Genomic DNA, 52,735 nt, shown 5'->3' with positions numbered 1-52,735 from the left:
TCAAACTAAATGATGAGCAAGAACGATTGAAAGCCGAACTAAAAGCCAAAACCGATGAGCTTAACAAAACACTTGAAACGCTTACCACTCAGCTAAGAGAAAGTAAAAAAGTAGTGAAGCTCTCTATCCCACAGGCTGGCTGGCTTGAGTTTGGCATTGCAGACAAAAGGTAATTTAATAACTGTAAAAAGCGGAAACATTGGTTTCCGTTTTTTTATTTGTAGGAAGAGCAGCTCCTACATCTTGGGGAAGAGCTCCTACACTTGTAGGGAAAGCTCCTACACTTGGGGGAAGAGCTCCTACACTTGAGGGAAGAGCTCCTACACTTGTAGGGAAAGCTCCTACACTTGTAGGAAGAGCTCCTACACTTGGGGGGAAAAGCTCCTACACTTGTAGGGAAAGCTCCTACACTTGGGGGAAAAGCTCCTACATCTTTCAAAAAAGAAAATCAACCTAAAAAAAAGAAAAGCGTATCGCATACGCCTTTTCTAAAAACAAAGCGAAAGCCGATGAGGTTTTCGCTTTGTTAATCTTGTAGAAATTCCTAAAAGTGGATTTTTAAGTCCAAAACAAGTATATTTGAAAACGATTAATAACAACGGAAAGTTACTTTTATAAGTTGAATCTAAGTATATCTATTCTAATTGAAAATATAAAATAAACGATTTTTTTTACCTCCCAATATTTCTAACATAAAATGAATCAAGTATTGAAAATCAACTATTTAAAATTAATGATTGCCCAATTTGATAGAGGGTAATTTAAAAATCAAAACTTGAATAAATCATAATTAAAAATAAAAAGGAACCAAACTAGTAGTCCCTAATTTAGTTCCTTTGTTGTTCAATTGATTGATAATCAATATAAGTCGCAGAAAGGAAGGGATTCGAACCCTCGATACGGTTACCCGTATACTACCTTTCCAGGGTAGCCTCTTCAACCACTCGAGCACCTTTCTTTTTGAGACTGCAAATGTAGAAAATTTTTCGGAAAATAAAAAAATTAATCTTCAGAAATTTCTCCACTTAGATTTTGAACAAAGTTTTCTGCGAAAGTACCTATATAATTAGGATTGTCCAAAAGGTGCATTGCCTTAGTGATGGCACTTTCCGCCGTCATATCTCTTCCGCTGATGGCTCCTATCTTATTGAAAATATTGCTGTTCTCATATTTTCCGAAAGAAATCCCTCCAGAAACGCATTGGCTCACCACCACGATTTCTGTTCCGTTTTCTCGTATTTTTCGGAGGATTCTCTCTGTAGAAGCATCGCTGTAAATGGTACCAGAACCGAAAACTTGCAAAATAAGCACTTTTATTTTCGGTAAATCTGGGATTAATTCCATAGACATTCCTGGGAAGATTCTCCAAAACAAAACATTTTGAGAAAGATGCAAATCTACAGAAAACGGAGTGCCATCTGGGCGATACAAAGCATCCCTATCATAGTTGAGATGGACGCCACTTTGCCCCAAAATGGGATAATTGGGACTTTGATAGGCATCAAAATACTCTGCAGAATATTTCAGTGTGCGGTTGCCCCTCAGGAGTTTATATTCAAAATAGACGGCTACTTCCTGCACCACAGCTTCCTCATTTTCGTAGAGACAAGCGTAGTTAAGACTCGTCAGAAGGTTTTCTTTAGCATCGGTTCTTAAATCTCCAATGGGCAGCTGAGACCCCGTTAAAATCACAGGTTTGCGAAGTCCTTTGAGCATAAAACTCAATGCTGATGCAGTGTAAGACATTGTATCGGTACCGTGCAAGATGAGGAACCCATCATAGCGATGGTATTCTTTTTCTATGATTTGAGCAATATTTTTCCATTCATTAGGCCCTACATCCGAAGAGTCTACGGGTTTTTCAAAAGAGTGAACCGCCACCTCGCAGTCTAAAAGGTTCATTTCTGGAATTTTACTGAAAATATTTTCAAAATTGAACGGAACCAAGCTCCCCGTGCTGTAATCTTTCTCCATTCCAATAGTACCGCCTGTATAGATGAGCAAAACTTTTCTTTTCATTTCTATTGATTTGATTATTTAAGACTTAATATTCTATTTTTATGATGGTAAGATGCTTATTTTAGTGGTTACCTTCTTTATTTTGGTGGTTACCTTGCTTATTTTAGTGGTTACCTTCCTTATTTTAGTGGTTACCTTGCTTATTTTAGTCGTTTCCTTCCTTGTTTTAGTGGTTACCATCCTTATTTTAGTGGTTACCTTCTTTATTTTAGTGGTTACCTTGCTTATTTTAGTGGTTACCTTCTTTATTTTAGTGGTTACCTTCCTTATTTAAGGGGTGACCTTACTCATTTGAGTGGTGACCTCGCTTATTTGAGTGGTGACCTCGCTTATTTTAATCTTTATTTTGCATACTTAGTCGGTGAGCGGCTACAAAAATCCCTGCCGTCTCGGTTCTCAATCGTTGAGATCCAAAACTAACGGCTTTAATTCCTTTCTCGGAAAGCATCTGGATTTCTTTCGGACTAAAATCGCCCTCTGGCCCTATGAGCACCACCATATCCTGAGCTATTGGCAAGGCATTTAGGGCAATTCTATCGAAATTTACATCGCAATGAGCTACAAAAGTTTGTGCTGGATTAATGGTTTTGATGAACTCCGAAAGCTTGGTAGCTTCATTGATTATAGGAAAATACACCCTAAGCGATTGCTTAGAGGCAGCAATGGCTTGTTTTCGGATTTTATCGATGTTAAGGTGTTTTCTTTCAGACTTATCAGTGATGAGGAAAGTGATTTCATCAATGCCCAATTCCGTAGCTTTTTCCACGAAAAACTCTGTTCGGTCTATATTCTTGGTGGGAGCAATGGCAATGTGCAGTTTTGAGAGATTTCCTTTCAACTTCTCTTGGATTTCCACATTTTTCAGCACTGCTTTTTTACCTTCTAGTTCCAATTCTCCTTTTGCCAGATGCCCTTCGCCATCGGTAAGGAAAATGGTTTCCCCAGACTTCATTCTAAGCACTTTTACAATGTGCTGTTGCTCTTCTTCGTGGATTTTGATTTCGGGATATATCGTTCCAAAAAATAGTTTCATTGTATGATAAATAAAAATGTTTTAAGAAAAATCTTGCTCCATATCATACCTTGCAGAGGCTGAGATGGAAAGGTCTGTAAACAAGCCTCGCTCATATTTTAACTGGGCTACCATTGCAATCATTGCGGCGTTGTCTGTGGTGTATTCAAATTTTGGGATATAAATATTCCAGCCCAGTTGTTCTGCTTTGGTGTGCATTGCTTGCCTTAGTGCGGAGTTGGCAGACACCCCCCCTGCGATGGCAATTTCTTTGATGCCGAGGTCTTTGGCGGCTTTTTCCAATTTAATCATCAATGTATCTACAATGGTTTTCTGTACCGATGCACAGAGGTCATTCAGATGGTCTTGGATAAAATGAGGATTCTTTTTCACTTCTTTCTGAATGAAATACAGCACGGAGGTTTTAATTCCACTAAATGAGTAATCGTACCCCTCTAATTTTGGTTTGCTAAACTGAAACGCATTTTCATTGCCCTTCTTGGCAAGTTGGTCTATGATAGGGCCAGCGGGATAATCTAAGCCTAAAATTTTTCCAATTTTATCAAACGCTTCGCCTGCGGCATCATCTATGGTTTTGCCCAAGATTTCCATTTTGAAATAATCTTTCACCAGAACTATCATTGTATGTCCCCCCGAAACGGTGAGGCATAGAAATGGAAATTTTGGTGGCTCTGGATTGGCATCTTCTATGAAGTGAGCCAAGATGTGAGCTTGCAGGTGATTAACTTCTATCAGGGGGACATTAAGACTCATTGCCAGAGATTTAGCAAAGGAAGTTCCCACCAAAAGAGAACCCAAAAGACCAGGCCCTCGGGTAAAAGCTATGGCGGAGATATCTTTTTGTTGTATCTTTGCTTGGTTCAGAGATTTTTGAACCACAGGGATAATGTTTTGCTGGTGTGCTCTGGAGGCCAACTCTGGAACCACGCCGCCGTATTCATTGTGAATTTCTTGGTTGGCAGCGATATTGGAAAGGATTTTGCTTCCCTGTATCACGGCAGCCGATGTATCATCGCAAGAAGATTCGATACCTAAAATTATTGTAGAGTCGTTCATAACAATGGCAAATTTAGAGAATAATTACGATAAAGAAAAAGATAAAAAAGCAAGCTCTGAAAATAAAATCAGCATAGAGGGGGCTAAAGAACTGGTGAAAGATGCCGTACAACATCCCGTAGAGACCGCCAAAGAGTTTACAGAACAGGCGGCTAAAGATGTGGTAAGCATCAGCTGGTGGGCAAGATTGTTGCAGATTTTATTTTGGATAGGACTCTTTCTGGTAGTCACCATTGCGGTGGTTATCAATCTTGGCATAACCAAACAATGGGCTGCCAACCAAGCATTAGCCTTATTAAACCAAGACTTTAAAGCTCAGATGACCACCGAGAGTGTGGATGTAGATTATTTTGGCGATATTACCATTAAAGGGCTTAAAATAAAAGATGAAAAAGGGCTTGACTTTATCAAAATAAGAGAATTTAGAGCCAATTCTAATTGGATAGAACTGGTGAATGGCTTGGTAAGAAAGAAAAACAACCATCTCAGCTTTGATGCACTACAGCTTAGAGATGCTGATATCAAAGTGATTACTTACAAGGGCGATAGCATTTCCAATTTCATTAAGTATATTGGCAATTTTGATTCTGGAAAACCCCGAGACCCTAAAAAACCACCGTTCCAGCTAGATTCTCGTTTAGAGATTGTTAATTCTAAAGTTTCCATCATTAATATGAACAGTGAGGGAGATAAAGGAAAATGGCTCTATGCTCACGATTTCAATCTTTTAGCTCCTTCGGTAAAGGTGAATGGTGCTGATGTTTTTGCAAGAATTAATAATCTTACTTTCAAAACCAAACGCTGGGGAAAGGTTCATTTTGTAGATACTTTTAGCACAGATTTGGCGCTTACCAAACGCTTTCTTTCTCTGAAAGATTTAACTCTAAATACCGACCATACCTTATTGCAAGGGGATTTAAAATTCAATTTGAACAATGGCTCTTGGGCAGATTTCACCGATAGAGTGCGTTGGGAAATGAATTTGCAGCAAGGTAGCCAAATCAGTGGGTATGATATCAGTTATTTTGTAACCCATTGGGACAATTATAAGCCTATAAATACCTCTGGGCAAATGCGTGGCACGCTCAATAATTTTAACCTCAAAAACTTTGTATTGGGAAATAAAGAAAACACCATCGCTACGCCCTACATTAGGTTTACCAATTTGCTTCACGGGAAATTCGTTATTGAAACCGATAAACTGTCCACCGATTTTACCTATGTTTCCTTAAAGGAAATGTTGCCGTCTTTCATTGCTACAAAGATGAAAAACTTTGCCGATGATTTTGGGAGATTAAAATATAATGGTGCGGTGCGGGTAATGCCAGAGCAAATTTTTGTATCCGAAGGCAATTTGGTAGCGGGCATAGGGCAGGCTAGTATTTCTGATTTTTATTTGGAAGATTACAGCACACAGATGCCTAAATATAGAGGTCGTTTCAATGTTAAAGATTTGAATACAGCGGTCATTACCAAATCACCACAGGTAGGATTAATTTCGGGGGATTTTAATCTTCAAGGGCAAAGTTTTGATGTGAATGAGATGGTGATAAAGACCAATGCTAATATTGCATCTATTGAGATTATGGATAAAACCATCCATCGGCTTCATTTAGATGGTTTACTGGATAAGAGAACTTATAAAGGATTGATTCAGATTGATGATGCTCAGGCGGTTGCCAATGTAGATGGCTTTGTCGATTTCAGAACCTCCAGATTGGCAGCAGATATCAATGCGGATATCAAAAAATTAAACCTCGGCTATTTTACAGGACAGTCTAATGCACAGAGTGTGAGTGGAGTTATTCAAGGAAAAATAGCAATGTCTAATATTAATGACTTAGATTTAGACGCTCATCTCAAAGGGATTCGGTTTAGCTCTAATCATAAAACTTACACCATACCCAATGCGGATGTTAAAGCCTATATGGGAAATGGCAATCGTATCATAGAGCTGAATGCCCCAGGTGCTGCCAATGGAAGAATTGCAGGAAAATACCAGCTAGGAGACCTTAGCGGAATGGTACAAAACGGGTTGGATAAAATTTTGGTAGGCTTACCACCAAGAAAACTTTATAAAGGGCAGAGTTTTAATGTAGAATTGGACATTCAGCAGGGGTTGGTCAATTATTTTGTACCAAATCTCAATATTCCGCAAGGTGTAAGGGTGTCAGGCTCTTATGATGGAGATGGTAATCACTTGGTTTTGAATGCAGATGCTCCTTATTTAGTCTATCGTCTATCCGAGAAAGATGCTCAATCGGTTAATAAAACCTTAGCAGAGTTACAAGGAACAACTACTGAGGAAGATAAGCAGGTGGCAGAAACGCTAGATGCTGAAGATTTGGTATTAAAAATCAATACCGCGAATCAAGAAGAGCAAATCTTTGTGAAACTTGAAAGAGCAAAATATGGCGAGCACATCTTCCGAGGCGTAGCCCTTACAGGTCGAAATAATGATAACAAAACCCTACACCTTTCGGCTAAATTTTTCCACGGAACTCCAGAGGAAGAACTCAATGGTAATATGAAAGACTATGCCATTCATCTTAACCAAAGCATCAATGCGACAGGGGATTATGTTGTGCAATTTGAGCCTACGGAGATGACCTTCAATAATATCACTTGGAAGATAGATACCAGTGAAGAGCTGAATCATTCTATTGTTTACAAGAAGAAAACGGGGAATATTTTAGTTCATAATTTTAGAGTGTATTCTGATGATAGCTCTATTCTTATTAAAGAAGGTGTTTTCCAATCGGGGACAGATTTTAAGGTTGAAGGGGAAATCCATAATCTTCAGTTGTCTAAGCTAATGGAAATGCAAAGCGATGGCAATACAATGAACATCAAAGGTATCGCCAATGGAACTTTTGATATTGCTATGAACAAAAGTAATCTGGAACCTTTAATTACCCTCAATGTTAATGAAATTTCTATGGATGGTAGGGATATGGGAAATATCGATATTAATGTTAAAAATAGTGATAAGCCTAATATTTTTGATGTAGAAGCAAGCGTGGCTTCGGCAGGGATTATAGGGGATAATAAACTCTCTGTGACAGGAATTATTGATAATAATCCTAAAACACCTACGCTTGACATCCAAGCGGATATGAAGGATTTTGATCTTGCATTTTCTCAGCAGTTTGTAAAAGGCGTGTTTGGAAATATGCGAGGAAAAGCCAATGGCATCTTGTCCATATCAGGGCCTATCAATGATGTGGACTATAGTGGAGATATTGCATTGAGCGGTTTTGGATTGAAGCTCAATTTCACAGGAGTAGATTATTCCTTTGATGATACTGTAATTCCTTTATCCAAGGGATTAGCAGTGCTGAATGACATTAGAATAAAAGATGGAAGAGCCAATTCTAGCGGCACCATTTCTGGAGCCATTCAGTTTGAAACTTTGGCATCTATGGCAGTCAACCTCATTATGCGTGCGGATAACCTTACGGTACTTAATACCCAGCAGAAAGATTTTGATTTGTTTTGGGGAAGAGTATATGGGCAGGGCAACTTGTATGTTTCAGGACCTGTATCTGCACTCAATATTTCCACCGATATTAATGATCCTTTCAAGGCACTTAATAATAGTATGTTTACCTTCAATGCGGGCTCTACCTCGGGAGTAGATGAGTTTAAAATGCTTCGTTTCCTTGAAAAAGATGAAACAGGAGCTATTGTATCTGGTGAAAATAAAAAAAGTGGTGCCAATATGAATTTGGACTTCAATGTAGCGGTGGACAAAGGTACTACAGTGAATGTAATGCTGCCTGCCGATGTGGGGAATATTAGCGTAAGAGGGGTGGCCAATCCACTCAGATTCCGAATGGAACGCAACGGCAATATCTCTATGAATGGAGGCTATCAAGTAGATAATGGCACTTTTGTATCCAAAGCTATTTTGGATAGAACATTCCAAATTGATAGAGGAAGCAAAATAAGATGGGATGGCGATGCAATGACACCTGCCTTAGATATCAAGGCAGATTATATGCGAACAGTTTCTAATGCGGGCAGCTATTTAGGAACCACCTTGCCACCTGTAAGCGTTCTTCTCACGGTAGATATAGATGGAAGGCTCAATAGCCCTGAAATTAAACTTGGGGTAAGTGCCCCAGATCTTACCAGCCAGTTGCGTGAAACCTTAGCTAATAAGATGATGAACGAAGATGAGAAAGTCATCCAATTTGGCTCTATTCTTGTGATGAATGCCTTTAATACTCAGAACACAGGTCTTGATGTGGACTTAGGAGGAACCTTAGAAAGCTCAGGCTACAATATGCTTTTCAAGCAATTGGGTTCTGTATTCAATACCATCAGCAACGAGGTTCAGGTGGATTTGAATTATTTGAAAGGCGACCAATCTTCTAACATTAGCGATAGAGCCAATGCCAGCCTAAGTTTCAATCTTTCCCCAAGAGTCAATATAAAAACAGGAATGGGAGTACCACTCTCCCGAGGTAGCGAACTTACAGAGACCAATTACCTATCAGGCGAGGGGATTGTAGAATACGATTGGAGCAAAAACAATGATAAAACCAGATTGCTGAGGATTTACTCCAAGCCTTCTAATATCGGATTAGTGGGGGGAGCTTCCAACTCAGCCAATCAGAACTATGGCGTGGGGGTAGTGTACAGCAAGAGTTTCAATACCATTTTTAGACGAAAGAAAAAGAAAGATAGCACTAATATTAAACAAGATTCCATAAGACCTTAGTGTCTGTTTGAGTTTTACTGAATCAAAATCTATCTTAAAACAATGAAATCTATAAATTAAAACAAGCTCTTTGCAACACTTCATAATATAGAACATTATCCAAATATTTTCCTTCAAAACATTTTCTTATCTTTGTAGGACAAAAATTAAAAGTAAACAATGAAATTTTTTATTGACACAGCCAACTTAGAGCAAATCAAAGAAGCTCAAAATCTCGGAATTTTAGATGGAGTAACTACCAATCCTTCGCTAATGGCAAAAGAAGGCATCAGCGGTAATGAAGCCATTAAAAATCATTATAAAACCATCTGTGAAATCGTAGATGGCGATATCTCCGCAGAGGTTCTTTCTACCACTTATGAAGAAATGATAAAAGAGGGTGAAGAGCTTGCAGCCATCCATCCTAATATCGTGGTAAAAATCCCAATGATAAAAGATGGTGTAAAGGCATTGAAGTACTTTTCTGATAAGGGAATCAAAACCAACTGCACCCTTATTTTCTCGGCAGGACAAGCACTTTTAGCGGCAAAAGCTGGAGCTACTTATGTATCGCCATTTTTGGGTAGATTAGATGACATCTCCGTAGATGGTCTCAATCTGATAGACGAAATCCGTACCATTTATGATAATTATGGTTTTAGCACTCAGATTTTAGCAGCATCTATCCGCCATTCTATGCACATTATAGATTGTGCTAAGATAGGTGCAGATGTGATTACTTCACCACTGGCACCAATTCTTTCTTTGCTTAATCATCCATTGACAGATAAAGGATTAGCTCAGTTCATCGAAGATTCTAAGAAATTATCTTAGCTTAACATAAAAGAAGAGAGAGGCTGTCCGAAAAGTTTTGGACAGCCTTTTTTTGATAATATTACTCGTACCCTCCTTCACAAAGAGTATTCAAATATTCAATTCTCACGCGGTTGGTCAAACTTTTCGGACAGCTTCTATATATCCTTTTCTTAGATTCAAATCTAATAATTATATTTGCAAAGTATGATTTTACGAGGCGAAAATTTAATCAAAGAATACGGCTCCAAAAAAGTAGTGAAAGGAGTTTCCGTAGAGGTAAAGCAAGGCGAGATTGTAGGATTACTCGGGCCTAATGGTGCGGGGAAAACCACATCTTTCTATATGATTGTAGGTTTGGTAAAGCCTACTTCGGGAAATATCTTCCTCAATGACCAAAATATCACCAGCGATGCTATGTACCGCCGTGCTCAGAAGGGGATTGGCTATTTGGCTCAGGAAGCATCGGTTTTCAGAAAACTTTCGGTGGAAGAGAATATTATGGGCGTGTTGCAGCTTACAAAACTTTCCAAGAAAGAGCAACAGATGAAATGTGATGAGCTGATAGAAGAGTTCTCCTTGGAGCACGTCCGCCGAAACCGAGGCGACCTGCTCTCTGGAGGTGAAAGAAGAAGAACCGAAATAGCCAGATGTCTCGCTACCGACCCTAATTTTATCCTCTTAGACGAGCCTTTTGCTGGGGTAGATCCCATTGCGGTAGAAGATATTCAGAAGATTGTGAGAAGCCTTACGCATAAGAATATCGGTATCCTTATTACCGACCATAATGTGCAGCAGACCCTTGCCATTACGCATAAAACTTACATTATGTTTGAAGGGCGTATTTTAAAGGAAGGACTTCCCGAAGACTTGGCCAATGACCCGCAGGTACGAGAGGCATATTTGGGTGAAAATTTCGTCTATCAGAGCATAGAAGACAAGGCGAAAAAGAAATCTTATGCTTATAAAATATGGGGTGGTAACTTTGATAGTAGATCTCAGTTTCAGAGGTTTGTAGATGAGCATTTTACAGGGCAAGAGCAGTTGAGGTTATTCCACGGTTTTGAAGATATAAGCTTTGCATCGCTTGCCAATTCTACCATAGAAGAGGTTTTCAAGACGGTGGTAGATAAGAATGCCCATACCTCGTTCCTGCTTCAGAAAGTACCACTGAATGTGACTTATAAAAAAGAAAATGCAGAAGAGGAAGCTCAGAATCAAGCCCAATCCGAGCTGAAATATTTAGGCGTTTACACCTTTGAGGCGTAATGTGAAGGGGGGGAGAGATTAGAAATTAGAGGTTAGAGATTAGAAAGCTGTAGGGATAATTGTTAATTGTCAATGGTTAATTAGTGAAAATTCAATTTTTTTTTAAAAATAATATAAACACTTCTTCCCCCTTCGGGGGTTAGGGGGATAACTCAAAACTCAGCACTCAACACTTAAAACTCTTAAGAAAGTCTTTTCTCTTTCTTCTTTCTTCTTTTTTCAAAACTTAAAACTCAACACTCAAAACTAAAAATAAGGATTATGAAAATTTACACCAAAACAGGCGATAAAGGCGAAACGGGATTATACGGCGGTACACGCGTTTCCAAAGCCAGTGCCAGAGTGGAAAGCTATGGCACTATAGATGAGCTGAATGCCTTTATCGGCGTTGCTAAGAGTGAAATAAAAGATGAAAAAATCATCTCTCAGCTCAAAAAAATTCAGTTTGATTTATTTACCGTGGGGGCAGAGTCCGCAACGCCAGCGGATAAACTGATGCTTGCCAATGGTACTTCTCGTTTACCATTAATAATCTCCGAAACCGAAATAGAAGAGCTAGAACAATGGATGGATGAGATGGAAGAAACTCTAGAGCCCTTGCAATTTTTTATTCTTCCAGGCGGGGGTAGGGTGGCAACAGCCTTGCACGTGGCAAGAACCGTCTGCCGAAGAGCAGAGCGGGCAATGGTTTTCCTTAATGAGACCGAAGCCGTTCGTCCAGAGTTGATAAAATACCTCAATCGATTGTCTGATTATCTGTTTGTTTTGGCAAGATACGCTTCCAAAATCAATGGTGAAGAAGAAGAGTTTTGGGATCCTCGAAGCAGACAAAAATAAAAAATAAAACAAGTTTGAAAGCACTTTTGTTCATCAATGGTGAGCCTCCAAAGCAGCTTCCCATCGCTAGTGGATTTGATATTGTAGCTTGTACCGATGGAGCTTTCTTGTATCTGAGAGCCAAGGGATTTCCTTTGGAACAATTGGATTTTATTTCTGGTGATTTTGATTCTTTTTCAGATTTAGAAGCAATTCCAAAGGAAAAAATTATTTTGACGCCCAACCAAGATGAAACTGATTTTCATAAAGCCTTAACTATTTTGAAAGAAAAAGGCATCCGAAAAGTGGAAGTCTATGGCGGAAGTGGGGGAGAGATGGATCATTTCCTAGGCAATCTCTCTGTGGCGTATCGTTTTTGGGAAGTGATGGAAATTACATTTCACGATGAATATGCTCAATATTTTTTTATTCCAAAAGGGTTTAAAATCAAAGGGGTAAAAGGTAAAATACTTTCACTGTATCCGTTTCCAATGGCTACGAATATTGAGACGAAAGGATTAAATTGGTGTTTGAATCGAGAAACGCTCAGTGTAACGGATAGAATTGGCACCCGCAATTTTGCCACTGAGGATGAAGTGGAAATTTCATACGAAAACGGGGCAATGCTTTTGTTTTTAGGAGGACAATATAAGTAATCAAGAATAAATATTTAGAAGTTTCAGAGAATGAATTACATCACGGCAGAAAACCTTAGCAAATCCTACGGCATCAAAACCTTGTTTGAAAATATCTCTTTCCATATCAACGAAGGGGATAAAATCGCCATTGTTGCCAAGAATGGAAGTGGTAAATCTACATTACTTAAAATTCTTTTAGGAAAAGAAATTGCAGACCAAGGCAATGTGAGCATCAATAAAGAAGTGCAGGTAGTGCTGTTTGACCAAGAGATTGCTTTTGACCCAGATTTGTCTGTAGAAGCCTTTATGATGACTTTGGACTCAGCCCCTATTCAGGCTCTGAAAAACTATCATCAGGCTTTGGTCTCTAATGATGCCGAGGCAATGGAAAAAGCCATCATAGAAATGGAAAATCAGAAAGCGTGGGATTTAGAAAACGAAATGAAACAGATTCTTTCTCAGCTGAAAATTACCCATCTTAATGCCAAGATGGGAACGCTTTCTGGGGGACAAATCAAGAGGGTGGCTTTGGCTAAACTGCTTACAGAGACCCGTGCTGAGCACCGCCACGTCTTACTCATTATGGATGAACCTACCAACCACCTCGATGTGGAAATGGTAGAATGGCTAGAAAACTACTTGTCTAAAGCTAAGATTACTTTATTATTGGTGACACACGATAGGTATTTTCTGGATACCGTATGTGATACCATTTGGGAAATGGAAGACCAAACGCTCTATGTTCACAATGGGAGTTATGCTACCTATCTGGAAAACAAAGCGATACGAGAAGATAATCTGAATGCAACCATAGACAAAGCCAACAATCTATACCGTAAGGAGCTGGAATGGATGAGGCGGCAGCCCAAGGCAAGAACCACCAAGTCTAAATCAAGAATTGATGCCTTCTACGAAACGGAAAAAGTAGCCAAAACCAATACCAAAAAGCAAGGTTTGGAATTGGATTTTGAAATGAAACGCCTCGGAAAGAAAATCCTTGAACTTAAGAATATCAACAAAAGTTATGGTGATTTAACCTTATTAAAGGATTTTAATTACCAATTCCAAAGAGGTGAAAAGGTAGGTATTGTAGGGAAAAACGGGGCTGGAAAATCCACTTTGCTCAATATCATTCAAGGCTTGGAGCCAATGGATTCTGGCGAGATAGAAACAGGCGAAACCATACAGTTTGGCTATTTTTCTCAGAAGGGATTGGCTTATAATGAAGAGGTTAGAGTGATAGATTTCATCAAAGAAATATCTGAAAACTTTCCTTTGGCCAATGGGAAGACTATCTCTGCATCTCAGTTTCTGAGGCTGTTTTTGTTTGACGACCAAGCCCAATACTCACCGATTTCTAAATTGTCTGGTGGAGAAAAACGCCGTCTGCATCTGATGTATGTGCTTTATCAAAATCCTAATTTTCTGATTTTTGATGAGCCTACCAATGATTTGGACTTGCCCACCCTTACCGTCTTAGAAAACTTTCTGCAAAACTTTCAGGGTTGCCTTATCATCGTATCGCACGATAGGTATTTTATGGACCGTATTGTAGATCATATCTTAGCTTTTGAGGGCGAAGGAAAAATCAAAGATTTTGTAGGCAATTTTTCAGAATATAGGGAACACAAAAGTCAGGAACAGAAAATTAAACATCAGGAGAGCGTTGCAGCCAAGCCAGAACCACCACAAGTACAAGAATCTACTAAGCCTAAAAAGAAACTCTCTTTCAAAGAGCAGCGAGAATTGGAAACCATAGAAAAAGAAATGCCTCAGTTAGAAACTCAACGCCAGCAGATTTTGGAAGCTCTTAACAACGAGACAGATTATGAAAAAATCTCCAAAATATCAGCACAGCTTCAGGAGGTTTCAGACCAGTTGGAAACAATGGAGCTCCGTTGGTTAGAACTTCAAGAGATGGTAGGGTAGTCTGTATGAGGTTTTTAATGTGATGAAGTGTAGCTTATGGCTTAAAGCATAATTTAGATTTAATTTAGAATTATTCCAAATAAAATTTTGCAGTTCAAAAGTTCTTTATTACTTTTGCGGGGTAATTTTAATTCAGTCTAAATAAAATTGATTAGAAAAAATATTCAATTAAATTAAAAATCGTCATCTTACAATGAAAAAAATTGTACTTACCATAGGAATCCTATTTTCAGGATGGTTCTCTGCACAGAGTAAATTTCTTACGCCAGAATATTGGAAAGCTCAGCCTAATGTAGAAACCGTGAAAGCAGATATTGCTGCAGGAAATGACCCTTCTGAAAGCAATGCAGGACAGTTTGATGTGGTGACCATCGCCATTAATAACGATGCTCCTTTAGAAACTATTATTTATCTGATGTCTCAGCCTGGTAATGCTACCAATAAGATTACCCACGATGGTAGAATCTACCTCCATTGGGCAGCAATGAGAAACAATGCTCCATTGGTAGAATACCTTTTGAAAGGTGGTTCGGATATGTTTGCAGAGGATACAGGGGGAAGAACGCCATTTGTCTTTGGACTGATTGGAGGAATGCAGAAAGAAACCATTGAGAAGTTTATCAATGCCGGCTATCCTCTCCATCAGAAAGATGAAAATGGTGCCAATCTCGCTTTGCAGGCTTCTTTAAGAGACTCTGAAGATTTGGCGATTACCAATTACTTTATTTCCAAAGGAATCAATGTTAAGGAAACAGATAAGTACGGCAGAACTATTGTAGATTATGCAGCGAAAGCGGGTAACGAAGCATTATTGTCTAAGTTGATTTCGGCAGGATACGCCTATACAGACCAAGCCCTGATGTTTGCTGCGGAAGGAACCAGAAAGACCAATGAATTGCCCATCTTCGTTTTCCTAGTAGAGAAACTGAATATTAAGGCAAACACCGTATCGCCACAAGGGAAAAATGCCCTGCATTATTTGGCTGGGAAAGATGGTTCAGAAGCTTCGGTAAAGTATCTTGTAGAAAAAGGAGCCGATGTGGCAAAGGTGGACAAAGAAGGAGCAACGCCGCTATTCTACGCCGCAAGAAATAAAAAAGCGGATAATTTAAAACTGATTTTAGGACAGGCTAAAAATGCTCAAACCCTTGTGAATACAGGGAATGGACAAGGGCAAACGCCATTGATGGCGGCGGTTCAGTCGGGGGCTTCAGAGAGTATGGGCTTATTGCTAGACAAAGGTGCAAAGCTAGATGCCCGAAATATCAAAGGAGCTAATCTATTGTACTACATTTTTGAGGGATACAATCCACGAAACCCTAATGCCATCAAGGATATTACAGCCAAACTAGCCTTGCTGAAAGAAAAAGGATTTGATTTTGCCCAAAAAGATGGGAATGGCAATACAATTTTGCATCTGGCAGCAGCTAAAGATATTCCAGCTTTGGTAGAATTGGCATACGGCTATAACGCTGATATCAATGCGAAAAATAGCGAAGGCGAAACTGCACTTATCATCAATGCAATGGTGGCTAAAAATGATAAAGTCCTCAGCCAACTGGTGCAGTGGGGAGCCGATAAAACCATTAAAAATAGCTTTGATGAAACTGCTTTCCAAATAGCAACAGATAATGAATTGTTGATTAAAAATAAAACCGACCTTAATTTTTTAAAGTAAATAAAATGCAAAAATATTTCTTCAAAATATCCGCTGTAGTTCTGCTGTTTTTAGGAGCGTTGGCAATGGCTCAGAGTACCAAATACAAGTGTATGCTTCAGATGAAGAACTATACAGGTGAAGGTGCTTATATCACAGCCTACATCATTAATCCTCAAGGAAAATATGTGAAATCCCTTAGCGTGATGGGCGATGATGAGCGTTGGTACAAAAATCTGAAACAATGGTATGCTGGGCAAAGCAAATCCAAAGAAAAACTAGATGCCATTACAGGAGCATCGGTTTCAGGGGGGAAGCGTAATGTGTTTACTGTAAGTATTGATAATGCAATGATGAATAAGGGCTACAAAATCCGTTTTGAAAGTTCCGTAGAGCACGGCGATTATGTCCCTGTAGAGCTGGATATCTCGTTGGAAACTGCTACTATTCTTAATAAGGTAGATGGCAAAGGCTATATTAGATTTGCAAAACTAAACAGCTTATAATGATAAAAAAAATCTGGCAATATTCACACTTAAGTATTGCTCTTATAGTTTCTATTTATATAATGATAGCGTCTGTTACGGGCGCTATTTTGGGTATTAATGAAGTATTGAATTCCTCGGCAGAATCTGGACAAAGTGTGGCTGCCGTAGTGCAAAAGATGCAACAACATTATGCCGAAGTGGTTGCGTTGAAAAAAGATGATCACGGCAATCTGGAGGCTCAGGCTTTTGATGAAGATTATAACGAAATCAAAGGGATGGTCAATCTGGAAACGGGAGCCATTGGTTCCCAAAAAATAGAAAAACCTCAATGGGTAGAGTTTACCACGGTACTTCACCGCTCCTTGTTTTTGGATAGCACGGGAAGGTATTTGGTGGGCATTCTGAGCGTTTTATTTTTCATCACCTTGGTTACGGGGCTACTATTAATGGTGAAGACCATTCCTGTAAAACACCATCTTTGGATCAAGTGGCGGTACCAAAACTGGGCAACAACCTACCACCATTCTGTAGGGAGATTGGCAGTACTTCCTTTGATGATTTTAGCCATTACAGCATCGGTATTATTTCTTCATCGGTTTGAATATCTTAGCGTTACACCCTCATCGGTTCAGACATTTGAACCTTCTAAAGATGCTAAAACCATTACGGTATCTGAATTTCCATTTTTGAAACAACTTTCTATAAAGGATTTAAAATCAATGGATTTTCCCTTTGATGAATCTGAAAATTATAAGATAGAAACCACCGAAGGCATCTATGAATTAAACTTTAATACAGGAGCAATAGCATCGCAGCAGTTGGTAGGCAACACCGAGCAAATCAAACTATGGGCGTACCGCCTGCACACCGGGCAGGGGAGTATCTCTTGGGCAATGCTAATCACTTTGGCATCGCTGAGCATCCCTGGGTTTGTACTATCGGGGTTGGTGATTCTCAAAAAACGCCAAAAACCTACCGTGGCTCACAAGTTCAGTTCTTTTGAAGCAGCGGAAACCATTATACTTTATGCTTCTGAAGGTGGAAGTACAGCCCAGCAAGCTTTGGGCTATGCCATTGGGCTACAGCAGATGGGTGAGAAGGTGTATTTTGCCACGATGAATGAATGGCAACAATTCCCTAAAATGAAACGATTGCTATTATTGGCAGCCACTTATGGCAATGGCGAAGCCCCAGATAATGGCTCTCAATTTCTGAAAAAGTTTTCCGAAACCGAAATAGGAGATGATGTGAAAATCGCTATTTTAGGTTTGGGTTCAAAGGCGTATCCTCGTTTTAATGCCTTTGCGCAAGAGGTATTTCAAACGGTTGAAGATAAGGGGTTTGGTGCTAATGTTGTAGTATTTTCCAAAATCAATGATAGGGAAGAAGAGGGCATTAGGCATTGGGAACATCAGGTGAATGATGCTTTTGCGTGGAATTTACATTACCAAGAAAGAATAGAAAAACTAGTATCTAAGGAGATTGAAATTTTAGAAAAGAGTGATATTTCTAATGAAAATCAATATTTTACATTAAAATTATCCTTGCCAGATGTCCAAGTGAATAGCGGCGATTTGCTCAGAATTTATATTCCCAATACAGATGAATACCGCTATTATTCCATCAGTGTTTTAGAAAATAGTATCCATTTGCTGGTGAAATATTATCCAGGAGGACGCTGTTCAGAATTTTTGAAAACATTAAAAAAAGGTGATAAAATTGTAGCTGCAGTAGAGCCGCATACAGATTTCCATTGGAACAAAAAACCTGTGATTTTTATCTCAAACGGAACGGGAATAGCACCATTTTTAGGAATGATGGCTCAAAATGTGGAAGGCATACCAATGTGGCTCTATGCGGGGTTTAGATACCAAGAGCAGGAGATAGACACCCTGCACCATTGGGTGAAAGCATTGGAAGCTAACAATCAGGTGAGCATCAAGGCTTGGAATTATACCAAAGTAGAACACGGATGCCGCGTAACGAAGTCTATTGCTATAGATGCAGGGCATTTGCTTCAGCATTTGCAGAAGGGAAATTCTATTTACCTTTGTGGGGCGTTGAGCTTAAAGGAAGATGTTAATGCCATTTTGGAGGCTGAGTTGCTCCGTATCAATGCCAAAGAAACGCTGGCGTTGTATTATGAAAATTATCAAATCAAAACAGATTGTTACTAAATGAGAGTTTTTGCATTGCTATTGTTATTATTACCCTGCTTTGCTTTTTCTCAAAAGCAATGGAAGCAAGATACGCTACTGATGGGCTCGCCTTTTACTTTCGTGGTGTATAATGATGATGAAGCTCTCAGTAAAAAAGCCATTGCGGAAGGCATTGCAGAGGTGGTACGGATAGAGAATGAAATATCAGATTGGCTACCTCATACGCCCGTTTCCAAAATCAATGCTATGGCAGGGCATCAAGCGGTGAAGGTCAGTCAGGAGGTTTTTGAGCTCTTTAAAAGAGCTATCCGGTATTCTCAAATTTCAGATGGAATTTTTGATATTACCTATGCGGGAATGGAGCGGATTTGGAAATTTGATGGTTCTATGAACGAATTGCCCACTCAGGAACAACTGAACAAGGCATTGAAAACCGTAGGGTATCAGCATATTCAATTAGATGAAACTCAAAAATCGGTATTTTTGCAATTGAGCAAATCCAAGGTGAGTTTTGGTTCTATAGGCAAGGCTTATGCCGCACAGCGAGCCGCTGAAAAGATGAAAAGTAAGGGCGTAGAGCATATTTTGGTCAATGCGGCAGGAGATTTGTATGTGTTTGGAAATCCACCAGGAAAAGACTGCTGGCGGATTGGGCTACAGAATCCTTTTAGACGAAGCAAAACGCTGCAAAGTGTTTGTGTGAAAGATGAAGCCATCCTCACCAGTGGGGATTATGAGAAGTTTGTCTTCATTGATGGAAAACGCTATGGGCATATCATCAATCCTAAAACGGGAATGCCATCTACACAAAATGTGAGTGTTACCGTGAAAGGGAAAAATGCAGAATTGGCAAATTTTCTAAGTACCACGCTGATGCTTCTGGATAAAAAACAAGCCAAGGCTCTTGCTAAGCAGTACCCAGAGTATAAAATATGGCTGGTACAGTCTGATGGAAAAACGCGGCGGTATAACTGATTAAAAAAATATTAAAGTTATTGATTTATGGAAGAAAGTAAAAAATATGTAGATTTAGTTTGGAAAGTGCTTAACAATTGGTGGGTGAAGTTTGCAGAGCTTACCCCAAGTTTGGTGGTTGGTTTATCAGTATTTTTATTTTTCATCTTTTTCAGTAAGTTTCTGAGTAAGATGAGCGTTAGGCTATTTCAAAAACTATTTCCCAAAGCCAGAAATCACGAAACGGTAATCAATCTCATAGGATTTTTTAGATTTCTTATTCTCCTTGTAGGGACATTTATCTCTCTTGAAATAATGGGAATGAGTGGTTTTTTTGTGAAGCTATTAGGAAGTTTGGGGGTAGCGGGTATCATTGCAGGGGTTGCATTGAAGGATATTGTTTCCTCTATGTTCTCTGGAATGCTGGTGAATATCGATAATGCTTTCAAGGTGGGAGATACGGTACAGATAGGGAACATTACAGGGAAGGTGGTAGAGATAGGATTTCTTACTACGAAGCTCTTTACCGATGATGGTAGAAAGTATTATATTCCCAATCAACAGATATTCAATTCCCCGTTTATTAATTTTAGTGAATCTCAAGATAGAAAAGTGATTATAGATTTTGAGGTGCCTAATACCGTAAACCTCAATCAACTTCAAGATATTATTTTAGATGAGCTGAAAACAGCGGCGTATGTTTCTAGACCAGAAGTGGCTAAAGTGGTTTTTACCAATCAGAAAATGGGAGCTTACGATTTTCAAGTTCATTTTGTAATGTCTTCCGATACCAATGTTACAGATGCCAAAAGCCAAGCTATTTTTAATATAAAACAACGCTTGGATGCTGCACAGATAGATACTTCTGTACCACCTACAGTAATCAACTAAAATAAAAAAGAGGCTGTTTCAAAAATGAAACAGCCTTTTTCTTTGATTCATATCTTTCCCCTATAAAAGTGTATCATCTACCATATTAGGCAAAGTCACTTTTAGGAGAGGTTCTACTTCCATCGCTCTCTTAATTGCAAAGATTGCACCTTCGTTTCTTGCCCAGCTTCTTCTAGAAATTCCGTTGTTTACATCCCAAAACAGCATCGATTTCAAGCGTCTGTCGGCATCTTCTGTACCGTCTAGTAGCATACCAAATCCACCGTTGATTACTTCGCCCCAGCCTACACCTCCGCCATTGTGGATAGAAACCCAAGTAGCTCCGCGGAAACTGTCGCCTATCACATTGTGGATTGCCATATCTGCCGTGAAACGAGAACCGTCATAGATATTAGAGGTCTCGCGGTATGGAGAATCGGTTCCTGAAACATCGTGGTGGTCGCGTCCTAATACTACTGGCCCTATTTTTCCTGCTGCAATGGCTTTGTTAAACGCTTCGGCAATTTTCATTCGTCCTTCGGCATCTGCATAAAGGATACGCGCTTGAGAACCTACTACTAATTTATTCTCTTGAGCCCCACGAATCCATTGAATGTTATCTTTCATCTGCTGTTGTATTTCTTCTGGAGAATTTTTAATCATTTCTTCCAATACTTCGCAGGCGATATCGTCGGTTTTTTTCAAATCTTCTGGATTGTTGGATGCACATACCCAACGGAATGGCCCAAACCCGTAATCGAAACACATTGGCCCCATAATGTCTTGTACATACGATGGATATTTAAACTCTCTTCCCAAGGTAGGGTTTGGATTCATCACATCAGCTCCGGCACGGCTTGCTTCTAATAAAAAGGCATTTCCGTAGTCGAAGAAATAGGTGCCTTTGGCTGTATGGCGGTTGATAGCAGCAGCGTGTCTTCTCAAAGTTTCTTGCACTTTTTCTTTGAACAATTCTGGTTGGTTTGCCATCATTTCGTTGGATTCCTCAAAAGATTGTCCTACTGGATAATACCCTCCTGCCCAAGGGTTGTGAAGTGAGGTTTGGTCTGAACCTAAATCGATATACAGGTTTTCTTCGTCGAATTTTTCCCAAACATCTACCACATTTCCAAGGTAAGCGATTGACACCACCTCTTTTGCCTCTTGTGCTTTGCGTACGCGTGCTACTAGGGCATCAAGGTCGGTAATAATCTCGTGTATCCATCCTTGCTCGTGACGGATTTTAGTGATTTTTGGATTTACCTCTGCACATACCGTAACACATCCTGCAATGGTTCCTGCTTTTGGTTGTGCACCACTCATACCTCCCAATCCTGAGGTTACAAACAAACTTCCTGAAGGGTTTTTACCTATTTTTCTAAATCCGTTCAATACCGTAATGGTCGTTCCGTGTACGATACCTTGTGGGCCGATGTACATATAACTTCCTGCAGTCATTTGTCCGTATTGCGTTACCCCAAGAGCATTGAATCTTTCCCAATCATCTGGTTTAGAATAGTTAGGAATCATCATTCCATTGGTAACTACCACGCATGGAGCGTCTTTATGCGATGGAAATAATCCCATTGGGTGTCCTGAATACATTACCAAAGTTTGCTCATCGGTCATTTCTGCCAGATATTTCATCGTAAGCAGGTATTGAGCCCAGTTGCTAAACACAGCTCCGTTTCCACCATAGGTAATGAGTTCGTGTGGGTGCTGTGCCACGGCATAGTCCAAGTTGTTTTGAATCATCATTTGGATTGCCTTTGCCTGAGTAGACTTTCCGGGATAATCAGCGATATCGCGAGCATACATTTTGTAAGTCGGACGGAAACGATACATATAGATACGCCCGTATTTCTCCAATTCTTCTTTAAACTCTGGGATGAGCGTTGCGTGGTGTTTGGGTTCGAAATAACGAAGAGCATTGCGAAGTGCTAGTTTTTTCTCTTCGTCTGTAAGTATTTCTTTGCGTTTAGGTGCGTGATTTATCGTAGTATCGTATTCTTGCACAGGAGGTAAAACCTCTGGTATTCCTTGTAAAATTTGTTCTTTGAATGTCATTTTTAATATAAAATTAGATTGATGCCAAAAATACAAAATCTCAAAACAAAAACCTATAAGGAAACTGAAATCATAGAGTTTTGGTAAAAATAAAAGCCCAAAAAATTACTTTTTTGAACTTTTAAGAGTTATGGCTTTAGAATCTGATTTCCAATTACTTTTTGAAATTAAGAGGATACATCACATTTTTATATTCCTCTATACTGGCTTTCAGAGAGCCAACTGCTAATTCAGCTTTTATGGCTACGGGGATGCGGTTTTGGTCGTTGGTTACCCACATTGTTACGCTTTCCTTTGCTTTAAAGACTCTTCCGCTCATTACCATTGGTGTTATTTTCAAGCAATTGATGGTGCCAAATTTGGTTTTCACATTTTCTGTTCCATCTACTCTGAGCATAAAGGGAAACATCTCATCATCCACCCAGACATTTAATCTTACGGTTTTGCCTGTTTTCAAATCGTTGTCCCCAAGGTTTCTCAGGTAGTAAAATGCCGATAGCATATCTTGGATGCCCTTTACGGTGTTGATGGTTTTAGAGCCATTGGCAGGATTTTTTTTATCCGTTAAAACCAAAGTGTGATTGGCGTGGTTGAAATTGGCGTGCAGATGCTGGCTGTAGCTTCCCTCTTTTACATTTCTTACATAGTAGCTGGGTAGCCCTGTTTGTGTATTGATATAGCTTTCGTACAAGTCATCTACTTTAAAGAAAGCTCTTACAGCTCCTGTAGAACGCCCTATCCCTTTTACATAGAGGTGTGGAGTGCCCTTGTAATTAATTTGCTTGGCAGTGAGTGTGGCTGTCCCAGCATTCAATACCCCATAATGGATGCGGTAATGCAGGTGTTCCCCTGAGCGGATATTGTCAATCTGAGCAAATCCTAAAGTTGAAAATGAAATAACTAATAATATTAAAATTCGATTCATAATTCTGGTTTTGCAAAAACTTTGCCATAACAAATGCTTCTATCAATAGAAACCCTCGGACTGAGTTGCAAATATCAGCAATTTATAATATGAGACCTTTGCAGGTCAAGAAACAAGAAATAGCTATTTAAATATTAAGTAATTAATTTATATATTCGCCTTATAAAACCTTACGATGGGCTACTGCTTTTCAAAATGTTGCTCATACAGTGTAAGATAAAGAAAAACAAACCATTGAGCAAATGGGAGAAGACGTTCACCGATTAATATCAAAGACATGTTGGGTAGTGGAGCGAACTTTTGGGAGCCAAAAGCGATGGTTTGGCGTGGGTTGCACGCGACTGAAAGGCTTGGCAAAAGTGCACACACAACATATTTTGGAAGCTATTGCCTACAATCTGAAGCGAAGTCCAAAGATGGAGATAGATCCTCCTGCTTTTTAATGAAAAAAGCTCAAAAAAGGGTGATTTTGGTTAGAATCACTCGGAAAAATCGAGAAAAATCATGAAAAAAAACACCATTTTGAATTTTAAAAAACACATTTTCTAAAAAAAAAAAACATCCAAATACTAAAAAAAATAGGAGTTAAATGATTCTTGCAAAGGTATCATTATCTACATCAGTATTATTAGAAACGCAAGTGAAATCAGACAGTGAGCTTTCGAATAGGGCATTAATACAGTTTTCTGGAATGCCGCAAAGTCCAAAACTATCCAGCATCAGGATCATTTCTATTTTGTTTTTGAAAAGGGGAGGAGGAGTAGGGGAGAATATTCAATTTATAAACTTTAATTCTTTATCAGCTACCTATTTAGTTTGTCTTGCCAATTTGCGAATTATCCAATTCTTCTTTTATCTTTTTATAAGTATTTTCTAAACTTCCGCCTCCTGAACAATAAAAACGAAGGAAATTTTTATCCGTTTCATTTTTAGGGCTTATGGCTAAATTCTCTTTGGAAAAAGTAAATAACATACTTTGATTATCTTTTTGATATTCATAGGTGTTATCATTTATCTTTTTTGCTACGCCATCGAAGGTGCAAGTAGGCTTTTTTAAATCGGCTCTGGAACGCACCGAAATTTTTAGATAATCATTCCCCGCATCAAAAATAGAAACTGAAACCCAGTCATAGCCTTGCTTACGATTGGCATAGCTATCAGAAACATAATTGCCAATAAGGGAAGATTTTCCACTTACTTGCTTTGTTTTTGGGGACTGACTGATGCAAGATAAAATAGTGGTAATGGTAACGAAGGACAAAATTATTTTCTTCATTTTATTTATAAATTATTATAAAAATTCATTCTCTTTTGATTCAAATTTTATTCCAAAAAAAAATCATTATTTACTCTATTCGTTTTTCGTAAGGTGCGAAAGTTTCCTGCAAATCTGTTTGGAGTTTTCTAACCATTAGAAAGTCTCCTGCAAATCCGTTTGGCGTTTTCGCATTTGTTTTCCCATTTTAAATATCTTTTTTCATTGATTGAATATATTTGTTACCATTTCTGGATAAAGGTCATTAAACACTTCATCAAAGTCATATTTTTGATTTGGCATTTTTGAGTATAATTGTTTAACTTTGTTTTGAAAAGTGTTTTTCCTATCAAGTTTAATTAGTTTGTCCCAAAGACCAAATTCTTTAAATGCTAATTCAATATATTCCCAATACTCGCCGTAATGTTGGATAGCGTTGTTAGCAAAAGAGATCCATTGGTTTCCCGTAAACTTGAATGTTATTAATTCGTCCTTGCGGGCTGATTCAATAATGAAAAGTAATTTTGAAAAATGATACGCACAATGAACAAGAGTTCTGTTGGTTAAGTTGTTACAAATTTTAAAAATATGAAAGTCTGCATCAAATATTTTTTGTTTTTTTTGAAGCTCAAAAAGAGTTTCATTGTCTCTTTCTTTTAGCTTGTAACCTGCTTGAAATAAGGATAATATTGGCGTAGTTTTGCGAATTTTTTCGTTCTCAAATATTGCCTGAAAAGGTGTTCTTCCATTATCTGTTACATTTATATAAAGTTCAATTTTACTGGTTTTTAAAATAAAAGTAAGAAAAGTAACATCGGCTTCGGTAGCTTCATCAATCCATTTGATTAAAGGTGATTTATTTTTTCCTTTTAAGTTCAAAATTTCATTCAGCACACTGAGTTCAAAATCGTTCAATTCCTCAATTTCATTTGAAATACTGTCAAAATTTTGAATTTTTCGTTTTCGGAAGTCTGCAATTTTAGCAATTAAGTTCTTCGCTGTTTTTTTTGCACTTTCAAGTTTTTCTTGTTCGCGTTTTTTTCTTTCCTCTTCTTTAATTTCCTGCTCTTTTTGTTTTTGAAGAGTTTCGATTTTTGATTTATTATCACCAAAATTGTAGTAAAACGCTTGAAAAACTTCGCTGTCAAATTTTAACTCGTTTAATGTAACAGACTTTTTGAGCCATTTTGTAAGAAGTTTATTGTCATCTGTCAAAAATGGAAACTTGTACTCACATTCAAGTTTTAACGTTTCTGATTTCTCGTCAAGTTTGAAGAAATTTTCATATTTAGTTAGATATTTAATATCTCGTTCTAATGTTCCTTGATTATGAATGTCAAAATTGTCAAGTATCCAAATTAGATATATTCCGTGTTTTTTGTAAAAGTTGTAGCGACTTAGAATGTAGCTAAGCGACAAGTCTGAAAGTTGAATTTCAAATACAAGTTCTTTGTCTTGAAATTTGCAATAAACATCGGGTCTTCGTTTCTCATTATCTTTGATTATAAACTTGTTATCAATTAGAATGGTGTTTACATCAACGCCAGAAACATTTTTTAAAAGTTCTCCAATTTTATTTTTTAGTTCTTTGTGTCTATTGCTTTCTTTGGCTTTTAAAATCTCTGTAAGTTTTTCGTGTTCTCGTGGTGTAAGTTTTCCATCTGCTAAAATACAATAACCGTGTCCTGGTTTGTGTTTAAAATGCAGTCTGTCATACTTGCTACTCGAAACGATTAAGTCTTGTCCACACTCACAGCAAGAAAGGACAAGATCTCTTTCGTGATATTTCTTTCTTACTTCAAAAGCACTTTTGGTGATGTCAAATATTTCGTCAGCATCAAGAATTTCTCCTGATGTTTTGTCAAATGCAATTTTTATTGAACGGTCGTAATGTTTCATTTTTCATATCGTGATTTTTCGTTGAACTGTGTCGTTTTAGCCTAACTACTTATGTATCATTCACGCTCTCAAATATACAACAATCATATATCATTTAGCATCTGATTTTGCAAAAATATACATATCGGTTAGTTATATTTTCGGATTTTTAGGTTTATTGCTTGAATGAAAAACAATTAAAACTCCAATCCTCAAAAATCACTTTTTCAAAATCTCGTCTATCTCTTTTCGGGTGAAGTGAAGGGTGTTGTTAGGCTGTTTGGCTACTAGTAGCATTGCTTGGGCGAGTTGCTCGGTGGGTAGTGGTTTTTGTGAGGCGAAAAGTCCGAATTTGTTGAGGAATTGAAGTACTTTTACTCCGATGTTTTCCCCTGCTAGGTCGCTGTTTTTGCGAATGAGGGTTGGAGGGTTGAAGATGGTCAAGTGTTCAAAGTGGAGTGTTTTTACGGCGTCTTCTAGTGCTCCTTTCATTTTCATATAGAAAAACCGCGATTGGGAATCGGCACCGGTAGAAGATACCAAAACATAATGCTTTATGGCGTTGTCTTTAGCTGCTTTGGCAAATTGGTATTGGTAGTCGTAGTCTATTTTCCATTGGGCTTGTTGGCTTCCTGCTGCTTTTAGGGTGGTGCCTAGGCAGGAGAATAGTACATCGCCTGTTACTAGGTGTTTCCAGGCTTCGGGCTCATCAAAATCAATGATGTGTGTGGTGAGTTTTGGGTGCTGTATGCTGATGGGCTTTCGCACGAAAATAGTCACTTGCGTAAAGGTATCGTCTTTTAGGATTTGTTGGAGTAGGTCTTTTCCGGTAGCGCCTGTGGCTCCTATTATAATTGCGTTCATAATTTCTTCTTTTGTCAAAAATTAAAATTCTATGTGTTTCATTTCCCTTGTTCTTATGGCTTGTATTTAGTTTTATTCAACTCGGCAGACTGGGATTTGACGAGCTAATACTAAACAAAAGCCATTTATCAAACAAATTCAGCTATCACTACTATACTACTATATCATTAAAGCCAAGATAAATCCCATTTGAATCATTAACATTAGTTTTAATAAAGGTATCTCTAATATTTTCCTATAAAACTGAATCAGTTCTTTCGCATGCTCAGAAAAAATATTTGTGCAGTAGTTCCTGTTATCATCTTTTCACCATCCCATAATCATTTCTCATCGCCTAATATCCCTAAAATTACTTCCCAAATTCAAATATGACTTTTACGCCGAATACATGTTATACCGATTATTTTAGTGGTTAAATTAACCTTTTTAGAGTTGTATCCGAAATTTTATCATTTTGTTTCAGCAAGTCTCGTCTCATTAAGTTTAGTAAAGATAAATATCTATCAAATTTCTCTTTTGCTTGACCTTCTGTTTGTCCATTATTCGTGAAATTAATATCTCCAATATCTGCTAGCTCTCTAATGATTGGCTCAGTAGAAAATAATATAATTTCTTGTTTGACAGCTATTAACCGCAAACGCAGTTTTTCCCTATTTGCACGCTTACTTGTGGACTGAGAAACGATTACCATAAGTTCTTTATATATTCTAAGTTTTTCTAAAAATAGTTGATGTCTCAAATTTGAACGATGATTCAAAAATATAGAAACCACTGCTACTATTGTTGTTGTAATTACTGCTAATATAGAAATAATGTCTTCAAAATTCATAATCTCTCCTTAAATTTAATTTTTTTTCTTTTTCTATCAATTCTCTAATAATGTATTCTATCGTTTTTTCATACATTTTAGGCATTTTAAAACTCTTTACTTGCTTAATTTATTACAATGATTATACATAGCGTTTCTGCCCTTGTTTAAAAATCAAAATTATTTCCACCACTTTTCAAATGTTTGGTTTTCGTTATTTAAATCAACCACATCGCCGATTTTGGGCGTAAGCAAGCGGAAGTTTTCCTTTTGAGCATTTTGATAAAGAAGCTCCAAAGGCTCTCTCCAATCGTGTTTGGCGAGGGCAAATTTAGAATTGTGAACGCCCAATACGCGTTTTGGGTTCAGGTCTTTTATAGCTTGTGGAATTTGCTCTGGCAAGATGTGAATGTATGCCCAATCTTTGTCGTATTGTCCGTTTTCGAGGATTGCCAAATCGATGTTTGGAAATTGTTTTCCGATTTCTTTATAAAAAGTGTCATAACCGCTATCGCCACCGATGTAGATGGTTTTAGAAGGTGTTTCGAGCATAAACGATGCCCAAAGTGTTTTCTTTGGTTGGAGTCCTCTTCCGGAAAAATGCCGTGCAGGTAGGGCTGTGAGTTTGATATTACCGAATGAGGTTTGCTGGTTCCAATCAAGTTCTACGATGTTGTTTTCTGCAAATCCCCAATATTCAAAGTGCGAGCCAACGCCTAAGCCCGTAACCACTTTCCCGATGCGAGGTTTCAGTTGTTTGATGGTTTCGTAATCCAAATGGTCCCAATGGTCGTGCGTGATGATGAGGTAATCCACCGCAGGGATATCTTGTGGAAGATAGGCGTTTGAACCGTCAAACATCTTGTTGAAAAACGACACGGGCGACCCCGAAAGCAGTGTAGGGTCTATCAAAAAAGTTTTGCCGTCTATCTGCATAAAATAGCCCGAATGCCCCAGCCAAACCAATATATTTTCGTTTTTTGGAAGGTTTTTTAAATCGGTTTTCACGGTAGGGATTGGGGTTGCAGGTCGCAAATGGTCTATCTTGTCGGTGAAGAATTTGTACAACTGCACCACCATAGGTTTATCCGAAGTCAGTTGAGGGGTTTCGGAAAGGTTTTTAAATCCTCCGTCTTGATAGTTGGGAGATTTTTTGATGCGTTCTAATCGCTTACCAGAAGGATTTTTTCCGAATTGAGGTTGGTTGATAAACCATATACCCACTACTAAAATCAGGGCAACGATTGCTAAAAATAGATACATTGTTTTTCTTACTTTTTTCAAAATGGAATTTCTTTATTTTCAAGGGCAAAGGTAAGCTGTTTTTGGATATGAAAGTGATATGAATATACTTTTTGATTTTATCTTGATTTTTATTTTGATTAAACTTTCAATAAAAGTGAGATAATTTTAAACCCTAATGATGTGTTGGAAGATAATTTTCACTTTATTTTTCTTCGGGTTTCCTTGCAGTTTCCTTGCGGAATCCTTCCCAAAAATCGCATTTTTTGGGAAGACTTGGGAAGGATTCCCGAAGAACTCCCGAAGAAAGCCTCTAAAATATAGGGCAATTCAATAATTTTGAGAATAAATATTTTGAACTCACACAATTATATCCCGATAAACAAATCATTCCGATAATGTGGTTTATAGATGATTCACTTCGAAAAAACAGAAAATACTATCTTGCAGAAATGGAAAAAATGGCAAAAGATTATGATGAATTAATTAAGGAAGTTTTCAAAGATTTAGATTTTATCAATGTTTCTGGCCTAGAACCTTTTAGCGGACTAGATAAATCTAATATGAGTGCCTATATAAAAGGTACAAAAAAACTCTCAAAAAAAACTATGATAAAATAATTAAAGCCCTGCGAGAGGTAAAAAAAATAATGAACGAAAGAATAGCCTAATGCTATTCTTTTTTTATTTGAAAAAAAATCAAAAATAATTGATTAAAAACTTGTGTAATCAAAAAATGTTGATTATTTTTGTACCGTAATAAAAATCAAACAATATGCAAGCACAAGAAATTACAGCAGAAGAATGGCAGTTGATACAGACCATTCGAAATTACAGAAAAGCTTACCCTAACGGAGCTAGAATGTTAGAAAGTGAAATTCAAGATTTATTAGATGAATTGATGGACTTAGATTACAGAGAACAAGTAAACGAGGAAAGCAAAGAAAATTAACAAATCCCCTCTACGGAGGGGTTAAAACAAAGTATTATGGAAATAACAACGAAAAAACAAGAAGAAAAACTCACGATGAAACAACAACTTTGGGACATCATTGTGGAAGTGTCTTGGGGGCAAATATCCGAGCAGTATTTTAAAAAAAGCCGTTCGTGGCTCTCAAAAAAAATGAGTGGCAAAGGCTTTAATGGTGAGCCTAATGCAGATTTTACCCCAGAAGAAAAAGAAATTTTAAAGGGAGCTTTAGTAGATTTATCCGAAAGGATTAAAAAAGCAGCCTACAATATTCAGTAATCCATATTGCTGATTTTTATTACACCCCCGCCCCGCCATTAGGTGGGGCTTTTCTATTTCCTTTATTTTCTGTAAATTCGTAGCGAACAGAAAACCATAAAAGTGGACTTTATATTCATTGATTTTGAGACCGCTACTGCCAAGCGTAGTTCTCCTTGTGCATTAGGCATTTGCATAGTGAGAGATAATAAAATTGTGGAACGAAAAGAGTGGCTTATACAGCCACCTAACAACGAGTATAATGTTATAAATTCCAGAATTCACGGCATTACAGCTGATAAAACAATAAATTCTCCTACTTTTCCAGAAATCTGGGATGAAATTAATAACATCCTAAAAGGTAATTATATTATTGCTCATAACGGAATAAACTTTGATTTTTCCGTACTTACAAAAACTCTTGAACATTATAATTTACCTTTCTCCGTTTCCGACTACTATTTCGTGGATACACTTTCCATTTTTAGCTATAGAATACCAAATCTAAAGACTAAAAAACTTAAAGAAATTTGTGAAAAATATGAGGTAAACTATTGTAGCAAAGAGAGCCACAACGCTTTGTATGATGCTACTGTATTAGCAGAAGTCTGCATAAAGGCTGAAATAGATTTATCCCTATACTCTACTATTATTTTCCCTTCAAGTAATGCTCCCAAATCCAGAAGTAAAAAGAATTTTGATAGTCTAAGGGAAAGAAAAATAGATTCTTCGGCAGATTCAACCCCCAAGTGCAATTTTTAGATTACAAATTTATAGAATAAACTTTTAGGTTCCTCAAAATTCAATGTTAATCTAGGTCTACGGTTAATTTTATGTTGTATTTCTTTTATTGTTTCTTTATTAACTTTCTCAAAATAAGTGTCTTTCGGAATATATTGCCGAATAAGTCCATTGGTATTTTCATTCAATCCTCGCTCCCAAGAACAATACGGATTGGCAAAATAAAAATCACACTCTAATTTTTTACTAATATACTGATGTTCATAAAACTCCAATCCATTATCGCTTGTAATGGTTTTTACAAAATCTTTATAAGGAAGCAAAGCCTCTACCATCGCTTGGGCTAAATTTTTGGCGTTTTTACTACTTAACTTCCTCATTATTAAAAATTTTGTCTTTCTTTCTACGATGGTCAAAATCGCTTCTTTATGTTCTGCCCCGACGATTAAATCTACTTCAAAATGACCAAATTCTTCATTGCTTAAAACAATTTCTGGACGCAAATCAATGCTTTTTTTATTTTTAATCACCTCGCGTTTGCCTGATACAGGGCGTTTTCTATGCTTGAGTTGATGGCGAAGATTTTGGTACAAATTTCCCCCTTCTTTCTTGTCTTTTCGGATGTATTGATAAATCCTTTCAACACTTACAATATTGATATTGTGTCTTCCTAAATTCCATTAGTAAGTGCAATTTTTTTTGGATAGATTTGCTCTCCTTTGAAGGTGAGGTGTTTTTTAACTTAATGATAAAATCCTTACTTTTGTGTTTCATAAATTTTAAAGTTCGATGAAACCAAGTTTAGCCAAAGGAACCAGAGATTTTACCGCAGAGGAGGTGGTGAAAAGACGCTATATTATTCAAGTTTTGCAACGCCATTTTGAGTTGTTCGGTTTTCAGCCATTAGAGACGCCAAGTTTTGAGAATCTTTCTACCCTTACGGGAAAGTACGGCGAGGAGGGCGACCGATTGATTTTTAAAATCTTAAATTCTGGTGATTTTACAGCCAAGGTGAATGATGACAATTGGCAAGCCAAAGAGGTGCAGAAGCTTACGCCTCAGATTTCAGAAAAGGCATTGAGATATGACCTTACGGTGCCTTTTGCCAGATTTGTTGCAATGAACCACGGACAGCTGAGCTTTCCATTCAAGCGTTATCAGATTCAGCCTGTTTGGCGTGCAGACCGTCCGCAGAAAGGGCGTTTCAGAGAGTTTTATCAGTGTGATGCAGATGTGGTGGGGAGCGAAAGCCTTTGGCAAGAGGTAGAGTTGGTGCAGCTTTATACCCAATCTTTTTCAGAATTGGGAATTGAAGTGAATGTCCATATCAACAATAGGAAAATTCTTTCAGGCTTGGCAGAATATGCGGGGATTTCGGAGCAGTTAATAGATTTTACCGTGGCGTTGGATAAATTGGATAAAATAGGAAAAGATGGCGTGATAAAGGAGATGAAGGAAAAAGGCATTTCCGATAAAGCTATACAAAAAGTGGATTTCCTCTTTGATGCTAATCAAAATATAGAAACGGTTTTAGCCATATTAAAAGAACGATTTTCCGAGATTGAAATAGGGAAAAAAGGTGTGGAAGAGCTGGAATTTGTAGTTAAAACCTGCCAATCCTTGGGCGTTCAAAATTTGGTGTTTGATATTACTTTGGCAAGAGGGCTAGACTACTATACGGGAGCCATCTTTGAAGTGAAAGCCAAGAATGTAGAGATGGGGTCTATAGGTGGTGGTGGAAGATATGATAATCTAACGGAAGTCTTTGGGGTAAAAAATATCCCAGGTATCGGGATTTCATTTGGGTTGGATAGAATCTACTTGGTGATGGAAGAGCTGGATTTGTTCCCGAAAAATACACATTCTGGAGTGCAATATTTATTTGCTAATTATGGAGAAAACGAAGCGTTAGAAGCAACCAAGTTGATTTCAAAATTAAGAGAAAAAGGCATCGCTAGTGAGCTTTATCCAGAAAATGCTAAACTGAAAAAGCAATTTACCTACGCTGAGAAAAAAGGAATTCCTTATCTTATTTTTTATGGTGAACAAGAGATTGCAGAGAAGAATATCACCGTTAAGAATTTAGAAAAAGGAGAGCAAGAAACTATTGCTATTGAGGATTTTCTGAATCGGTTTTAGCAAGTGAATAAAATAAAAAAGGTAAGCCCAATGGTTTACCTTTTTTATTGAATGTGAAATTTTAAACTTTATTTATATGAAATGGGGCTAAATCTACGCTTGTTGAATTTCTTCTTTCAAGTTTTTAGCTTCATTCTCTACTTTGGTAGCAACATCTTGTGCTTTGTTTTCCGCCTTTTGAGTAAATTCTTTGGCTTTGCTTTCTACCTGTGATGCCACTTCATTGGCTTTTCTTTTTAAGTCGTTACCTAGTTTGGTAACATTATCCTTAGCCGCGTTAATCTGGTCTTTTACTTTTTGTTTTTCTTCTGGAGTGGAGTTTCTATACTTCCAATATGCTAAAGCTCCTAATCCTAAAAGAGCTAATAATCCATTTCTTTTTGTGCTCATAATATTAAATTTTGTTGTTTTAGTATATGTAAAATGCGTGCCAAAATAGGAATGGAATTATTAAAAATTTGTTAAAAAAAAGATTATCGTTGAAAAATCAAGCGATAATCTCTTTTGTTTTTTTATGTTTTTAAGAAGCTATTTTACATATTCTGTTTTGGAGAGTAAGTCATAGCTGTGGATATCATCATTGGTAAAGCCTTGTTCTGCCATCCAATCATCACTATACACTTTGCTGATGTATCGGGAGCCGTGGTCTGGGAAGATGAGCACCACCACATCATTTTCTGATAGTGGGTTAGCCTCTGCATATTGCAATAATCCTTGTGTAACAGCACCTGTGGTATAGCCTCCCATTATAGCCTCTTTTAGGGCGATTTCTCTAGTTCGGTAGGCTGCTTGTTCATCATTCACTCTTACAAACTCATCCATTTGGTCAAAAAGGAGAGCGGAAGGGATTAAGTTTTTGCCCATTCCCTCAATCTGATAAGGGTGAATATCTTCTTTATTGATTTTCCCTGTATCAAAGTATCCTTTCAATATAGAGCCATCTGCGTCCACGCCAATCACTTTGATGTTAGGATTTTTTTCTTTCAGATATTTTGCAGAGCCAGATAGCGTACCTCCTGTCCCTGTACAAGCCAAAAGGTGGGTAACTTTTCCTTCGGTTTGTTCCCAAATTTCTTTACCTGTAGTTTGATAATGAGCCTCGGTGTTGAGTTCATTAAAATATTGGTTGATATAGACAGAATTAGGCGTTTCGGCTGCAATTCTTTTGGCAACTTCATAGTAAGACCTTGGGTCATCTGCTGCCACATTAGCAGGGCATACATAGACTTTTGCTCCTAGAGCTTTCAGGTAAGCTATTTTTTCGGGTTTAGTCTTATCGCTCACAGCAAGGATGCACTGGTAGCCTTTCACTATGGCGACCATTGCCACAGAAAACCCCGTGTTACCAGAGGTGGTCTCTACAATTACAGATTCAGGGGTAAGGATGCCTTTTTTCTCGGCGTTTTCTATGATATATTTAGCGATTCTATCTTTTGCAGAATGTCCTGGATTGCAAGATTCCAACTTAGCATACACCGTCGCTGGGATATTGGCAGTAACTTGATTAAGCTTTACCAAGGGCGTATTACCAATCAGTTCCAGAATATTGTTGTAAACATTTGCCATTTTTTACTTAAAATTTTCAAAAAAAATATCCGCAAAGGTACAACTTTTTTTGGCTCCATCATCTTTTATAGAAAATGGATGGTAGATAATGATTAATGTCATTGTTTTTTGTTGGGAAAAAGGCATCGGTAAGGGTGTAGTTTTAAATCAGTTTTAGAATTGAATTAAAAGTCTTATTTTCGCAATATTAAATAATTGTATGAAAAATTGGACATTTAAGACTTGGAATACCATTTTAGGTTGGGTATTGTTTGCCATCTCATTTGTAATATATCTCTCTACCATAGAGCGAAAATTTAGTTTTTGGGATACGGGAGAGTACATTTCTTCGGCTGTGAAACTGGAAGTTACCCACGCACCGGGGGCAGCGTTGTTTCAGCTCGTAGGAGCTGTGGCAGCAATGTTTGCTTTTGGCAATGAAGGCAATTATGGTTTGGTGATTAATGCGATGTCGGCTTTATTTTCCGCCTTCACCATTTTGTTTTTATTCTGGACCATCACCCATCTGATACGCAGATTGCTCAATAAAGATTTTGAGGAGATAACGGCACATCAAGAAATTGCCATACTTTTTTCTGGAGCTATAGGGGCTTTGGCTTTTGCTTTTTCTGATACTTTTTGGTTTTCAGCGGTAGAAGGCGAGGTATATTCTATGGCATCTATGTTTATAGCGATGGTGCTTTGGTTCATTACCAAATGGGAAAATGAATACCAAGAAAAAGGCAACGAACGCTGGCTAATTCTAATTTTCTTTGCCACAGGTTTAGGCGTAGGGGTGCATATGATGTGTATGCTGGTAATTCCTGCGGTATGTCTTATTTATTATGCAAGAAATTATCAGTTTACTTGGAAAAACTTTGCGATAGCCAACTTGGCAACTTTGGGCGTTTTGATTTTTGTGTTCAAAATGATTTTCCCGTTGATTATGACAATGTTTGGCAAGATAGAAATTTTTGCTGTCAATGGCATAGGCTTACCATTTCACTCTGGAACGGTCATCGCCTTTATCCTTTTGGTGGCAGGTTGCTATTTTATGATAAGATGGGCAAGGCAGCAGGCTAAGAAAGTTTATCAGACGGCTGCACTTTCTATCGTGTTTATGATCATCGGTTTTGGCTGTTGGTTGGTGATTCCTATCCGTGCCAATGCCAATCCTCCAATGAATTTGAATAATCCCGATACCGCCATTGGAATGTTAGATTATTACAACCGAGAGCAGTATGGCGATTGGCCTACCATCTATGGACAAAACTATACCGCATCTTTGGATTTTAATGGAATGGAAAAAAATGAAGACGGCTCATATAAGCAAGAGAAGAAAGGAGATGAATATGAAAAAGATGAAAAAACAGGGACTTACAAAAAAGTAGGAGATCGTTTTCGATATGTTTATAATAAAGAGCATATCAGCTTCTTGCCAAGAATGTTCAATGATGATAAAGATGTAATGGCAAACTACATCTCAATGTATGGAGCACCAGATTTTACATTCAATTTTGATAATCCCGATGTGGCAGACAACCCAGAAGCAATGAAAGTCTTTGATGAACTAAAGGCAAAATACGAAGATGGAAGCATCAAGGTAGATGATTATCTGCAAGTGAAAAACTATGATTTAATCAAAGTGCAGCGTCCTTCCTTAATGCAGAATTTGGATTACTTTATCTCTTTTCAAAATGGCTATTACTTTGTGCGTTATCTGATGTGGAATTTTGTGGGAAGACAAAACGACTTGGAAGGGCATATGGAAAACACACGAGGCAATTGGATTTCGGGGATTCCTTTTGTGGATAATGCACTTTGGGGCAACCAAGATGAATTGCCCGCAAAGTATAACAATACCAGCACGGTAAAATTCTTCTTCTTACCATTACTATTAGGACTATTGGGACTGTACTTCCAGATGAATAGAGATTTTGGAAGATTTTATGCCATTTTATCCCTGTTTGTTTTAACCAGTGTGGGGATTATTTTCTACACAGGGGTGAAACCTTTTGAGCCAAGAGAAAGAGATTATGCAATGGTAGGCTCGTTTTATGCTTTTGCAATATGGATAGGCTTGGGAGCCGCAGCTATTCTCTGGTGGCTTCAGTCTAAAGTGAAGTCTAATGCTGCCAATATCGCTTTCGGAGTTGTTTTATTAGGCATTCCTTTGATGATGGGCTTTCAAAACTACAATCCGCACGATAGAAGTGGCAGAACTGCGGCTTATGACTACGCTTATTCTGTGCTAAACACTTTGCCTAAAAACGCCTTACTTTTTGTATATGGGGATAATGATACCTATCCTACTTGGGCTATCCAAGAGACAGAGCGTTTTAGAGATGATGTAAAGGTGATTAATTTTACCTTGTTTTCTACCGCTTGGAACATAGACCAAGTGAAACGAAGAACTTATAATGCAATGCCTATTCCTTCAGCTTTGAATCACGAGGATTATGGCAATGGCGTGAACGACCAAGTGTATCTGATGTCACCAGAGCAATGGCAACAGCTATTCGGTTCTTTGGAAGCACAAGGGATTTCTTCAGCGGCGTTGGCAGAGTTTAAGCCTTATCTTACTCAGGATTCTATGACGGTGCAGCAGGCGGTTAATTTCTTGAAGAAGAAATCCGAGGCGAAAGATGCCGTATTGAAAACACTTTTTGGAGAATCTAAGTATGAGAGATTCAATTTCTTGCCGGTTTCCAAATTCATCATTCCTGTGAATAAAGCCAATGCTGTAAAAGCAGGGATTCTAAAGGCTGAAGATGTGGCAAAGGCAGAAAATCAAATCGTGGTAGATTACAAGCGTCAGTCTATGTTTAAAAGTAATATGATGCTGATGGATATTTTGGCGAATTTTAATTGGGAAAGAGCCATCAACTTCTCTTCGGGAGGTATCTATGACCCTGAAAATATTTTCTATCTGAATGATTATCTTCAGTATGATGGATTTAGCTATAAACTGGTTCCGATAAAAACGATGGAAGATGAGAATAGCGATATGGGAAGGGTAGATGCTATGAGCCTTTATCATACGGTGAAAAACTATAAGTGGGGCAATTTTAAAGACCTGAATGTCCACTTTGATGAAACCTGTACCTCCAACATCATCAGCTATAGAGGAGCGGCAAGCCGTGCAGCTGAGGCTTTAATCCAGAAAGGGGAAAGAGCAAAAGCCATTGAGATTTTGGATTTAGCATCAAGGGAAATTCCTGTAGCTAAGTACAATGACCCTCGCTCTCTAAGTGCTATGGTGTACGCTTATATCCTTGCAGGGCAGGAGCAGAAAGGATTACAACTGGCAGAAGAACTGAAAAAAGGCATCTTTACAGAGTACGATTATTATGCAAAATTGCCGCAGAAGGAGCAGGTTTTTGTGCGTAAAGAAATGCGTATAAAACCATTGGAATATTCTATGGTAGTAGGAGCGGTGAGCAATGCTTATGAGAAGCTGGGTAAGAAAGAGCAGGGGTATGATTATGTGGTGAGTGCCATTACGCCATTAGATAAGCGTTACAATGCCTTTATCAAAAATTTGGAAGCGATGGGCAAGGAGAAAGCTTATAAAGAAGCAGATAAAATACAGAACATTGTACCATTTTACCACTATATTTTTGATGTAATGGCACCTTACGATTCCACCTATGGAGCAGAAAAACTGAAACAAATAGAAACCCAAATAATGAGAATAACGCAGTAAGATAGTAGCCATTTTACTGAGCATAAGTATAATATAGAATAGAACATTAGATAGATGAAAAAAGAAAATAGTTTGATGAAGTTACCCATCTATGCGGTGATATTCACAGTGGTATTTAAGCTGGTGTTTTTACTCACGCACCACATTCAGGAAGATGCCTTTATCACTTGGCGTGTAGCACAGAATCTTTTAGACTATGGTGTGATAGGCTTCAATGGTGATACCAAAATATCAGCGTCCACCACACATTTATATGTTTTTGTTTCGTATTTATTCAATTTGATTTTTGGGAAAGAATATTTCATCTATCCTATTCTGATATTCAATTCCCTATTGTTTACTTTGGGGAGTTATTTTCTATCCAAATTGGTTTTAAAGACCCCTGTGCATCAGGCTTTATTGATTTTCTTATTCGGAATTTTACCACCTGCCATTAAGATTTCTATTTTAGGAATGGAATATGGTATTTTATTCTTCCTTGAAATGAGTTTATTATACTTTGGCTTTGCACAAAGGAAACAATGGGCTTTAATCATCTTACCCATTCTCATTCTCTTTACGAGAATAGATACGGCGATATTCCTTGGCATTGTATTCTTGGTAGATTTGGTTTGGAATAAGAAACTCAATTGGAGCTATATTCTTGGTGGGGTCTTAGGCGTTGTCGTTGTATTGAGTTTTAATTGGTTTTACTTTCACGAGGTGGTGAATAATACCATTGTGGCGAAGAAAACTACTTACGATGCTACTTATACCTTTCAGCAGAATGTAGATGCTTTCTTATCCAATTTAGGAAACTATTGGGGAATGCTCAAGCTGCCAGGGAGCTTCAATCCTTACACTATTTTAGTCCTTACTTTTGAGTTGGTATGCTTCGTTTTTCTAGTGAGGCAAAAGGAAGAACGCAATATCTACCTTTATATGATTTTCATCTTCGCTTGGGTGAAGCAATTCATTTTCCTTTCCCAGAGAAGCTACTTTGATTGGTACTATTGGGTGCCTCAGATTCTATTATTCGTGCCAGTTTTGGTATTCATCTTAGAGCAAAAAGAGAAAAGGAACCTTTGGCTATCTTTGCTAATGGTATTCTATATCTTGCCAATGCTAGCTTTCCAGACGGTACACTCCATAGCCACAGGTAATGGTGAGTGGAACTACCGTAGGAGTATAGGATTGTTTCTTAATCAATATGAAAAAGATAAAAACCAATGGATTTTATTAGAGCCAGCAGGCTATGTTCCGTATTATTCTCAGCTGAAAACCATAGATGAAGTAGGATTGGTAGATAAGGCAATACAAGCAGAAATAAAGAAAGATAAACCCAACTACTGGATTAACACAGTGAAGACTAGGAAGCCTAAATATCTGCTCTCTTATAGAGATTTATATCAAGGGGAAAATGCCCAGTACTATAAAACACATTATAAACTCTTAAAAGAATATAGAATAGACCAGCATCTGGAAAGTGATAACAAAATTTTAGAAAAAATATACAAAATAAAACCATCTGGAACAGATTATAACCTTTATGAAAGGGTGAGATAGCAATGTTTAACGATAAAATACAAACCCAAAATGATACAGCATTTAGATAATATTCAATATAAAGACTCCCAAAACTTTTTTCTAGTGGCAGGGCCTTGTGCCATTGAAGATGAAGCAATGGCAATGCAGATTGCAGAAACTATTGTGAAGCTTTCGGATAAATATAAAATCCCTTACATTTTCAAGGGAAGTTTTAAGAAAGCCAATCGTTCCCGAGTGGATTCTTTTACAGGGATTGGGGATGAAAAAGCTTTAGAAATCTTAAGGAAAGTAGGGGAGACCTTCGGTATTCCTACTACTACCGATATCCACGAAAACGAACACGCTGCCTTGGCGGCTCAGTTTGTAGATGTATTGCAAATCCCTGCGTTTCTGGTTCGCCAGACCGATTTGCTGGTTGCCGCTGCCAAAACTAATAAATGTGTAACTTTGAAGAAAGGACAATTTCTCTCCCCTGAAGCAATGAAGTTTGCCGTACAAAAGGTTTTAGATTCAGGGAATGATAAAGTTGCCATCATCGAGAGGGGGAACTCCTTTGGGTACACAGATTTGGTGGTGGATTTCCGTGGTATTCCTACAATGCAGCAGTATGCCCCTGTAATCCTAGATGTTACCCACTCTCTACAGCAGCCTAACCAAGAAAGTGGCGTTACAGGAGGTAAACCTCAGTTGATTGAGACAATTGCCAAAGCAGGTATTGCAGTAGGAGCAGATGGATTGTTTATAGAAACGCACCCTAATCCATCAGAAGCTAAGTCTGATGGTGCTAATATGTTGCCATTGGCACAATTAGATGCTTTGTTAGAAAAACTAACAAGGATAAGAGAAGCAATCATATAGTTAAAGTTTCGAAGCCTAATCCTTAACTCTCAACCTCTATTTACTTTCAATGAAAAAGATATATACCCTCATTGCCCTGCTTCCTGCAATGGTTTTTGCACAGGAAAAGGAGAAAGAAATTGAAGAAATTATTTTCCAAAAGAAAGCTAAACCTAAAGTAACCGACCTTACCGCCGTAGAGCTATCGGCTAAGGAAGCAAGGCAGGTGAGTTCTATATCTGGGGGGATAGAAGGGCTCATCAAAACCCTACCTTCTGTTAATTCTAATACTGAACTATCTTCGCAGTATATGGTGCGGGGAGGAAACTATGATGAAAATCTGATTTATATTAATGATATTGAAATCTATCGCCCATTTCTAATAAGAAATTCACAGCAAGAGGGGATGAGTATCATTAATCCCGATATGGTGGCTGCTATTAACTTCTCGGCAGGTGGATTTGAAGCAAAGTATGGTGATAAAATGGCTTCGGCATTAAATATCTATTATCGGCAACCAGAAAAATTTGAACTAAGTGGTGAAGCAAGTCTTATAGGAGGTAGGCTCACTACGGGATTTGCTTCTAAGGATAAAAAACTATCTGCCCTAGTCTCTGCCCGATACAGAAATACCAATCTGGTACTTAATACCCTGAATGAGGATACAGATTTTAATCCTCAGTATATGGATGTGCAGTCTTATATTAACTATAAAATCAATCCGCAATGGCAATTGTCTTTCATAGGATATTACTCTAAGAATGATTATGAAATGATGCCAAAGAAGAAAGATGTAGATTTTGGTTCACTACAAAGACCTATGTGTCTTTCAGTTTACTATGCTGGTAGGGAAGATGACCAATATCGCAATATGATGGGTACGGCATCTATTCATTTTAAACCCAATAAAAAATGGAGTTTCTCACTAGATAATTTTGCTTACCAAAACCGAGAACGAGAATACTATACCATTAATTCAGGCTATATGCTTCAGGCTTATGATGAAAATGATAATCCTATTACTACCTATGATATTGGGGGACAGATAGACCACGCAAGGAATGATTTATTGGTACGCACTTTTGGAAGTCAGCTAAGAGCAATATTTTCCCCAGACCCTAATACCGATTTTGAACTGGGCGTAAAGTATGAAAAGGAAAAAATACAAGACCTTACTAATGAGTGGCAGTTTGTAGATTATCTGGGCTACTCAAAGCCAAGGGATTGGACCAATCCGGGGAGCTTAGATATTTCAGATTTGACAATGAAATACAATATCCGTGGAGAGAATAGTATCTCACCTCAAAGGGTATCTGCCTATGCACAGTTTTCAAAGAAATTTTATTGGGGGGCAAATAAAATGTTCCTTAATGGAGGTGTAAGAGCACAGAATTGGTCTTTTAACAAAGAAACATTATTTAGCCCACGCGTTCAGCTGGCTATAAAACCAGATTGGGAAGCAGATATGCTCTTTAAGCTATCTGGTGGAGTGTATTATCAAGCTCCCTTTTATAAGGAGATTAAAGACTTATCAGGAAGTTTTAATGCCGATATTAAAGCCCAGCGTTCTTATCAAATCATCTTAGCAAATGATTATGAATTTAAGATGATGAATCGCCCATTCAAGCTTACTACAGAGGCATATTATAAGAAAATGGATAGATTGATACCCTATTATATAGATAATGTGCGTACCCGATATTCTGGGAAGAACAATGCTACGGGATATGCCTATGGTGTAGATGCAAGGCTCTTTGGTGAGTTTGTACCAGGGGTAGATTCTTGGATTTCTGCCAGCTATGCACGCGTTTTTGAGAATATAGAGCAACAAGGCTACATTCCTCGCCCTACAGACCAAAGGCTAAGGCTATCGATGTTCTATCAAGATTATATGCCGAAGTTCCCAAGTATGCGGGTGAACCTGACTTTGGTGTATGCCAACGGGCTTCCTACAGGAACGCCCATCAGTATAGACCCAGCAACCAATCTTCCAGATTTTAGTGCTCCATATACCTTCCAAAGAACATTGCCATCTTATAAAAGAGTGGATATAGGATTGTCCAAAGTCTTTATCGATGGAAAAGACTTTAAGGCTACTAGTCCGTTTTGGAAAAACTTCCGAGAGCTCACCTTAGGCGTACAGATTTTTAATGCGTTTAATATTCAGAATACAGTGGCAAGCCAATGGGTGTCAGATGTAAGTACCAATTTTATATATCCCGTTCCAGTAAGGCTTACCGGAAGGTTTTTCAATGTGAAATTAGAGTTTAAACTATAAAGATTTTTAATGAAGGAAATTCCCCATAGGATTAGTCCATCTGTATAGGAATACCATATTAATTCCCTATTTTTGCAGAATGATATTTATAGTAAAAAGGTAAAATTAAAACAACAAAAAACCATCAACTATCAGCCAATAACTATCAACTAAAATATGACCTCACAAGAAATAAGACAAAAGTATTTAGACTTTTTCAAGAGCAAAGGACACCAGATTGTACCTTCGGCTCCTATCGTTTTGAAAGACGACCCTACACTGATGTTTTCCAACTCGGGAATGACACAGTTTAAAGATTTTTTCCTCGGATACAAAGAACCATCTGCTACGCGTATTGCCGATACCCAAAAATGCCTTAGAGTATCCGGAAAACACAACGACCTAGACGATGTAGGCCGCGATACCTACCACCACACGATGTTTGAGATGCTTGGCAACTGGTCTTTTGGTGATTATTTCAAAAAAGACGCTATTGCGTGGGCGTGGGAATTGCTTACCGAAGTATATCAAATCCCGAAAGAGAATATCTATGTAACCATCTTTGAGGGCGATGCTTCGGAAAACCTCGAACGCGACCAAGAGGCATACGACTTCTGGAAAGCACACATTGCCGAAGACCGCATCATCAACGGAAACAAAAAAGACAACTTTTGGGAAATGGGCGACCAAGGGCCGTGTGGGCCTTGTTCTGAAATCCACGTAGATTTGAGAAGCCCTGAAGAAAAAGCCAAAGTTTCTGGAAGAGAATTGGTAAACCAAGACCACCCGCAAGTGGTAGAAATTTGGAACTTGGTGTTTATGCAATACAACCGCAAGGCAGACGGCTCACTAGAAGCTCTCCCTGCAAAACACATCGATACCGGAATGGGATTCGAGCGTCTGTGTATGGCATTACAAGGCAAATCTTCTAACTACGACACCGATGTTTTCACCCCGCTGATCAAAAAAGTAGAGGAAATTTCAGGAAAGAAATATACTGGAAAATTAGAAGACGAAAAAGACATTGCAATTCGTGTAATTGTTGACCATATCCGTGCCGTATCGTTTGCCATTGCAGACGGACAGTTGCCTTCAAACAACGGAGCCGGCTATGTAATCCGTCGTATTTTGAGAAGAGCTATTCGCTATGGTTTTACCTTCTTAGACCAAAAAGAACCGTTTATCTACCAATTGGTGCGTACGCTCGTGTTCCAAATGGGAGACGCTTTCCCAGAACTTCAAAAACAACAGCATTTAGTAGAAAATGTTATCAAAGAAGAAGAAGCATCATTCCTCCGAACTTTAGAACAGGGTCTTTTAATGCTCGATGCAATGATGAACAACGCTACCGAAAAAGAAATTTCGGGTGCTAAAGCGTTCGAACTCTACGATACTTACGGTTTCCCGATAGACCTTACCGCTTTGATTTTAGCAGAAAAAGGCTTTACACTCGACGAAAAAGGCTTTGAAGAAAACCTACAAAAACAAAAAGAACGCTCGCGTGCTGCTGCTCAAATGAAAACAGACGATTGGGTAGTTTTACGCGACGACGAAGAAACCGAGTTTATCGGATACGATATTTTAGAAAGCATCGTACGCATCACCAAATACCGAAAAGTAGAAAGCCAAAAAGATGGCACTCTCTACCAATTGGTATTTAACACCACCCCGTTTTATCCAGAAGGCGGTGGTCAGGTAGGTGACAAAGGTGTTTTGGAAAGTGCCAACGGAGGTGTGATATACATCCGCGATACCAAAAAGGAAAACAACCTCATCATCCACATCACCGATACATTACCAGAAAACCTCACCGACCCATTTAAGGCAGAGGTAAAAGCACGCGAACTTACGGCGGCAAACCACACCGCTACCCACCTCCTACACCAAGCGTTGAGAGAGGTTTTAGGAACACACGTAGAGCAAAGAGGGTCTAAGGTAGATACGGACTCGTTGCGTTTTGACTTCTCACATTTCCAAAAAATGACCAATGAAGAACTTTGCGAAGTAGAAGCCAAAGTAAACAAACGCATTCAGCAAAAAATAGACTTGCAAGAATACCGCAAAATCTCGATGCAACAAGCATTAGACGCTGGTGCAATGGCACTTTTTGGCGAAAAATATGGCAATGAGGTGCGTATGATACAGTTTGGCGACAGCAAAGAACTTTGTGGAGGTACGCACGTGAAAAACACAGGCGATATCTGGTATTTCAAAATCGTTTCTGAAGGAGCCGTAGCCGCAGGTATCCGCCGTGTAGAAGCCATCACGAGAGATAAAGTACGAGAGTATTTCTACAATATAGAACACCAAACCGAAAAACTTACAGAAGTATTAAAATCAAAAGATTTGGTAAAATCTGTAGAGAAAATTTTGGACGAAAACGCTGCTTTAAAAGCCGAACTCGAAGCGATGAAGAAAGAAAAAGCCAAAGGCGAAATCCAAAACTGGAAAAACGAGTTTGTTCAGGCAGGAGATAAACAACTTTTGGTAAAACGCACCTCGCTTGATGCAGCCTCGGTAAAAGACATCGTTTTCCAACTGAAAAAAGACCTGCCAACCTCGGTAATCATCATTTTGTCTGACGCAGGCGAAAAACCAATGATTTCGGTAGGAGTTTCAGAAGATTTAGAAGCACAATACCACGCGGGCAACATCGTAAAAGACCTAGCCAAAGAAATACAAGGCGGCGGCGGTGGAAACCCAGGCTTTGCAACCGCAGGTGGTAAAAACCTCGCAGGATTAGACAACGCTCTACAAAAAGCAAAAGCGATTTAATTAGAATATTTCATACACAAAAAGGCAACCTAAAAAGTTGCCTTTTTTTATTTCGTTTCCAGCATTTTAGTTTTTTTTAGATATTTTTTATATTTGTAGAGCGTTCATTCCTATTAATAGATAAAACGAAAGTAAAAACAGGCTTTTCACTGGAGTGTTTTTGCTCACCGAAGCATTGGACAGGCTTTTCACTGGAGTGTTTTCCCTCACCGAAGCATCGGATAGGCTTTTCACTGGAGTGTTTTCCCTCACCGAAGTGTCGGGCGGGCTTTTCACTGGAGTGTTTTCTCTCACTGAAGTGTCGGACGGGCTTTTCACTGGAGTGAATGATACTAAAAAAGTAACCTTTAAATAAATAACCTGAGTTCGGGATAAGAAAAATAAAAAAATATTTGCAAAAAAAGGTAATGATTTGTATGTTTAAAATTTTGAAAATTAAATATATAAACCGAATTATTACCTATGAATTTGAGAGAGCAGGTTACGGATATTTTTGTAAAAGTAGATGATTTTTGTAAAGAACTGCGAAGTAATCACCGAAACTACTGAAAAACAAATGAATAAATTGAGGTAACTTGATGCCGAAATCAGAAAATTAAAGAAAATCGGTATTGGTAGCGATATCAAAAAGACTCGCAATCGCCAATGTACGATGTCCGATGCGGAGGTTCTTACCATTATGATAGGCTTCCATCTTAGGCATCACAAAACTTTTAAGCATTATTATAAAAATTTCGTTTGCGAATATTGGAGGGATTTGTTTCCTAAAACTTTTGTCTAAGCCTTTGCTAGCCTATGTTTCAAAGATTTCTACAACTATTTTTTAGTATTATGCCTCAAAAATAAATTGAGAAATCGGAGAAGTTGAAGAAACTTCTCCGATTTTATTTAAGTCATAAGAAACTCTTCCAGCTCTTGTAGCAACTGAAATTGATTTTGGGTTCTATCCAGATTGTGGGTTTCATAATCCGTGTGATAATAGCAGTCGCCATTCAGAAAATCGGTGAGAAACCTTAGCCCTTGCACGAAAATAACGCATCGCCCTGCATAGTCTAAAGACTCCTTTTCAATAGGCTTCAACTCCTCGCCAATGCCTTCCAAAAATCCTTCTTTCACGGCGTGATAAAACTCTGGACTAAAACATTGCTCTGCTTCGGTATCATCTTCATTGGCAAGGTTGGTATAAGAGCGTACCATATCGCCAAAATCATACAAAATGGTAGATGGCATCAGCGTATCTAGGTCGATAATTGCTAAAACTTCATCTTTTTCATCAAATAAGACATTGCTTATTTTGGGGTCTGCGTGGATAATGCGACTCGGCAGATGCTCTGTCTTCATCATTGTGTTCCAATGCTCCAACAGCGGTAGGCAATTTTTAGCGTACGCTATCTGTGGGCTTGCCTGTTTTAGTCGGGCGGTGCTTGCTCTCTGCAAGGCTTCGCGAAACTGATGTGCTCTGTGTTCAAAATCTATAAATCCGGGCAAGGAATTTTGAATTTTATATCTATCCGAATGGGCATTGATGGTCTTGTAAAATGTTCCAAAAGCTTGTGTTGCCTTTCTTATCAAAGTAGCATTAGGGGCTTTTAGGTAAGTTTTAGCTTGGCTTACAAAACCGAGCAAACGCCAAACCTTTTCGTATTCATCAAAATAATTTCCTTTTAAAGTCGGTTGAAAATTCACAATTTTAAATGGATAATCGCTGTCTTCCAAGATGCTATTAATAGTACGATGATTCTCTTCCAAAACTTCCAGATGAGGAAATACATCTGCATTAACCTTCTGCAAAACAAATTGTTCACTACCATTCCGAACTAGAAAAGTGGTATTGATATGCCCAGAAATAATAGGAGATACCTTTATCTCTGAAACATCATCAAAAAAGCAGTTTAAGATTGGTGTTAGGTCCATAGGCTTTCGGGATAATTTCCTTGTTGGGTCTGTTCAGACAAAAACTGGTACATCAGCTCGCGGTCGGTGGCATAGGTAACACCCATCCATTGCGAAGGTGATTCGTTTACTAAAACTTTCAATACACCTCTATCCATCAGCGTTTGCACTACCACAGGCAGCATATATTCTGCCTTAGAGGAGGGATTACCAGCTATAAATTCTTGAAATTCCGTTTCAAAATACGAAAAAATATCTGCACTGAAGCCCCAAAAATTCATAGAAACCAATTGCAACTCGTTCAGTATTGTTTTCTGGTCATTTTCCCAAGCCACAATATCCGTTCCTTCCTTGCTGATGGCGGTTTGCTCCGTTACAGAAATCAATTCATTTTGCTCATTCAGTTTACAAATTCCTCGGGAAACGCTTCCACTTTCCGAAAGGGTTTTTCCCAACGGGAATGCTATCTGCACGGCAATATTATTCTGTTTCAATTCATTATCTAAATATTGGCTTGCCAACTGATAGATTTCCTTGCCATAATAATCATCGGCGTTGATGACAAAAAACGGATTGCTTACCAACTCAGAAGCACAGAGTAGTGCGTGGGCGGTACCCCAAGGTTTGGCACGAGAAGTGGCATCGTACCCCTTTGGAAGGAAGCTCTCTCTGTGTTGTACCACAAACTGAACTTCGCCTCCTTTAGATTCTACTTTTTGCTTTAAATCGTGTTGAAAAGCGTCTGTGATTTTATCATTGATGATGAGAACAAAGTGCGTGAATCCTGCTTGAAGTGCATCGTACAACGAATACTCCAAAATGGTGTACCCGTTGTAGATGCCATCTATTTGTTTTAGTCCGTTGTAGCGACTGCCCAAGCCTCCTGCCAAGACTACTAATGTTTTCTTAGAACTCATCGCCAAATCCAAATACTGGTTTTCTGGTTTTCCAAGCTCCTTTGGTGAAATCTGGGATTTCTACTACCTGACCATTTTGTGCAATAGACTGCTCACTGAGTGGCGTGATGGCATACCAAGTTGCCAAATCATAGACATCCATTGGGAATTCAATATTCTGCTTGATACATTCTATAAAGGTATTCATTGTGAAGAAATCCATACCGCCGTGTCCTGCTCCTGCGGCTTTACTTTCGTATTTTTTCCATAGCGGATGGTCGTATTCTGCGAGCCATTTTTCTGTAGAATCCCATCGGTGGCTGTGGTTCATTTTCTCTTCAAAGTAAATAAATCCTTGCTCTGGTCTTCCCGAACCGAAATCTTGCCATAAGCCCTCTGTCCCCTGAACACGGAACCCAAGATTGTATGGTCTTTGCAAACTGGTATCGTGCGTTAGCAAGATGGTTTCGCCATTGGCACATTGTATCTGTGTGGTAACAATATCGCCTTGTTTAAATTCCAACTTTGCATTAGGATGGTCTTTGCCTCCTTTCGGATGTTTCGCTACATAGTGATTGAGCCCCCTTGCTTTAGAAGCGAAAGATGAGAGACGCACCAAGCGGTTACCTCTATTAATGTCCATCATCACGGCCACAGGTCCTAAGCCGTGGGTAGGATACAGCTCCCCATTTCGTTTCAGATAGTGGTTGGTACGCCATCTAGCTTCGCTGAATGCTTTCTCACCAAACTCTACACCATTGCCTATGGCTTTATTGCCATCGTTAAAAAGAACAGGTCTTAAATCGTGAAGGTAACCTCCTTGACCGTGGATAAGTTCCCCGAACATTCCTTTGCGTACCATATTGAGAATTGCCATCACATCTCTACGGTAGCATACATTTTCCATCATAAAGATAGGCACTTTGGTTTCCTCATAGGCTTGGATATAGTCCCAGCAATCTTGCAATTCCATTGCACCACATACTTCCATTCCCACTATTTTACCAGCTTTCATTGCTTCTATACCCTGTATCTTATGCCATTCCCAAGGGGTGGAGATTACTACCGCATCTATATTTTTATCTTTTAGAAGATTTCTATAATCATAGTCGCCATTGCTGTATTCCTTTACTGGTTTTTTGCCATTTTTCACCAAGATATCCTGAGCCATTTTCAGCATTCTCTTGTCTGGGTCTGCAAAAGCTACCACTTCGGCATCTTCACGCTGTGCTACAAGCCTGATATGCTCGTGCCCGCGAAGCCCCGTACCGATGAAGCCTACTTTAATTTTTTTACCTTTGGTAAAGTTCATAGAATTTGCAAAAAGGGAGTTGGGTAAAATCAAAGCACCAAAGCTCGCCATTGCAGCGGTTTTCAGAAAATTTCTTCTGGTAAAATCTGTCATAAGAAAATAGTTTTTAGTTTTAATTAGGTAATGATAGATAACTTTATTCTATCGCTACAACAAATATAATTATTTTCTTGATATGGCAAAATACAGCTTAGAAACAAAATAGGAAATCCTTAACATAATGATTGTTTACGATATTTTTATCACCTCTTGCTCTCTTTCAAATTCCAAACAATTATCAGTTTTCTTGTGTATATCGGAAATATGTTGTACCTTTATTGGTGAAAAAATGAATGTTTAATTAAAAACTATAAAGCTATGCACGATAATGTAATTGTTTCGCAACAGATTAATGCTCCAGTGGAGAAAGTATGGGCTGCTATTACCGATAAAGCTCAGATGAAAGAATGGTATTTTGATATTCCAGATTTTGGATTGGACCTTCATACAGAGTTTAGTTTCTATGCTGAGAGGACTGAGGATAGATACCACCATCACGGGGAAATTTTGGAAGTGGTGCCACAAGCTAAACTGAAACATTCTTGGTCTTATCCAGAGTTGTCTAAAGATAAAACCATTGTAAAATGGGAATTAGAAGCTAAAGATGGAGGAACTTTAGTAACGCTTACCCACAAAGGACTTGAGAACTTTGCTCACTTAGGGCAAGATTTTGGACACGAAAGTTTTGAGAAGGGTTGGACAGATATTGTCACAAAGATGTTGAAAAATTATTTAGAAAAGTAACATTTTTTAACCTCATGTTGCGTAAGGGTGTGCTTCTGTATTTTTTGGGAGTGCATCCTTTTTTGCTGGTAAAAATTTAATATTTTTGCAACGGTATAGAATGGTTTAAAAATTGATACCAAACCAGCAGCTTTTAATTTATAGCCTTTTAAAAATGAAAAATCATATCATTGTAGCCACATTGGCATTCACACTGCTACTCTCTTGTAATGGTGATAAAGACCTCCTCAATCAGTTGAACAATTATAATATCGAGATGGAAAGCCAAGGCTACCACTTTGGAGATGCCATCCAGTTGCCTAAGGAGGTTATGAAGGAAGCCCAAAGTATTTCCATTAGTTTTGGAGATAAAGAAACTTCCAAACTGGTAATAGACCCTCAGTTTTTCACTTTGGGAGACAATGCCGTTACCTTTAATATCACCAAGAAAAATGGAGAAGTGTTACATCAAGACGCTACCATTAATGTTTTTGCAAAGCAACCAGAGCAAGAGGTGAAATATACCATTGTAAAAGAATATCCTCACGATGCTAATAATTTTGTGCAAGGATTTCAGCTGGAGGGCAACACCATCTATGAAAGTGTGGGGCAGCTGGGAATGTCTCAGGTGATGAAATATACACTGGGGACTACCACTCCCTCTGCGGCCACCAAACAGCCAGATGAAATCTTCTCCGAAGGCTCTACCATTGTAGGCGACAAGGTTTATCAGCTTACTTGGCAACACAAGAAAGGATTCATTTACAACAAAGCAGATTTAGCATTAATAAAAGAGTTTCCTTATCCTAACATTATGGGCGAAGGCTGGGGACTTACCTATGATGGCAAGCACCTCATCGCCTCTGATGGAACCAAAAATTTATATTTTCTAAATCCTGATAATCCTTCGCAGATGGTGAGATACATTGCGGTAGCGGGAAATACCCAAGCCTACGACCGACTGAATGAACTGGAGTTTCACAATGGTTTTATCTATGCTGCGGTGTGGCAAAGCCCTATGGTACTGAAAATAAATCCTAATAATGGCGAAGTGGTTGCCCGTTTTGATTTTTCTACCATCGCCCAGAAACATACCAAAGGAAATGATGATGTACTGAATGGTATTGCCTTTAAAGGCGATAATATGCTCATCACAGGTAAAAACTGGAATACCATCTACGAGGTAGCCGTGCAATAATCCACATTAGCTGAATGTATATCTTGGCGTTCTTCTTTTTGGGAGGAACGCTATTTTTTTTATTATCTTTGAACTCTGTAAATGCGTGTGAAGTTTTTATTTTTATTGATGTCTTTGGCTTTGAGTGGTCTTTCGGCTCAGAGAATTTTACCTTTGGAAACCTCCGCAATTCAAGGGGCAGAAAATATTTTCATAGACGATTATGACAATGTTTATCTCTATAAAAATGAAGATTTTAGCCTTACCAAATATGATGCAATGGGAATGCAGCGTGGCAGAATGATGCTTACACTTCCTTTTAAAATTCAAAATGTACAAAACCCTCTGAATATTGTTCTATTTTCTGAAAATGCACAAGAGATTAAACTCATAGACCAAAACCTCAATGAAATCCAAAAAATAGATTTGAGACCCATAGGCTTTATAAAAATGGCGTATGTGGAAGATTTACAGCAAATTTGGCTTTTGGATGAAA

Annotated in this window: 45 protein-coding genes, 1 tRNA gene and 1 pseudogene (1 of these 47 only partly in view); 27 read left to right on the top strand and 20 right to left on the bottom strand. The window is 38.3% G+C overall.

Features of this window, described 5'->3' with window-relative positions; translation table 11 throughout:
* The first annotated feature begins 199 nt into the window (after nt 1-199).
* Nucleotides 200-457, top strand: a complete 258-nt coding sequence (locus tag ACFFUE_RS02535; RefSeq protein WP_376832552.1) for a hypothetical protein — start codon at nt 200-202, stop codon at nt 455-457.
* A 414-nt stretch (nt 458-871) separates the two neighbouring features.
* Here ACFFUE_RS02535 and ACFFUE_RS02530 read toward each other — a convergent pair.
* Nucleotides 872-958, bottom strand: a tRNA-Ser gene (locus ACFFUE_RS02530).
* 44 nt (nt 959-1,002) lie between these two features.
* The gene (locus ACFFUE_RS02525; RefSeq protein ID WP_376832550.1) at nt 1,003-2,019 is read right to left on the bottom strand and encodes an asparaginase; all 1,017 of its coding nucleotides are present in this window, start codon (nt 2,017-2,019) and stop codon (nt 1,003-1,005) included.
* Nucleotides 2,020-2,071: 52 nt separating this feature from the next.
* On the opposite strand from ACFFUE_RS02525, the gene ACFFUE_RS02520 reads away from it, so the two are divergent.
* Nucleotides 2,072-2,293 (top strand): hypothetical protein, encoded by a 222-nt coding sequence (locus ACFFUE_RS02520; RefSeq protein ID WP_376832548.1) that lies wholly within the window; start codon nt 2,072-2,074, stop codon nt 2,291-2,293.
* A gap of 60 nt (nt 2,294-2,353) precedes the next feature.
* Here ACFFUE_RS02520 and ACFFUE_RS02515 read toward each other — a convergent pair whose 3' ends face one another.
* The gene (locus ACFFUE_RS02515; protein ID WP_376832546.1) at nt 2,354-3,052 is read right to left on the bottom strand and encodes an RsmE family RNA methyltransferase; all 699 of its coding nucleotides are present in this window, start codon (nt 3,050-3,052) and stop codon (nt 2,354-2,356) included.
* Between the two features lie 21 nt (nt 3,053-3,073).
* On the bottom strand, nt 3,074-4,108 hold the full coding sequence (gene tsaD, locus ACFFUE_RS02510) for a tRNA (adenosine(37)-N6)-threonylcarbamoyltransferase complex transferase subunit TsaD (protein WP_376832544.1): 1,035 nt from the start codon (nt 4,106-4,108) through the stop codon (nt 3,074-3,076).
* 4 nt (nt 4,109-4,112) lie between these two features.
* Between tsaD and ACFFUE_RS02505 the strand changes: the two genes are divergently transcribed.
* The 11 genes and pseudogenes from ACFFUE_RS02505 to ACFFUE_RS02455 all read left to right on the top strand — a co-directional run bounded on the left by ACFFUE_RS02505 (nt 4,113) and on the right by ACFFUE_RS02455 (nt 20,427).
* On the top strand, nt 4,113-8,834 hold the full coding sequence (locus ACFFUE_RS02505; protein WP_376832542.1) for a translocation/assembly module TamB domain-containing protein: 4,722 nt from the start codon (nt 4,113-4,115) through the stop codon (nt 8,832-8,834).
* A 159-nt stretch (nt 8,835-8,993) separates the two neighbouring features.
* Nucleotides 8,994-9,647 (top strand): fructose-6-phosphate aldolase, encoded by a 654-nt coding sequence (fsa, locus tag ACFFUE_RS02500; RefSeq protein WP_327984937.1) that lies wholly within the window; start codon nt 8,994-8,996, stop codon nt 9,645-9,647.
* A 186-nt stretch (nt 9,648-9,833) separates the two neighbouring features.
* Nucleotides 9,834-10,559: pseudogene (gene lptB, locus ACFFUE_RS02495) on the top strand (LPS export ABC transporter ATP-binding protein); the annotation flags it as partial.
* A gap of 597 nt (nt 10,560-11,156) precedes the next feature.
* Nucleotides 11,157-11,732: a cob(I)yrinic acid a,c-diamide adenosyltransferase gene (locus tag ACFFUE_RS02490; protein ID WP_376832539.1), complete on the top strand. Its 576-nt coding sequence runs from the start codon at nt 11,157-11,159 to the stop codon at nt 11,730-11,732.
* 14 nt (nt 11,733-11,746) lie between these two features.
* Nucleotides 11,747-12,367, top strand: coding sequence for a thiamine diphosphokinase (locus tag ACFFUE_RS02485; protein ID WP_376832537.1), 621 nt, complete (start codon nt 11,747-11,749; stop codon nt 12,365-12,367).
* Nucleotides 12,368-12,397: 30 nt separating this feature from the next.
* Nucleotides 12,398-14,278 (top strand): ABC-F family ATP-binding cassette domain-containing protein, encoded by a 1,881-nt coding sequence (locus ACFFUE_RS02480; protein ID WP_376832535.1) that lies wholly within the window; start codon nt 12,398-12,400, stop codon nt 14,276-14,278.
* Between the two features lie 193 nt (nt 14,279-14,471).
* A complete protein-coding gene (locus ACFFUE_RS02475; RefSeq protein ID WP_376832533.1) occupies nt 14,472-15,956 on the top strand; it encodes an ankyrin repeat domain-containing protein in 1,485 nt (494 codons plus the stop codon).
* Nucleotides 15,957-15,961: 5 nt separating this feature from the next.
* Nucleotides 15,962-16,441 (top strand): DUF2271 domain-containing protein, encoded by a 480-nt coding sequence (locus ACFFUE_RS02470; protein WP_376832531.1) that lies wholly within the window; start codon nt 15,962-15,964, stop codon nt 16,439-16,441.
* On the top strand, nt 16,441-18,600 hold the full coding sequence (locus ACFFUE_RS02465) for a PepSY domain-containing protein (protein ID WP_376832529.1): 2,160 nt from the start codon (nt 16,441-16,443) through the stop codon (nt 18,598-18,600). Before ACFFUE_RS02470 ends, ACFFUE_RS02465 begins: the two co-directional genes overlap by 1 nt.
* Nucleotides 18,601-19,557 carry an FAD:protein FMN transferase gene (locus ACFFUE_RS02460; RefSeq protein ID WP_376832527.1) on the top strand — a complete coding sequence of 319 codons (957 nt, stop codon included), beginning with the start codon at nt 18,601-18,603 and terminating at the stop codon, nt 19,555-19,557.
* A 27-nt stretch (nt 19,558-19,584) separates the two neighbouring features.
* Nucleotides 19,585-20,427 (top strand): mechanosensitive ion channel family protein, encoded by an 843-nt coding sequence (locus tag ACFFUE_RS02455; RefSeq protein ID WP_376832525.1) that lies wholly within the window; start codon nt 19,585-19,587, stop codon nt 20,425-20,427.
* Nucleotides 20,428-20,487: 60 nt separating this feature from the next.
* On the opposite strand, the gene hutU is transcribed toward ACFFUE_RS02455, so the two are convergent.
* On the bottom strand, nt 20,488-22,473 hold the full coding sequence (hutU, locus tag ACFFUE_RS02450) for a urocanate hydratase (protein ID WP_376832523.1): 1,986 nt from the start codon (nt 22,471-22,473) through the stop codon (nt 20,488-20,490).
* A 154-nt stretch (nt 22,474-22,627) separates the two neighbouring features.
* On the bottom strand, nt 22,628-23,398 hold the full coding sequence (locus tag ACFFUE_RS02445; protein ID WP_376832521.1) for a DUF3108 domain-containing protein: 771 nt from the start codon (nt 23,396-23,398) through the stop codon (nt 22,628-22,630).
* 233 nt (nt 23,399-23,631) lie between these two features.
* Here ACFFUE_RS02445 and ACFFUE_RS02440 point away from each other — a divergent pair, with 233 nt between their 5' ends.
* Nucleotides 23,632-23,841, top strand: coding sequence for a transposase (locus ACFFUE_RS02440; protein ID WP_376832574.1), 210 nt, complete (start codon nt 23,632-23,634; stop codon nt 23,839-23,841).
* Between the two features lie 142 nt (nt 23,842-23,983).
* Here ACFFUE_RS02440 and ACFFUE_RS02435 read toward each other — a convergent pair whose 3' ends face one another.
* The 6 genes from ACFFUE_RS02435 to ACFFUE_RS02410 all read right to left on the bottom strand — a co-directional run bounded on the left by ACFFUE_RS02435 (nt 23,984) and on the right by ACFFUE_RS02410 (nt 29,487).
* On the bottom strand, nt 23,984-24,127 hold the full coding sequence (locus tag ACFFUE_RS02435; protein ID WP_376832519.1) for a hypothetical protein: 144 nt from the start codon (nt 24,125-24,127) through the stop codon (nt 23,984-23,986).
* Between the two features lie 82 nt (nt 24,128-24,209).
* The gene (locus tag ACFFUE_RS02430; protein ID WP_376832517.1) at nt 24,210-24,674 is read right to left on the bottom strand and encodes a hypothetical protein; all 465 of its coding nucleotides are present in this window, start codon (nt 24,672-24,674) and stop codon (nt 24,210-24,212) included.
* Nucleotides 24,675-24,875: 201 nt separating this feature from the next.
* Nucleotides 24,876-26,552 carry a DUF6035 family protein gene (locus tag ACFFUE_RS02425; protein WP_376832515.1) on the bottom strand — a complete coding sequence of 559 codons (1,677 nt, stop codon included), beginning with the start codon at nt 26,550-26,552 and terminating at the stop codon, nt 24,876-24,878.
* 198 nt (nt 26,553-26,750) lie between these two features.
* Nucleotides 26,751-27,395, bottom strand: coding sequence for an NAD(P)H-binding protein (locus ACFFUE_RS02420; protein WP_376832513.1), 645 nt, complete (start codon nt 27,393-27,395; stop codon nt 26,751-26,753).
* Nucleotides 27,396-27,807: 412 nt separating this feature from the next.
* Nucleotides 27,808-28,224: a hypothetical protein gene (locus ACFFUE_RS02415; RefSeq protein ID WP_376832511.1), complete on the bottom strand. Its 417-nt coding sequence runs from the start codon at nt 28,222-28,224 to the stop codon at nt 27,808-27,810.
* A gap of 159 nt (nt 28,225-28,383) precedes the next feature.
* Nucleotides 28,384-29,487, bottom strand: a complete 1,104-nt coding sequence (locus ACFFUE_RS02410; protein WP_376832509.1) for an MBL fold metallo-hydrolase — start codon at nt 29,485-29,487, stop codon at nt 28,384-28,386.
* Nucleotides 29,488-29,843: 356 nt separating this feature from the next.
* Here ACFFUE_RS02410 and ACFFUE_RS02405 point away from each other — a divergent pair, with 356 nt between their 5' ends.
* The 4 genes from ACFFUE_RS02405 to ACFFUE_RS02390 all read left to right on the top strand — a co-directional run bounded on the left by ACFFUE_RS02405 (nt 29,844) and on the right by ACFFUE_RS02390 (nt 31,434).
* Nucleotides 29,844-30,065 (top strand): hypothetical protein, encoded by a 222-nt coding sequence (locus ACFFUE_RS02405; RefSeq protein ID WP_376832506.1) that lies wholly within the window; start codon nt 29,844-29,846, stop codon nt 30,063-30,065.
* Nucleotides 30,066-30,219: 154 nt separating this feature from the next.
* Nucleotides 30,220-30,396: a hypothetical protein gene (locus tag ACFFUE_RS02400; protein ID WP_376832504.1), complete on the top strand. Its 177-nt coding sequence runs from the start codon at nt 30,220-30,222 to the stop codon at nt 30,394-30,396.
* Nucleotides 30,397-30,432: 36 nt separating this feature from the next.
* On the top strand, nt 30,433-30,693 hold the full coding sequence (locus tag ACFFUE_RS02395; RefSeq protein ID WP_376832502.1) for a DUF5053 domain-containing protein: 261 nt from the start codon (nt 30,433-30,435) through the stop codon (nt 30,691-30,693).
* Between the two features lie 102 nt (nt 30,694-30,795).
* Nucleotides 30,796-31,434 carry an exonuclease domain-containing protein gene (locus tag ACFFUE_RS02390; RefSeq protein WP_376832500.1) on the top strand — a complete coding sequence of 213 codons (639 nt, stop codon included), beginning with the start codon at nt 30,796-30,798 and terminating at the stop codon, nt 31,432-31,434.
* On the opposite strand, the gene ACFFUE_RS02385 is transcribed toward ACFFUE_RS02390, so the two are convergent.
* Nucleotides 31,431-32,066: an IS30 family transposase gene (locus tag ACFFUE_RS02385; protein WP_376832572.1), complete on the bottom strand. Its 636-nt coding sequence runs from the start codon at nt 32,064-32,066 to the stop codon at nt 31,431-31,433. The genes ACFFUE_RS02390 and ACFFUE_RS02385 overlap by 4 nt on opposite strands.
* Nucleotides 32,067-32,202: 136 nt before the next feature.
* On the opposite strand from ACFFUE_RS02385, the gene hisS reads away from it, so the two are divergent.
* A complete protein-coding gene (gene hisS / locus ACFFUE_RS02380; RefSeq protein WP_376832498.1) occupies nt 32,203-33,552 on the top strand; it encodes a histidine--tRNA ligase in 1,350 nt (449 codons plus the stop codon).
* Nucleotides 33,553-33,645: 93 nt separating this feature from the next.
* On the opposite strand, the gene ACFFUE_RS02375 is transcribed toward hisS, so the two are convergent.
* Entirely contained in the window at nt 33,646-33,942 is a 297-nt protein-coding gene (locus ACFFUE_RS02375) for a YtxH domain-containing protein (RefSeq protein ID WP_376832496.1), read from the bottom strand.
* A gap of 138 nt (nt 33,943-34,080) precedes the next feature.
* Entirely contained in the window at nt 34,081-35,118 is a 1,038-nt protein-coding gene (locus ACFFUE_RS02370; protein WP_376832494.1) for a PLP-dependent cysteine synthase family protein, read from the bottom strand.
* A gap of 199 nt (nt 35,119-35,317) precedes the next feature.
* Between ACFFUE_RS02370 and ACFFUE_RS02365 the strand changes: the two genes are divergently transcribed.
* From ACFFUE_RS02365 to alaS, 5 genes are all read left to right on the top strand, one after another.
* On the top strand, nt 35,318-38,803 hold the full coding sequence (locus ACFFUE_RS02365) for a glycosyltransferase family 117 protein (RefSeq protein ID WP_376832492.1): 3,486 nt from the start codon (nt 35,318-35,320) through the stop codon (nt 38,801-38,803).
* Between the two features lie 54 nt (nt 38,804-38,857).
* Nucleotides 38,858-40,348 (top strand): DUF8728 domain-containing protein, encoded by a 1,491-nt coding sequence (locus tag ACFFUE_RS02360; RefSeq protein WP_376832490.1) that lies wholly within the window; start codon nt 38,858-38,860, stop codon nt 40,346-40,348.
* A gap of 30 nt (nt 40,349-40,378) precedes the next feature.
* Nucleotides 40,379-41,188: a 3-deoxy-8-phosphooctulonate synthase gene (gene kdsA / locus ACFFUE_RS02355; RefSeq protein WP_376832488.1), complete on the top strand. Its 810-nt coding sequence runs from the start codon at nt 40,379-40,381 to the stop codon at nt 41,186-41,188.
* A gap of 49 nt (nt 41,189-41,237) precedes the next feature.
* Nucleotides 41,238-43,445: a TonB-dependent receptor plug domain-containing protein gene (locus ACFFUE_RS02350; protein WP_376832486.1), complete on the top strand. Its 2,208-nt coding sequence runs from the start codon at nt 41,238-41,240 to the stop codon at nt 43,443-43,445.
* Nucleotides 43,446-43,601: 156 nt separating this feature from the next.
* A complete protein-coding gene (gene alaS, locus ACFFUE_RS02345; protein WP_376832484.1) occupies nt 43,602-46,199 on the top strand; it encodes an alanine--tRNA ligase in 2,598 nt (865 codons plus the stop codon).
* An 87-nt stretch (nt 46,200-46,286) separates the two neighbouring features.
* Here alaS and ACFFUE_RS02340 read toward each other — a convergent pair whose 3' ends face one another.
* From ACFFUE_RS02340 to ACFFUE_RS02320, 5 genes are all read right to left on the bottom strand, one after another.
* Complete coding sequence (locus tag ACFFUE_RS02340; RefSeq protein WP_376832482.1) at nt 46,287-46,475, bottom strand: hypothetical protein; 189 nt, start codon at nt 46,473-46,475, stop codon at nt 46,287-46,289.
* Between the two features lie 319 nt (nt 46,476-46,794).
* Complete coding sequence (locus tag ACFFUE_RS02335; protein WP_376832480.1) at nt 46,795-46,920, bottom strand: hypothetical protein; 126 nt, start codon at nt 46,918-46,920, stop codon at nt 46,795-46,797.
* Between the two features lie 167 nt (nt 46,921-47,087).
* Entirely contained in the window at nt 47,088-48,113 is a 1,026-nt protein-coding gene (locus tag ACFFUE_RS02330) for a phosphotransferase enzyme family protein (RefSeq protein WP_376832478.1), read from the bottom strand.
* On the bottom strand, nt 48,104-49,009 hold the full coding sequence (locus ACFFUE_RS02325; RefSeq protein ID WP_376832476.1) for a sugar phosphate nucleotidyltransferase: 906 nt from the start codon (nt 49,007-49,009) through the stop codon (nt 48,104-48,106). The genes ACFFUE_RS02330 and ACFFUE_RS02325 overlap by 10 nt, the downstream gene beginning before the upstream one ends.
* Nucleotides 48,999-50,393: a Gfo/Idh/MocA family protein gene (locus ACFFUE_RS02320; protein ID WP_376832474.1), complete on the bottom strand. Its 1,395-nt coding sequence runs from the start codon at nt 50,391-50,393 to the stop codon at nt 48,999-49,001. Before ACFFUE_RS02320 ends, ACFFUE_RS02325 begins: the two co-directional genes overlap by 11 nt.
* Before the next feature lie 264 nt (nt 50,394-50,657).
* On the opposite strand from ACFFUE_RS02320, the gene ACFFUE_RS02315 reads away from it, so the two are divergent.
* From ACFFUE_RS02315 to ACFFUE_RS02305, 3 genes are all read left to right on the top strand, one after another.
* Nucleotides 50,658-51,083 (top strand): SRPBCC family protein, encoded by a 426-nt coding sequence (locus ACFFUE_RS02315; protein WP_376832471.1) that lies wholly within the window; start codon nt 50,658-50,660, stop codon nt 51,081-51,083.
* Between the two features lie 154 nt (nt 51,084-51,237).
* Nucleotides 51,238-52,260: a glutaminyl-peptide cyclotransferase gene (locus tag ACFFUE_RS02310; protein ID WP_376832469.1), complete on the top strand. Its 1,023-nt coding sequence runs from the start codon at nt 51,238-51,240 to the stop codon at nt 52,258-52,260.
* Nucleotides 52,261-52,341: 81 nt separating this feature from the next.
* On the top strand, nt 52,342-52,735 hold the 5' portion of the coding sequence (locus ACFFUE_RS02305; protein WP_376832467.1) for a hypothetical protein. The gene runs 386 nt beyond the window's last position; 394 of the gene's 780 nt are visible here — the first part of the coding sequence; its start codon is at nt 52,342-52,344; its stop codon lies off the right edge, out of view.

This window comes from Bergeyella porcorum, from assembly GCF_042427575.1.
GTDB classification, from domain to species: domain Bacteria; phylum Bacteroidota; class Bacteroidia; order Flavobacteriales; family Weeksellaceae; genus Bergeyella; species Bergeyella porcorum.
The sequence above is the reverse complement of the archived record's forward strand: the minus strand, read 5'-3'. Positions and strand labels throughout refer to the sequence as shown.

Bases quoted from the DNA above. Each gene is read 5' to 3' on its own strand.
- ACFFUE_RS02525 (WP_376832550.1), bottom strand. From the start codon at position 2,019: ATGAAAAGAAAAGTTTTGCTCATCTATACAGGCGGTACTATTGGAATG.
- ACFFUE_RS02520 (WP_376832548.1), top strand. From the start codon at position 2,072: ATGCTTATTTTAGTGGTTACCTTCTTTATTTTGGTGGTTACCTTGCTT.
- ACFFUE_RS02515 (WP_376832546.1), bottom strand. From the start codon at position 3,052: ATGAAACTATTTTTTGGAACGATATATCCCGAAATCAAAATCCACGAA.
- tsaD (WP_376832544.1), bottom strand. From the start codon at position 4,108: ATGAACGACTCTACAATAATTTTAGGTATCGAATCTTCTTGCGATGAT.
- ACFFUE_RS02505 (WP_376832542.1), top strand. From the start codon at position 4,113: ATGGCAAATTTAGAGAATAATTACGATAAAGAAAAAGATAAAAAAGCA.
- fsa (WP_327984937.1), top strand. From the start codon at position 8,994: ATGAAATTTTTTATTGACACAGCCAACTTAGAGCAAATCAAAGAAGCT.
- ACFFUE_RS02490 (WP_376832539.1), top strand. From the start codon at position 11,157: ATGAAAATTTACACCAAAACAGGCGATAAAGGCGAAACGGGATTATAC.
- ACFFUE_RS02480 (WP_376832535.1), top strand. From the start codon at position 12,398: ATGAATTACATCACGGCAGAAAACCTTAGCAAATCCTACGGCATCAAA.
- ACFFUE_RS02475 (WP_376832533.1), top strand. From the start codon at position 14,472: ATGAAAAAAATTGTACTTACCATAGGAATCCTATTTTCAGGATGGTTC.
- ACFFUE_RS02470 (WP_376832531.1), top strand. From the start codon at position 15,962: ATGCAAAAATATTTCTTCAAAATATCCGCTGTAGTTCTGCTGTTTTTA.
- ACFFUE_RS02465 (WP_376832529.1), top strand. From the start codon at position 16,441: ATGATAAAAAAAATCTGGCAATATTCACACTTAAGTATTGCTCTTATA.
- ACFFUE_RS02460 (WP_376832527.1), top strand. From the start codon at position 18,601: ATGAGAGTTTTTGCATTGCTATTGTTATTATTACCCTGCTTTGCTTTT.
- ACFFUE_RS02455 (WP_376832525.1), top strand. From the start codon at position 19,585: ATGGAAGAAAGTAAAAAATATGTAGATTTAGTTTGGAAAGTGCTTAAC.
- hutU (WP_376832523.1), bottom strand. From the start codon at position 22,473: ATGACATTCAAAGAACAAATTTTACAAGGAATACCAGAGGTTTTACCT.
- ACFFUE_RS02445 (WP_376832521.1), bottom strand. From the start codon at position 23,398: ATGAATCGAATTTTAATATTATTAGTTATTTCATTTTCAACTTTAGGA.
- ACFFUE_RS02435 (WP_376832519.1), bottom strand. From the start codon at position 24,127: ATGATCCTGATGCTGGATAGTTTTGGACTTTGCGGCATTCCAGAAAAC.
- ACFFUE_RS02430 (WP_376832517.1), bottom strand. From the start codon at position 24,674: ATGAAGAAAATAATTTTGTCCTTCGTTACCATTACCACTATTTTATCT.
- ACFFUE_RS02425 (WP_376832515.1), bottom strand. From the start codon at position 26,552: ATGAAACATTACGACCGTTCAATAAAAATTGCATTTGACAAAACATCA.
- ACFFUE_RS02420 (WP_376832513.1), bottom strand. From the start codon at position 27,395: ATGAACGCAATTATAATAGGAGCCACAGGCGCTACCGGAAAAGACCTA.
- ACFFUE_RS02415 (WP_376832511.1), bottom strand. From the start codon at position 28,224: ATGAATTTTGAAGACATTATTTCTATATTAGCAGTAATTACAACAACA.
- ACFFUE_RS02405 (WP_376832506.1), top strand. From the start codon at position 29,844: ATGTGGTTTATAGATGATTCACTTCGAAAAAACAGAAAATACTATCTT.
- ACFFUE_RS02400 (WP_376832504.1), top strand. From the start codon at position 30,220: ATGCAAGCACAAGAAATTACAGCAGAAGAATGGCAGTTGATACAGACC.
- ACFFUE_RS02395 (WP_376832502.1), top strand. From the start codon at position 30,433: ATGGAAATAACAACGAAAAAACAAGAAGAAAAACTCACGATGAAACAA.
- hisS (WP_376832498.1), top strand. From the start codon at position 32,203: ATGAAACCAAGTTTAGCCAAAGGAACCAGAGATTTTACCGCAGAGGAG.
- ACFFUE_RS02375 (WP_376832496.1), bottom strand. From the start codon at position 33,942: ATGAGCACAAAAAGAAATGGATTATTAGCTCTTTTAGGATTAGGAGCT.
- ACFFUE_RS02370 (WP_376832494.1), bottom strand. From the start codon at position 35,118: ATGGCAAATGTTTACAACAATATTCTGGAACTGATTGGTAATACGCCC.
- ACFFUE_RS02365 (WP_376832492.1), top strand. From the start codon at position 35,318: ATGAAAAATTGGACATTTAAGACTTGGAATACCATTTTAGGTTGGGTA.
- ACFFUE_RS02360 (WP_376832490.1), top strand. From the start codon at position 38,858: ATGAAAAAAGAAAATAGTTTGATGAAGTTACCCATCTATGCGGTGATA.
- kdsA (WP_376832488.1), top strand. From the start codon at position 40,379: ATGATACAGCATTTAGATAATATTCAATATAAAGACTCCCAAAACTTT.
- ACFFUE_RS02350 (WP_376832486.1), top strand. From the start codon at position 41,238: ATGAAAAAGATATATACCCTCATTGCCCTGCTTCCTGCAATGGTTTTT.
- alaS (WP_376832484.1), top strand. From the start codon at position 43,602: ATGACCTCACAAGAAATAAGACAAAAGTATTTAGACTTTTTCAAGAGC.
- ACFFUE_RS02335 (WP_376832480.1), bottom strand. From the start codon at position 46,920: ATGCTTAAAAGTTTTGTGATGCCTAAGATGGAAGCCTATCATAATGGT.
- ACFFUE_RS02330 (WP_376832478.1), bottom strand. From the start codon at position 48,113: ATGGACCTAACACCAATCTTAAACTGCTTTTTTGATGATGTTTCAGAG.
- ACFFUE_RS02325 (WP_376832476.1), bottom strand. From the start codon at position 49,009: ATGAGTTCTAAGAAAACATTAGTAGTCTTGGCAGGAGGCTTGGGCAGT.
- ACFFUE_RS02320 (WP_376832474.1), bottom strand. From the start codon at position 50,393: ATGACAGATTTTACCAGAAGAAATTTTCTGAAAACCGCTGCAATGGCG.
- ACFFUE_RS02315 (WP_376832471.1), top strand. From the start codon at position 50,658: ATGCACGATAATGTAATTGTTTCGCAACAGATTAATGCTCCAGTGGAG.
- ACFFUE_RS02310 (WP_376832469.1), top strand. From the start codon at position 51,238: ATGAAAAATCATATCATTGTAGCCACATTGGCATTCACACTGCTACTC.